Annotated in this window: 50 protein-coding genes (2 of these 50 cut by a window edge); 21 read left to right on the top strand and 29 right to left on the bottom strand. The window is 68.4% G+C overall.

What is annotated here, in order from left to right:
- On the bottom strand, positions 1–985 hold the 5' portion of the coding sequence (locus tag ACN0RJ_RS05865; protein ID WP_417723679.1) for a leucyl aminopeptidase. It extends 494 nt beyond the left edge of the window; the window shows 985 of its 1479 coding nt (coding positions 1–985); it begins with the start codon at positions 983–985; the stop codon falls past the left edge of the window.
- Between the two features lie 148 nt (positions 986–1133).
- Here ACN0RJ_RS05865 and lptF point away from each other — a divergent pair, with 148 nt between their 5' ends.
- The 6 genes from lptF (at position 1134) to rsmA (ending at position 8732) form a co-directional block, all read left to right on the top strand.
- Positions 1134–2249 carry an LPS export ABC transporter permease LptF gene (gene lptF / locus ACN0RJ_RS05870; RefSeq protein ID WP_417721292.1) on the top strand — a complete coding sequence of 372 codons (1116 nt, stop codon included), beginning with the start codon at positions 1134–1136 and terminating at the stop codon, positions 2247–2249.
- The gene (gene lptG / locus ACN0RJ_RS05875; protein ID WP_417723680.1) at positions 2246–3340 is read left to right on the top strand and encodes an LPS export ABC transporter permease LptG; all 1095 of its coding nucleotides are present in this window, start codon (positions 2246–2248) and stop codon (positions 3338–3340) included. The genes lptF and lptG overlap by 4 nt, the downstream gene beginning before the upstream one ends.
- Positions 3337–5493 carry an LPS-assembly protein LptD gene (locus ACN0RJ_RS05880; protein WP_417721190.1) on the top strand — a complete coding sequence of 719 codons (2157 nt, stop codon included), beginning with the start codon at positions 3337–3339 and terminating at the stop codon, positions 5491–5493. Before lptG ends, ACN0RJ_RS05880 begins: the two co-directional genes overlap by 4 nt.
- Positions 5484–6716 carry a peptidylprolyl isomerase gene (locus ACN0RJ_RS05885; RefSeq protein WP_417721189.1) on the top strand — a complete coding sequence of 411 codons (1233 nt, stop codon included), beginning with the start codon at positions 5484–5486 and terminating at the stop codon, positions 6714–6716. Before ACN0RJ_RS05880 ends, ACN0RJ_RS05885 begins: the two co-directional genes overlap by 10 nt.
- Positions 6713–7684, top strand: coding sequence for a 4-hydroxythreonine-4-phosphate dehydrogenase PdxA (pdxA, locus tag ACN0RJ_RS05890; protein ID WP_417721188.1), 972 nt, complete (start codon positions 6713–6715; stop codon positions 7682–7684). The genes ACN0RJ_RS05885 and pdxA overlap by 4 nt, the downstream gene beginning before the upstream one ends.
- Before the next feature lie 211 nt (positions 7685–7895).
- Positions 7896–8732 (top strand): 16S rRNA (adenine(1518)-N(6)/adenine(1519)-N(6))-dimethyltransferase RsmA, encoded by an 837-nt coding sequence (rsmA, locus tag ACN0RJ_RS05895; RefSeq protein ID WP_417723681.1) that lies wholly within the window; start codon positions 7896–7898, stop codon positions 8730–8732.
- Between the two features lie 39 nt (positions 8733–8771).
- Here rsmA and ACN0RJ_RS05900 read toward each other — a convergent pair whose 3' ends face one another.
- The 3 genes from ACN0RJ_RS05900 to prfA all read right to left on the bottom strand — a co-directional run bounded on the left by ACN0RJ_RS05900 (position 8772) and on the right by prfA (position 11591).
- Entirely contained in the window at positions 8772–9473 is a 702-nt protein-coding gene (locus ACN0RJ_RS05900; protein WP_417723682.1) for a DUF4167 domain-containing protein, read from the bottom strand.
- Between the two features lie 226 nt (positions 9474–9699).
- Positions 9700–10545, bottom strand: a complete 846-nt coding sequence (prmC, locus tag ACN0RJ_RS05905) for a peptide chain release factor N(5)-glutamine methyltransferase (protein WP_417721185.1) — start codon at positions 10543–10545, stop codon at positions 9700–9702.
- On the bottom strand, positions 10542–11591 hold the full coding sequence (gene prfA, locus ACN0RJ_RS05910) for a peptide chain release factor 1 (RefSeq protein WP_417723683.1): 1050 nt from the start codon (positions 11589–11591) through the stop codon (positions 10542–10544). Before prfA ends, prmC begins: the two co-directional genes overlap by 4 nt.
- A gap of 134 nt (positions 11592–11725) precedes the next feature.
- Here prfA and ACN0RJ_RS05915 point away from each other — a divergent pair, with 134 nt between their 5' ends.
- Positions 11726–12403, top strand: a complete 678-nt coding sequence (locus tag ACN0RJ_RS05915; protein WP_417723684.1) for a glutathione S-transferase family protein — start codon at positions 11726–11728, stop codon at positions 12401–12403.
- A gap of 16 nt (positions 12404–12419) precedes the next feature.
- On the opposite strand, the gene ACN0RJ_RS05920 is transcribed toward ACN0RJ_RS05915, so the two are convergent.
- The 4 genes from ACN0RJ_RS05920 to ACN0RJ_RS05935 form a co-directional block, all read right to left on the bottom strand.
- Entirely contained in the window at positions 12420–12827 is a 408-nt protein-coding gene (locus ACN0RJ_RS05920) for a DUF1499 domain-containing protein (protein WP_417723685.1), read from the bottom strand.
- A 150-nt stretch (positions 12828–12977) separates the two neighbouring features.
- Entirely contained in the window at positions 12978–13955 is a 978-nt protein-coding gene (gene speB, locus ACN0RJ_RS05925; RefSeq protein ID WP_417723686.1) for an agmatinase, read from the bottom strand.
- A gap of 5 nt (positions 13956–13960) precedes the next feature.
- Positions 13961–15127, bottom strand: a complete 1167-nt coding sequence (locus ACN0RJ_RS05930) for a M20 aminoacylase family protein (protein ID WP_417723687.1) — start codon at positions 15125–15127, stop codon at positions 13961–13963.
- 47 nt (positions 15128–15174) lie between these two features.
- On the bottom strand, positions 15175–16335 hold the full coding sequence (locus ACN0RJ_RS05935) for a M20 aminoacylase family protein (RefSeq protein ID WP_417721179.1): 1161 nt from the start codon (positions 16333–16335) through the stop codon (positions 15175–15177).
- 61 nt (positions 16336–16396) lie between these two features.
- Here ACN0RJ_RS05935 and mazG point away from each other — a divergent pair, with 61 nt between their 5' ends.
- Both mazG and ACN0RJ_RS05945 read left to right on the top strand, forming a co-directional pair.
- Positions 16397–17209, top strand: coding sequence for a nucleoside triphosphate pyrophosphohydrolase (mazG, locus tag ACN0RJ_RS05940; protein ID WP_417723688.1), 813 nt, complete (start codon positions 16397–16399; stop codon positions 17207–17209).
- An 86-nt stretch (positions 17210–17295) separates the two neighbouring features.
- Entirely contained in the window at positions 17296–18300 is a 1005-nt protein-coding gene (locus ACN0RJ_RS05945) for a Fe(3+) ABC transporter substrate-binding protein (protein WP_417723689.1), read from the top strand.
- A gap of 148 nt (positions 18301–18448) precedes the next feature.
- Here the strand turns inward: ACN0RJ_RS05945 and ACN0RJ_RS05950 are convergent, their stop codons facing one another.
- Together ACN0RJ_RS05950 and dksA are read right to left on the bottom strand one after the other, a co-directional pair.
- A complete protein-coding gene (locus ACN0RJ_RS05950) occupies positions 18449–19627 on the bottom strand; it encodes an FAD-dependent monooxygenase (protein WP_417721176.1) in 1179 nt (392 codons plus the stop codon).
- Positions 19628–19709: 82 nt separating this feature from the next.
- The gene (gene dksA / locus ACN0RJ_RS05955; protein ID WP_417721175.1) at positions 19710–20132 is read right to left on the bottom strand and encodes an RNA polymerase-binding protein DksA; all 423 of its coding nucleotides are present in this window, start codon (positions 20130–20132) and stop codon (positions 19710–19712) included.
- A 424-nt stretch (positions 20133–20556) separates the two neighbouring features.
- Here dksA and ACN0RJ_RS05960 point away from each other — a divergent pair, with 424 nt between their 5' ends.
- Together ACN0RJ_RS05960 and ACN0RJ_RS05965 are read left to right on the top strand one after the other, a co-directional pair.
- Complete coding sequence (locus ACN0RJ_RS05960) at positions 20557–21399, top strand: AAA family ATPase (protein WP_417721174.1); 843 nt, start codon at positions 20557–20559, stop codon at positions 21397–21399.
- Between the two features lie 246 nt (positions 21400–21645).
- The gene (locus ACN0RJ_RS05965) at positions 21646–22548 is read left to right on the top strand and encodes an AEC family transporter (protein WP_417721173.1); all 903 of its coding nucleotides are present in this window, start codon (positions 21646–21648) and stop codon (positions 22546–22548) included.
- Between the two features lie 18 nt (positions 22549–22566).
- Here ACN0RJ_RS05965 and ACN0RJ_RS05970 read toward each other — a convergent pair whose 3' ends face one another.
- The 4 genes from ACN0RJ_RS05970 to ACN0RJ_RS05985 all read right to left on the bottom strand — a co-directional run bounded on the left by ACN0RJ_RS05970 (position 22567) and on the right by ACN0RJ_RS05985 (position 26293).
- Positions 22567–23685 (bottom strand): ABC transporter ATP-binding protein, encoded by a 1119-nt coding sequence (locus ACN0RJ_RS05970; RefSeq protein ID WP_417721172.1) that lies wholly within the window; start codon positions 23683–23685, stop codon positions 22567–22569.
- Between the two features lie 65 nt (positions 23686–23750).
- Complete coding sequence (locus ACN0RJ_RS05975; RefSeq protein ID WP_417723690.1) at positions 23751–24350, bottom strand: RSP_2648 family PIN domain-containing protein; 600 nt, start codon at positions 24348–24350, stop codon at positions 23751–23753.
- The gene (locus ACN0RJ_RS05980; protein ID WP_417723691.1) at positions 24347–25543 is read right to left on the bottom strand and encodes an RSP_2647 family RNA methyltransferase; all 1197 of its coding nucleotides are present in this window, start codon (positions 25541–25543) and stop codon (positions 24347–24349) included. The genes ACN0RJ_RS05975 and ACN0RJ_RS05980 overlap by 4 nt, the downstream gene beginning before the upstream one ends.
- 45 nt (positions 25544–25588) lie before the next feature.
- On the bottom strand, positions 25589–26293 hold the full coding sequence (locus ACN0RJ_RS05985; RefSeq protein ID WP_417723692.1) for a DUF6778 family protein: 705 nt from the start codon (positions 26291–26293) through the stop codon (positions 25589–25591).
- Between the two features lie 261 nt (positions 26294–26554).
- Between ACN0RJ_RS05985 and edd the strand changes: the two genes are divergently transcribed.
- Both edd and eda read left to right on the top strand, forming a co-directional pair.
- A complete protein-coding gene (gene edd, locus ACN0RJ_RS05990) occupies positions 26555–28360 on the top strand; it encodes a phosphogluconate dehydratase (protein WP_417721291.1) in 1806 nt (601 codons plus the stop codon).
- Between the two features lie 70 nt (positions 28361–28430).
- Positions 28431–29075 (top strand): bifunctional 4-hydroxy-2-oxoglutarate aldolase/2-dehydro-3-deoxy-phosphogluconate aldolase, encoded by a 645-nt coding sequence (gene eda, locus ACN0RJ_RS05995; protein ID WP_417723693.1) that lies wholly within the window; start codon positions 28431–28433, stop codon positions 29073–29075.
- Positions 29076–29140: 65 nt separating this feature from the next.
- Here eda and ACN0RJ_RS06000 read toward each other — a convergent pair whose 3' ends face one another.
- Positions 29141–29404: a hypothetical protein gene (locus ACN0RJ_RS06000; RefSeq protein WP_417721167.1), complete on the bottom strand. Its 264-nt coding sequence runs from the start codon at positions 29402–29404 to the stop codon at positions 29141–29143.
- A 2-nt stretch (positions 29405–29406) separates the two neighbouring features.
- Positions 29407–32181 (bottom strand): bifunctional [glutamine synthetase] adenylyltransferase/[glutamine synthetase]-adenylyl-L-tyrosine phosphorylase, encoded by a 2775-nt coding sequence (locus ACN0RJ_RS06005; protein WP_417723694.1) that lies wholly within the window; start codon positions 32179–32181, stop codon positions 29407–29409.
- A 95-nt stretch (positions 32182–32276) separates the two neighbouring features.
- On the opposite strand from ACN0RJ_RS06005, the gene ACN0RJ_RS06010 reads away from it, so the two are divergent.
- The 6 genes from ACN0RJ_RS06010 to ACN0RJ_RS06035 all read left to right on the top strand — a co-directional run bounded on the left by ACN0RJ_RS06010 (position 32277) and on the right by ACN0RJ_RS06035 (position 37678).
- Positions 32277–32744 carry a YbaK/EbsC family protein gene (locus ACN0RJ_RS06010; protein WP_417723695.1) on the top strand — a complete coding sequence of 156 codons (468 nt, stop codon included), beginning with the start codon at positions 32277–32279 and terminating at the stop codon, positions 32742–32744.
- Between the two features lie 251 nt (positions 32745–32995).
- Complete coding sequence (locus ACN0RJ_RS06015; RefSeq protein ID WP_417723696.1) at positions 32996–33241, top strand: hypothetical protein; 246 nt, start codon at positions 32996–32998, stop codon at positions 33239–33241.
- A gap of 169 nt (positions 33242–33410) precedes the next feature.
- A complete protein-coding gene (locus ACN0RJ_RS06020; protein WP_417723697.1) occupies positions 33411–35504 on the top strand; it encodes a calcium-binding protein in 2094 nt (697 codons plus the stop codon).
- Between the two features lie 243 nt (positions 35505–35747).
- Positions 35748–36188 (top strand): DUF2852 domain-containing protein, encoded by a 441-nt coding sequence (locus ACN0RJ_RS06025; RefSeq protein ID WP_417721162.1) that lies wholly within the window; start codon positions 35748–35750, stop codon positions 36186–36188.
- Positions 36189–36265: 77 nt separating this feature from the next.
- Complete coding sequence (locus tag ACN0RJ_RS06030) at positions 36266–36715, top strand: RDD family protein (RefSeq protein ID WP_417723768.1); 450 nt, start codon at positions 36266–36268, stop codon at positions 36713–36715.
- A 150-nt stretch (positions 36716–36865) separates the two neighbouring features.
- Positions 36866–37678, top strand: coding sequence for an arginyltransferase (locus tag ACN0RJ_RS06035; RefSeq protein WP_417721161.1), 813 nt, complete (start codon positions 36866–36868; stop codon positions 37676–37678).
- A gap of 10 nt (positions 37679–37688) precedes the next feature.
- On the opposite strand, the gene pobA is transcribed toward ACN0RJ_RS06035, so the two are convergent.
- Positions 37689–38855, bottom strand: a complete 1167-nt coding sequence (gene pobA / locus ACN0RJ_RS06040) for a 4-hydroxybenzoate 3-monooxygenase (RefSeq protein ID WP_417723698.1) — start codon at positions 38853–38855, stop codon at positions 37689–37691.
- Between the two features lie 95 nt (positions 38856–38950).
- Here pobA and ACN0RJ_RS06045 point away from each other — a divergent pair, with 95 nt between their 5' ends.
- Positions 38951–39808, top strand: a complete 858-nt coding sequence (locus ACN0RJ_RS06045) for a helix-turn-helix domain-containing protein (RefSeq protein ID WP_417723699.1) — start codon at positions 38951–38953, stop codon at positions 39806–39808.
- Between the two features lie 6 nt (positions 39809–39814).
- On the opposite strand, the gene ACN0RJ_RS06050 is transcribed toward ACN0RJ_RS06045, so the two are convergent.
- The 7 genes from ACN0RJ_RS06050 to ACN0RJ_RS06080 all read right to left on the bottom strand — a co-directional run bounded on the left by ACN0RJ_RS06050 (position 39815) and on the right by ACN0RJ_RS06080 (position 49182).
- The gene (locus ACN0RJ_RS06050) at positions 39815–42616 is read right to left on the bottom strand and encodes a calcium-binding protein (RefSeq protein ID WP_417723700.1); all 2802 of its coding nucleotides are present in this window, start codon (positions 42614–42616) and stop codon (positions 39815–39817) included.
- A 116-nt stretch (positions 42617–42732) separates the two neighbouring features.
- Positions 42733–43632: a LysR family transcriptional regulator gene (locus ACN0RJ_RS06055; RefSeq protein ID WP_417721969.1), complete on the bottom strand. Its 900-nt coding sequence runs from the start codon at positions 43630–43632 to the stop codon at positions 42733–42735.
- Positions 43633–43721: 89 nt separating this feature from the next.
- Positions 43722–44945, bottom strand: a complete 1224-nt coding sequence (locus ACN0RJ_RS06060) for an OpgC family protein (RefSeq protein ID WP_417723701.1) — start codon at positions 44943–44945, stop codon at positions 43722–43724.
- Positions 44932–46731 carry a glucans biosynthesis glucosyltransferase MdoH gene (gene mdoH, locus ACN0RJ_RS06065; protein ID WP_417723702.1) on the bottom strand — a complete coding sequence of 600 codons (1800 nt, stop codon included), beginning with the start codon at positions 46729–46731 and terminating at the stop codon, positions 44932–44934. Before mdoH ends, ACN0RJ_RS06060 begins: the two co-directional genes overlap by 14 nt.
- Positions 46724–46861, bottom strand: coding sequence for a hypothetical protein (locus tag ACN0RJ_RS06070; RefSeq protein ID WP_417723703.1), 138 nt, complete (start codon positions 46859–46861; stop codon positions 46724–46726). The genes mdoH and ACN0RJ_RS06070 overlap by 8 nt, the downstream gene beginning before the upstream one ends.
- 32 nt (positions 46862–46893) lie before the next feature.
- Positions 46894–48477: a glucan biosynthesis protein gene (locus ACN0RJ_RS06075; RefSeq protein WP_417723704.1), complete on the bottom strand. Its 1584-nt coding sequence runs from the start codon at positions 48475–48477 to the stop codon at positions 46894–46896.
- A 279-nt stretch (positions 48478–48756) separates the two neighbouring features.
- A complete protein-coding gene (locus ACN0RJ_RS06080) occupies positions 48757–49182 on the bottom strand; it encodes an OsmC family protein (RefSeq protein WP_417721964.1) in 426 nt (141 codons plus the stop codon).
- A 183-nt stretch (positions 49183–49365) separates the two neighbouring features.
- Here ACN0RJ_RS06080 and ACN0RJ_RS06085 point away from each other — a divergent pair, with 183 nt between their 5' ends.
- Positions 49366–49923, top strand: coding sequence for an HD domain-containing protein (locus tag ACN0RJ_RS06085; protein WP_417723705.1), 558 nt, complete (start codon positions 49366–49368; stop codon positions 49921–49923).
- Positions 49924–49929: 6 nt separating this feature from the next.
- On the opposite strand, the gene ACN0RJ_RS06090 is transcribed toward ACN0RJ_RS06085, so the two are convergent.
- The 5 genes from ACN0RJ_RS06090 to ACN0RJ_RS06110 all read right to left on the bottom strand — a co-directional run.
- Positions 49930–51597: a ribonuclease J gene (locus ACN0RJ_RS06090; RefSeq protein ID WP_417723706.1), complete on the bottom strand. Its 1668-nt coding sequence runs from the start codon at positions 51595–51597 to the stop codon at positions 49930–49932.
- The gene (locus ACN0RJ_RS06095; protein ID WP_417721961.1) at positions 51594–52385 is read right to left on the bottom strand and encodes a type III pantothenate kinase; all 792 of its coding nucleotides are present in this window, start codon (positions 52383–52385) and stop codon (positions 51594–51596) included. The genes ACN0RJ_RS06090 and ACN0RJ_RS06095 overlap by 4 nt, the downstream gene beginning before the upstream one ends.
- Before the next feature lie 12 nt (positions 52386–52397).
- Entirely contained in the window at positions 52398–53144 is a 747-nt protein-coding gene (locus tag ACN0RJ_RS06100) for a biotin--[acetyl-CoA-carboxylase] ligase (protein ID WP_417723707.1), read from the bottom strand.
- Positions 53145–53306: 162 nt separating this feature from the next.
- The gene (gene nuoN / locus ACN0RJ_RS06105; protein ID WP_417721959.1) at positions 53307–54749 is read right to left on the bottom strand and encodes an NADH-quinone oxidoreductase subunit NuoN; all 1443 of its coding nucleotides are present in this window, start codon (positions 54747–54749) and stop codon (positions 53307–53309) included.
- A gap of 12 nt (positions 54750–54761) precedes the next feature.
- On the bottom strand, positions 54762–55839 hold the 3' portion of the coding sequence (locus tag ACN0RJ_RS06110; RefSeq protein ID WP_417721958.1) for an NADH-quinone oxidoreductase subunit M. It continues 473 nt past the right edge of the window; the window shows 1078 of its 1551 coding nt (coding positions 474–1551); the start codon falls outside the window, past its right edge — the gene reads right to left on this strand; it ends in the stop codon at positions 54762–54764.

Here is a 55839-nt window from a genome sequence, read left to right on the forward strand (position 1 = left end):
CGACCGTGTCGCCCTTCATCGAGGTCACCACGTCGCCCGGCCGCACCGCGCTGCCCGAGGGCATGTTCTCGACCAGGCCGACCATCCCGACCACATGCGCCGGGGCCTTGCGCAGGGCGATGGCCTTCATCACCCCCGCCACGGTGCCCGCGCCGCCCATGTCCATCGTCATGTCTTCCATGCCGCTCGCCGGTTTCAGGGAGATGCCGCCGGTGTCGAAGACGACCCCCTTGCCGATCAGCGCCAGCGGTGCCCCCGCGGCCCCCTTCCAGCGCATCACCACCACCTTCGACGGCGAGACCGAGCCCTGCCCGACGCAGAGCAGCGCGCCCATGCCGAGCTCGGCCAGCCTGTCCTCTTCCAGCACCTCGACCTCGAGCCCGATGTCGCGCAGCGCCTCGAGCCGGGCGGCGAATTCCGTGGTGGTGAGGACATTGGCAGGTTCGTTGACCAGATCGCGGGTGAACAGCACCCCGGATGCCGCGGCGAGCAGCGGAGCGGCGGCGGCCTCCAGCTCTTCGGGCTTGTTGGTCAGCATCCGGGCTGGTGCGGGCAGCTTGCCCTTGTCGGACTTGTGATCGGTGAAGGCATAGCTGCGCAGGGCGATCCCCAGCGCAACCTGCGCCATGCGGGCCGAGGCTTCGTTCAGCACGGTGATCGCGCTGGCCCCGGCCAGCCGCGCCAGCGCCGCACCGGCCTTGCGCGCCGCCTCGACCGTCATCCGGCGGTCGGCGCGCACGATGTCGACGGACTCCGCCGCCATCCCGGTCGGAAAGGCCAGCGACACCACATCGCCGACGGCCTTCTTTTCCCAGGTCTCGCCCTCGACCGCGCGGGCCACCGCACCGCGTGTCAGCCGATTGACCCGACGTGCGGCGCGACCAAGTTTTCGTTCCCCGTCCACGAAGACCGCAACCCGGCCTGCAGTCCCGGCAAGGGCGTCCAGATCGATGGTTCCGAAGGTGATCTCGCGCAGATCGGTCATGGCTGTCTCCCCGTCTTGTTCGAGCCGAAGGTAAGGCGCGCTGCCGCCGATGACCAGAGCGACCTTTTCCCCGGTAGAGCAATCGACTAGGGTCGGGCGAAAGTTTGTTCCGGGGGGACGTGAGACCGTGCAGAGATTCGACAGATACATGCTGTCGCAGCTCATCGTCCTGTTCGGATTCTTCTCGCTCGTGCTGGTGCTGATCTACTGGGTCAACCGCGCGGTGACTTTGTTCGACCGATTGATCGCGGACGGCCATTCGGCGGGCATCTTCCTGGAATTCACCATCCTCAGCCTGCCCGGCGTCGTTGCCATCGTGGTGCCGATGTCGGCCTTCGGCGCGGCGGTCTACGTCACCAACCGCATGTCCAACGATTCCGAGATCACCGTGGTGCAGGCAGCCGGCTTTTCGCCCTGGCGCATGGCGCGGGCGGTGCTGGCCTTCGGCGTGCTGATCGCGGTGCTGATGTCGGTTCTGACGCATGTGCTCGTCCCCGCCTCCATCGCGCAGCTGCGCAACCGCGAGGCGGAGATTTCCACCTCCCTCACCGCCAAGCTTCTGCACGAGGGCACCTTCCTGCACCCGGCCAGGGGCGTGACCTTTTACATCCGAGACATTTCCGAGGACGGCGCGCTGCACGACGTCTTCCTGTCCGATCGCCGCTCGAAGACCCGCGCCACGACCTATACCGCCGAAACCGCCTATATCCTGCGCGACGAGGATCAGACCCGCCTCGCCATGGTGTCGGGCATGGCCCAGACGCTGAACCTGCGCAACGAGACCCTCTCGACCACCAATTTCACCGATCTGACCTATGACATCTCGGAACTGATCGCGGGCACCGGCACGCCGAAGCGCCGCGCGCGCCAGGTCCCCACGCTGGAGCTTCTGACCCGCACCGAGGCGGTGGCCGAGGAGGTGAACGATTCCCCCGGCGAGATCCTCGAAGAGGCGCACAGCCGCTTCCAGCAACCGCTGCTCTGCCTCGTCGCGGCGCTGATCGGCTACGCCACGCTGATGACGGCAAGCTATTCGCGGTTCGGCGTGACGAAGCAGGTGGTGGGCGCGATCTTTCTTCTGGTCTTCATCAAGCTGGTCGAAAGCGGCGTGAGCGATCCGGTGCGCGCCAACCCCGCGCTCTGGCCGCTGATCTACCTGCCGAGCCTCGTCGGACTCGGGATCGCGGTCTTCCTGCTCTGGCGCGCCTCGAAACCGTTCCGGCCCGGCAGAGCCGCGCCCCCGGCCGCGGAGGCCGCCGCATGATACTGCATTTCTACTTCGCGCGACGCTTCCTGTGGTATTTCTCGGCGATCCTCATCGTCTTCGCGATCTTCCTCGCCCTCGTCGACCTTGTCGAACAGCTGCGCAATTTCGGCAACGAGGTGGGCTTCGGACAGGTGGTGCAGGTCGTCGCGCTGAACCTGCCCGAGGGGCTCTATACCATCCTGCCGCTGGTGATGATCCTCGCCTCCGTGTCGCTCTTCGTGGCGCTCGGGCGCAGTTCGGAACTGGTGGTGACGCGGGCGACCGGCCGGTCCGGGCTGGTGGCGCTTGCCGGGCCGGTGGCGGTGACCGCGATCATCGGCGGACTGGCCGTGGCGATGGGCAATCCCATCGTCGCCGCGACCTCGAAACGGGCGGCGGATCTGTCCGAACTCTACGACAACGGCGGGTCCTCCGTCCTGTCCATCGGCACCGAGGGGCTCTGGCTGCGGCAGGGCGGCGAGCAGGGCCAGACGGTGATCCGGGCCGCGCGCACCAATCCCGACGCCACCCTTCTCTTCGACGTCAGCTTCTTTGCCTATGCGCCGCAGGGCGGGCTTGTCCGCCGGATCGAGGCCGAGGAGGCGCATCTGGACAGCGGTGCCTGGGTGCTGACCCGCGCCAAGGCCTGGCCGCTGACCGCCGGTCTCAACCCCGAGGCGAACGCCGCCACCCACGAGGAACTGCGCGTGCCCTCGACCCTCACGCAGGACAGCATCCGCGACCGTTTCGGCAAACCCTCGGCCATCCCGGTCTGGGACATGAGAACCTTTATACAAGGGCTTGAAGAGGCAGGATTTTCCGCGCGTCGCTACGCCGTCTGGATGCAGATGGAACTGGCCCGGCCGCTGTTCCTCGTCGCGATGGTGCTGGTGGCAGCCGGGGTGACGATGAAACCCGCCCGGCTGGCGCGCACGGGCGTTTCCGTGCTGACGGCGGTTCTTCTGGGCTTCGGGCTTTACTACGTGCGAAACTTCGCGCAGATCATGGGGGAAAACGGCCAGCTCAATCCCGTGCTGGCCGCCTGGATTCCCCCGGTCGCCTCGCTTCTGCTCGCGCTCGGCCTCGTTCTGCAGATGGAGGACGGATGAGACTGCCCCGCCTCCTTGCCGCGCTCGCGCTGGTCGCGCTGTCCCTGTCCCCCGCCGGGGCGCAGGACGCGCAGGATTCGGGCGATGCCGCTCTGCTGATCGCCGACGAAGTCTTTGTCGCCGACGGCGAGCGCCTTGTCGCCACCGGCAATGTCGAGGCGCTGCACGACGGCATGCGCCTGACCGCGACGCGGATCACCTACGACCAGCAGACCGAGACCCTGCAGATCGAGGGTCCGCTGCGCCTGACCGATGCCGAAGGCAACCTCCTGCTCGCCGACTCGGCCGAGCTGGACCAGGGCTTTCGCAACGGCCTTCTGCGCGGCGCCCGCATGGTGCTGGACGAACAGCTCCAGCTTGCCGCGATCGAGGCACGCCGGGTCGACGGGCGCTACACCCAGTTGTCGCGGGTCGCCGTGACCTCCTGCCAGGTCTGCGGACGCAACGAAGTGCCGCTGTGGCAGATCCGCGCCTCGCGGGTGGTCCATGACGAAGAGGAACAGCAGCTCTATTTCGACAATGCCCAGGTGCGGGTGCTGGACGTGCCGATCTTCTGGGTGCCCCGGATGCGCCTGCCCGACCCGACGCTGAAACGCGCGCGCGGCTTCCTGATCCCGACGGTGGAAAGCTCCACCCTGCTCGGCTTCGGCATCAAGCTGCCCTATTTCATTCCGCTGGGCGATCACCAGGACATCACCCTCACGCCCTATGTCTCGCCCGTGACCAAGACGCTCGAGGCGCGCTATCGCCGCGCCTTCGTCAACGGCGATCTCAAGGTCAACACCGCGCTGACCCGCGACACGCTGATCTCGGACCAGACGCGGGGCTATCTCTTTGCGCAGGGCAATTTCGGGCTGGGCAAGGATTTCACGCTCGATTTCGACCTGCAGACCGTGTCGGACGAGAGTTATCTCAACGATTACGACTATGATTCCACCGAGCGGCTGGCGAGCAACGTCACCCTGACCCGCGTCCAGCGCGACAGCCTGCTGCGGTCGAGCATCACCAAGTACCAGTCGCTGCTCGCCTCCGAGGATGACGACACCCTGCCCTCGCTCGTGACCAACACCCGGGCGGAATGGCGCATGTTCCCCGCGCGGTTCGGCGGAGAGCTGCGGCTGGGGGCGGAACTGCACGGGCATTACCGGAATTCCGAACTGGACGTGGACGGGCCGGATGCCGACGGCATCACCGACGGGCGCGACGTGGCGCGGCTCGGGCTGTCGGCGGAATGGCAGCGGCGCTGGACGCTGGCCGGCGGGATCCGCGCCGGGGTCTCGACGCATCTCTGGGCCGACCGCTACGTGATCCGCCAGGATGCCGCCTTCGATCCCGACATCTCGCAACTGACCCCCGGTGCCGCGCTCGAACTGCGCTGGCCGCTGATCCGCCGCGCCGGCGACGGGCGCACCCTGCTGGAACCCGTGCTGCAATACGGCTGGGTCGGCGGCGAACAGCCCGACATTCCCAACGACGAAAGCACCCGCGTCGAATTCGACGAGGCCAACCTTCTGAGCCTGTCGCGCTTTCCCGCCGCCGACCGGCGCGAACGCGGCCGCACCCTGGCCGCCGGCCTGCGCTGGCTGCACGAGGCGCCGGCGGGCTGGACCGCGGGGTTGACGCTGGGCCGGGTCTGGCGCGACCGGCTGGATTCCGACCTCTCCCGGTCCTCCGGGCTGGATGCCGACACCTCGGACTGGCTGCTCGCGGGCGGGTTCACCCATCCGCTCGGCCTGTCGATCTCGGCGCGCGGCCTGCTCGACGACAGCGCGGAATTTTCCAAGGCCGAGGCCCGCGCCGGCTGGTCCAACGCCCGCATGGACCTTGGCGCGAGCTACGTTCTGCTGGTCGCCGATCCGCTCGAGGACCGCGACGAGACCCAGTCGGAATGGAGCTTCGACGGCACCTATCGCCTGTCGCGCCACTGGACCGGCTCCACCGACTGGAGCTACGACCTCGCCGACCGTCGGCTTGACCAGGCGGGGCTTGGCCTGCAATACCGCAACGAGTGTGTTCAGGTGGACGTTTCGGTCTCGCGCGAGTTCGCCTCGTCCACTAACCTCGAGCCGTCCACGACCTTCGGCCTGACCGTCGCGCTGACCGGATTCGGCACGAGCCAAAGCGACAAGGAGTATCGACGCCAATGCAACTGACCCCGGCCCGACTTATCCGGTCCCTCACGCTCGCGGCGGGCCTTGCGCTGTCGGTCGCTCCGCAGACGGCCCCGGCCCAGGGCGCCTTTGCGCCCGCGATCATCGTGGACGAACAGGTGATCACCGGCTTCGAGATCGACCAGCGCGCGCGGATGCTGACGCTGCTGAACTCGCCGGGCAAGCCGCAGGAACTGGCGCGCGAACAACTGATCGAGGACCGGCTGAAGCTGCAGGCCGCGCTGGCCATGGGCATCGACCCGACCGCCGAGGAAGTTGCCGACGGGATGGAGGAATTCGCCGGGCGTGCCCAGCTCAGCCGCGAGGAATTCGTGTCCGTGCTGGAGCGCGGCGGCGTGGCCGAACAGACCTTCCGCGACTTCGTGCGCGCCGGGGTGGCCTGGCGCCAGGTGGTGCAGACCCGCTTTGCCCCCCGCGCCAACGTGACCGAGGACGAGATCGACCGCGCGCTGGCCGGGGCCGGCGGCGGGTCGAACATCCGCGTGCTGCTCTCCGAACTCATCATGCCGATCCCGCCGGGCCAGGACGAGGCGGTGCGCGCCCGCGCCGACCGGATCGCGGCAATGACCTCGGAATCCGAATTCTCCTCGGCCGCGCGGCAATATTCCGCGACCGCCACCCGCGGCGCCGGTGGCCGGCTGCCGTGGCGCGACCTCACGGAACTGCCGCCGCAGCTTCAGCCGCTGCTGCTGGGCCTCGCCCCCGGCGAGGTCACCGCGCCGATCCCGATCCCCGGCGCCATCGCCCTGTTCCAGCTTCGCGACATCGAGGAATCCGGCTACAACCCGCCGGAAATCGCCGCCGTGGATTATGCCGCCTATTACATGCCCGGCGGCCGGTCGCCCGAAACCCTCGCGCGGGCGCGGGTGCTGGCGCAGAAGGTCGACCGCTGCGACGATCTCTACGGCGTCGCCAAGGGCCAGCCGCCCGAAGTGCTGGACCGCGGCACCCTGCCGCCCTCCGAGATTCCGACCGACATCGCCTACGAGCTTTCCAAGCTCGACCAGGGCGAGGTGTCGACGGCCCTGACGCGGTCGAACGGGCAGACGCTGGTGTTCCTCATGCTCTGCGGACGCACGGCCAAGGTCGCCGAAGATGCGGATCGCGAACAGGTGACGCTGGGCCTGCGCAACCGCCGCCTCTCGGCGCTTGCCGACAGCTATCTCGCGCAGTTGCGCGCCGACGCCCGCATCGTCGTGAAATGACCCCGGCACCGCTGGCGGTCTCCTGCGGGGAGCCTTCGGGCATCGGTCCGGAACTGGCCGAAGCGGCGTGGGACAGGCTCGGCGGCGCGCTGCCGTTCGCCTGGATCGGAGACCCGGCGCATCTGCCGGGGCGGGTGCCGCATGTCGTCGTGCAGGACATGGCCGAGGTCGCCGACGCCGCCCTGCGCGGCCTGCCGGTGCTGCCGCTTGCCATGCCGGGACCGCGCGTGCCGGGACGGCCGCAACCGGCGCAGGCCGCCGGTGTCGTCGCCGCCATCGAACGGGGCGTCGCGCTCTGCCTGAGCGGCGCGGCCTCCGGGCTCTGCACGCTGCCGATCTCGAAACAGGCGCTGGCCGAAGGGGCGGGGTTCGCCTATCCCGGCCATACCGAGTTTCTCGCCCATCTCGGCGGGGTCGAGGAGGTGGTGATGATGCTCGCCTCCGACGCGCTGCGGGTGGTGCCCGCGACCATCCACATCGCGCTGGCAGAGGTGCCCGCCGCCCTCACCCCGGCGTTGCTGGAGGCGCGGCTGCGGATCACCCATGCGGCGCTGATCCGGGACTTTGCCATCCCCGCCCCGCGCATCGCCGTGGCGGGTCTCAACCCCCACGCGGGCGAAGGCGGGCGCATGGGCCGGGAAGAGATCGAGCTGATCGTGCCGGTGCTGGAACGGCTGCGCGCCGAGGGCATGGACCTGCGCGGCCCCCTGCCCGCCGACACGATGTTCCACGCCGCCGCGCGCACCGGCTACGACGCCGCGGTCTGCATGTATCACGACCAGGCGCTGATTCCGATCAAGACGCTGGCCTTCGACGAGGGCGTGAACGTCACGCTTGGCCTGCCCTTCGTGCGCACCTCGCCCGATCACGGCACCGCCTTCGACATCGCGGGCAAGGGCCTGGCCAACCCCTCCTCCACGGTCGAGGCGCTGCGGATGGCCTGGCGCATGGCCGGGGGCGCGGCATGACGTGGGGATGCGGTGAGGTGTCGCGCGCGCACGCAGGTATACGTGGGGGCCAGCCCCCACACGCAGGTATACGTGGGGGCCAGCCCCCACACGCAGGTATACGTGGGGGCCAGCCCCCGCACGCAGGTATACGTGGGGGCCAGCCCCCGCACGCAGGTATACGTGGGGGCCAGCCCCCACACCCCCGGGATATTTGGAAACCGAAGAAGACATGAGCGGAATCGATGACCTGCCCCCCCTGCGCGAGGTGATCGCCTCGCACGGGCTGTCGGCGAAGAAGTCGCTGGGGCAGAATTTTCTGCTGGATCTGAACCTGACCGCGCGGATCGCGCGGGCGGCCGGGAACCTGGCGGGCATGGATGTGCTGGAGGTCGGTCCCGGCCCCGGCGGGCTGACGCGCGGGCTTCTGTCCGAAGGCGCGCGGCGGGTGCTCGCCATCGAGAAGGACAGCCGCTGCCTGCCCGCCCTGGAGGAGATCGCGGCGGCCTACCCCGGTCGTCTCGAGGTGATTTCGGGGGATGCGCTGGAGGTCGATCCGCTGGCGCACCTGACCCCGCCCATCGCGATCTGCGCCAACCTGCCCTACAATGTCGGGACGGAACTGCTGGTGCGCTGGCTGACGCCGGCCTCCTGGCCGCCGGTCTGGACGACCCTGACGCTGATGTTCCAGCGCGAGGTGGCCGAGCGCATCGTCGCCGCGCCGGGGTCCAAGGCCTATGGCCGCCTGGCGCTTCTGGCGCAATGGCGTTGCGAGGCGCGGATCGTGCTGAGCCTGCCGCCCTCGGCCTTCACGCCGCCGCCGAAGGTGTCCTCGGCCGTGGTGCATCTCAGGGCTCTGCCCGAGCCGCGCTTTCCGGCCGACGCGAAGGTTCTGGAGCGGGTGGTCGCCGCCGCCTTCAACCAGCGGCGCAAGATGCTGCGCGCGGCGCTGAAGGGGTTGGCGCCGGACATCGAGTCGCGGCTTCTGGCGGCGGGGATCGAACCGACCGAGCGCGCCGAACAGGTGTCGCTCGAGCAGTTCTGCGCCCTGGCACGGGAGTTGGGCTGACCGGCGGACCGCCGGACGGCGGGCCCTCCGGCCGGTGGATCAGCCCGCGGCCTTGGACGAGCTGTCGTCGCTGCCGCCTTCGGGCGCGGGCGCGGCATCCGCTGCCGGGGCGGCCTCTGCGGGCGCGGCCTTGGGCTTGCGGGGACGGCGCGGCGCGCGCGGCTTCTTCGCGGGCGGTTCGGCCGGGGTTTCCGCCGGGGCGGCCGCGACGCGGTTCTCCGGGGTTTCGACGAGACCGCTGTCGGCTTCGCCATCCTCGCCCGCCACGTCGAGCACGTCGGGCTGGCTGCGCGTCTGCGCTGCGGCCGGTGCCGGTGCGGGCGCCTGTGCCGGGCTCTGGTCGGGCTGCGCGTCCGAACCGGAGCCGTTGCCCTGGTCGTCGGAGGAGTCGGAGCGCGGCTGGTCGCGCTGGTCGCCGCGGTCGCGGTCCCGCTGGGCCTGACGCTCGCGGTTCTCACGTTCCTGCTGCTCGCGGCGCTGATCCGCCTCGCGCTGCGCTTCGGAGAGCATGCGCATGTAATGTTCGGCGTGCTGCTGGAAGTTCTCGGTCGCCACGCGGTCGTTGGCGAGCTGCGCATCGCGGGCGAGCTGGTTGTACTTGTCGATGATCTGCTGCGGCGTGCCGCGCACCTTGCCTTCGGGGCCCGAACTGTCGAACACGCGGTTGACGACGTTGCCCAGCGAGTTGCTGTTGCGGTTGCGGTTGTTCTTCGACCGCGAGCGGGATTTCGAGGATCGCATCTGTTCTGCTATCAGCCTTGTTGACGGACTGTGCCGGTGACCCCCTGCTGCGCGTTGCGCGCCGTTTCCGGCCGGGTCACACCGATTTGGGGTTAAGGCCGGTCGGGACCGCCGCGAGGCATCCACCGATCCGACTGCACCCTGATTGTCATGTCCGACCCTTCGTGACAAGTGCTAAACCGCGCCGGATACCGGGAATCCGGCATGTTTTCGCGGGTTTTCGCCCTCAGGACGGGTCGAGCGCGGCGGCGACCACCCTGTCGCGCCCGTCGAGATCGGGGATCACGCTGACGCGCTGCAGCCCCGCCGCGCGGAACAGATCGGCCACGGCGCGGCCCTGCGCGGGGCCGATTTCCACCAGCAGCCGCCCGCCCGGGCGCAGATGGCCCGCCGCGCCCGAGGCGATGGCGCGGTAGGCGGCAAGCCCGTCGGCTTCGTCCGTCAGCGCCATGCGGGGTTCGTGGTCGCGCACCTCGGGGGCGAGGCCCGACATTTCGGAAAGCGCGATATAGGGCGGGTTCGACACGATGAGGTCGAAGCGTTCGGGCGCCCCGCCGAGCGCGCCGAACCAGTCGCCCCGGGCCAGCGCCGCGCGCGGTTCGAGTTTCAGCGCGTTGCGGTTCCAGAAGGCGACGTCGAGCGCGGCCTCCGACAGGTCGGTGCCGACCCCGGTGGTCTGTTCGCGTTCCGACAGCAGCGTGAGCAGGATGCAGCCCGACCCGGTGCCGAGGTCCAGCACCCGCTTGAAGGGCGCCGACAGCGCCGCCTCGATCAGGATCTCGGTTTCCGGGCGCGGGTCGAGCACCTCGGGCGTGACGAGGAAGTCGCGGCCGTAGAACAGCCGCCGCCCGGTGAGATGGGACACCGGCACCCGGTCGGCGCGACGGTCGATCAGAACCTTGTAGAGGACCTGGAGTTCGGGCTGGACGGGTTCCGGCAGGAACAGGGTCAGGCGCCCGGCAGGCACCTTCAGCACATGCGCCAGAAGGCGCCGGGCATCGCGCCCGGCATCGGGCACCCCCGCCTCGGTCAGGCGCCGCGTGGCTTCGGACAGGATGGCCGAGCCGGTCACGCTCCCATCTCCGCAAGCTGCGCGGCCTGGGCATCGGCGGTCAGCGCATCGACGATCTCGTCCAGATCGCCGCCCATGATCTGTTCGAGCCGGTAAAGTGTCAGGCCGATGCGGTGATCGGTCATCCGGCCCTGGGGAAAGTTGTAGGTGCGGATGCGCTCCGAGCGGTCGCCGCTTCCGACCTGCGCCTTGCGGTCCGAGGCGCGGGCATCGGCGGCCTTCTGGCGCTCCAGATCGTAAAGCCGCGCGCGCAGCACGTTCATCGCGATCTCGCGGTTGCGGTGCTGGGATTTCTCGGAGCTCGTGACCACGATGCCGGTCGGCAGGTGGGTGATGCGCACGGCGGAATCGGTGGTGTTGACGTGCTGTCCCCCTGCCCCGGAGGCGCGCATCGTGTCGATGCGGATGTCGCCGGCGGCGATCTCTATGTCGACCGCCTCGGCTTCGGGCAGCACGGCAACGGTGGCGGCGGAGGTGTGGATGCGCCCGCCCGATTCGGTCTCGGGCACGCGCTGGACACGGTGCACGCCGCTTTCGTACTTGAGCCGGGCGAAGACGTTCTCGCCCTCGATCCGCACCACCAGTTCCTTGAGACCGCCGATCTCGGTCGCCTGCTCCTCGATCACCTCCCAGCGCCAGCCGCGGCTGTCGCCGTAGCGCTGGTACATCCGCGCGAGGTCGGCGGCAAACAGCGCCGCCTCCTCGCCGCCGGTGCCGGGGCGGATTTCCAGGATCGCCGGGCGGGCGTCGGCGGCGTCGCGCGGCAGCAGCGCCAGTTGCAGCGCATGCTCGACCTCGGGAAGCAGGGCGCGAAGCTGGGGGAGTTCCTCTTCGGCGAGCGCCTTCATCTCCGGGTCGGACAGCATCGCCTCGGCCTCGGAAAGATCGGCGCGCAGGCGTTCCCAGTTGGCGATCTGCTCGACCACCGGGCGCAGCTCCGCATATTCGCGCCCGAGCGCGGCGATATCCCCCGTTCCGGAGGCCATGCGGGCTTCGAGATATTCGAACCGTTCGCGGATCTGGTGAAGGCGTTCTGCGGGAACCATGGCGCCCTGATGCCCCCGAAACCGCGCGGCGGTCAAGCCCGCCCGCGCATCGCCGCGCCGGGTGGGAGAGTTTGACAGGCACGGATAGGGTTGATATCAACCTTATCAATGGATCGGCAAGGGAGCCCCCCGACATGACAACGCAATACCGCGTGACGGCCTATGACTGGGTGCCGGAGTTCGCACAGGGGCTGGTCCGGGATCTGCGCGTCCGCTGGGCGCTGCGCGAGGCGGGCAAACCCTACGAGGTCACCCTGCTGGCGCAGGGCAGCCAGACCGCGCCCGACCACCTGAGCCGCCAGCCCTTCGGGCAGGTGCCGGTTCTGGAGTGCGACGGCACGGGCATGTTCGAAAGCGGCGCGATCCTGTGGCGCATCGCGCAGGACGGTGGCGACGCGCTGCTGCCCGCCGACCCGGAGGGACGCGACGGCGCGCTGTCCTGGCTCTTTACGGCGCTCAACACGGTGGAGCCGCCGGTCTCGATGATCGCGATGCTGTTCTTTTCCCGCAACAAGGATGCGGCCGAGACGCTGCGTCCGGAAATCCGCGCCATGGTGGAAAGGCGTCTGGGGCAGCTTGCGGCCGCACTGGGCACGGCGGACTGGCTGGTCGGCGACCGCTTTACCGTCGCCGATATCGCCATGGTCACGGTGCTGCGCAGCCTGCGCGGCAGCGGCCTTGTCGAAGCGGTGCCGGTGCTCGATGCCTATGTCACCCGCGCCACGCGGCGGCCCGCCTTTTGCGAGGCGCTCGCGGAGCAGATGGCCGCCTTTGCGGAAAACGCTCCGCGCTATGCCCGCCCGAAGGGCTGAGCGCGCGGCGTCCGGATCACTCCGCCGCGGCGGACAGCCGGCTCAGCCAGTCGTCGACGCGGGTCTTGTTGACCCCCATGTCCGAGGTGCCGAACCGCTGGCGGGCATAGAGCTCGAGCGACCCTTCACCCTGCTGCACCGTGGTGTAGTCGGGAAAGCCCATCCAGAGCGACCGGGTGATGTAGGTCACGCGCCCGTCCCCGGGAGAGCCGGCAAGAACCTCGGTCCGGGGCGTTTCCAGCACGATGCGGTGCAGGGCCTCGAAGCTGTCCTCGCCACCGGGAATGCGACGGCGCACGCCGCTGGCAAGGTCCTGATCCGCCGTCACCTTGGGATCGACGTTCCACACCTCCGGATCGGAGGGCGCGAGCCGGATCCAGGCAAGGCCCGCGACGACGACAAGCACGATTAGCCAGAAGAACATCCTCACCGATCCTATCCTTTCGCATCGGCCTCGCGGCCCCGGCGCGCCCGGTTGCGCGGGCCCGGTCGTCCCGCGCAGGGGCGTCCGGGCCTGTTCACACGATTCCCGGCGGCAGGAAAAGGCGCAAACCGCGCCTCCGCGAGATTTCGCCTAGCCCGCCGTCCGGCCCTGTCTCCGGGTCCAGCCCCAGAGGCACAGGAGTTCCGTCGCCACATGCGCCCCGGCGATGGCCGTGGCGCCCGTGGGGTCGAAGGGGGGCGACACCTCGACGATATCGCCGCCCTTGAGGTCGATTCCCGCCAGCCCGCGCAGCATCACCGCCGCCTGGTGGCTGCTCAGCCCGCCCCAGACCGGCGTGCCCGTGCCCGGCGCGAAGGCCGGGTCGAGCGCGTCGATGTCGAAGGTCACGTAGCAGGGCGCGTCACCGACGATCTCGCGGGCGCGCACCGCCACCGCCTCGGGGCCGATGCGGTGCACCTCGCGCGCATCGAGGATGTGAAAGCCCAGCGGATCGGGGTTGTCGGTGCGAATGCCGATCTGCACCGACCGCGCCGGGTCGACCAGGCCGAGCTTGACCGCCTTGTACATGAAGGTGCCATGGTCGATCCGCGCCATGTCGTCATCGGCCCAGGTGTCGGTATGGGCGTCGAACTGGATCACGCTCAGCCGCCCGAACCGGGCCGCGTAGGCGCGCAGGATCGGCAGGGTGATGAAGTGATCCCCCCCGAGCGTCACCGTCGCCGCCCCGGCCGCCAGGATCCCGGCGATATGCGCTTCGAGCGTGGCGGGAAAGGCGGCGACATTGGCATAGTCGAAGGCCAGGTCGCCGTAATCCGCGATGGCGCATTCGCTCAGCACGTCATAGCCCCAGCCATAGGGTGCGTCGCAGGGTTGCAGCAGCGAGGCTTCGCGCAGCGCGCGCGGCCCGAGACGGGTGCCGGTGCGGTTGGTCACCGCCTGATCGAAGGGCACCCCGGTGATGGCGATGTCGACCCCGGTCAGATCCTTGGTGTACTTGCGCCGCAGGAACGAGGCGGCGCCGCCGAAGACGTTCTCGAAGCTCGGCCCCTTCAGGTCGGTGCGGGTGAAGGCGTGGTCGATCTGGGTCTTTGCGTCTTCCAGGGCCATGGGTCTCAGCTTTCCAGAGGCATCGCGGTTTCCACCAGCCGCGCGAAGAAACTCGCGCCGATGGGGGCGATGGCATCGTTGAAATCGTATTCCGGATGGTGGCAGACCGGCGTGTCGCCCTGCCCCAGGAACAGGTAGGCGCCGGGACGCGCCTGCAGCATGTAGGCGAAATCCTCGGCGGGCATGATCGGGTCGCAATTGCCGTCGACCTTGTCGTCGCCCACCACCTCGCGCGCCACGTCGGCGGCAAAGCGCGCCTGTTCGGGGTGGTTGACGCAGGGCGGATAGCCGCGATCGTAGACCACCTCCACGGTGCAGCCGAAGACCTCGGCCTGCGCCGTCGCGATGTCACGCAGGCGCTCCTCGGCCAGGTTGCGCACCTCGGGGCGGAAACTGCGCACGGTGCCGCCCAGCCAGGCGGTGCCGGGGATGATGTTGTGCGCCGTGCCGGAGTGGATCTCGGTCACCGAAAGCACCAGCCGGTCGAGCGGATCTGTGTTGCGGCTGACCACGGTCTGAAGGGCCTGCACCGTCGCCACGGCCGCCGGGATCGGATCCACCGCGAGATGCGGCGAGGCGCCGTGCCCGCCCTTGCCGGCGATCTCGATCCGGAAGCTGTCCGCCGCCGCCATCAGCGCGCCGGGGGCAGTCCTGATATGGCCCGCCGGATCGCCGGGCGCGTTGTGGATGCCGTAGACCTCCTCGATCCCGAAGCGCTCCATCATGCCCTCCTCGACCATGACCTTGCCGCCGCCGCCGCCCTCTTCGGCGGGCTGGAAGATCAGCGCCACGCGGCCGGCGAAATTCCGGGTCGCGGCGAGGTAGCGCGCCGCCCCGAGCAGCATCACCGTATGGCCGTCGTGGCCGCAGGTATGCGCGACGCCCGGCACGGTCGAGGCATGCTCCGTCCCCGAGAGGTCGTCCATCGGCAGCGCATCCATGTCGGCGCGCAGCCCGATGGTCGGCCCCGGCCCGCGGCCCTCGATGATCGCCACGACCCCGGTTTTCGCGATCCCTTCGTGTATTTCCGAAATGCCGAAAGAGCGCAGCTTTTCAACGACGAAGGCCGCGGTCTTCACGCAGTCGAACATCAGTTCGGGATGCTGGTGAAGATAACGGCGCCAGACCGTCATCTGTTCTGCCTCGGCGGCGATGGAATTGATGACCGGCATCGGGCGGCTCTCCTGTCACGGTATGTCGCCATGTGAGCGCAAACCGTTCAGGGCCGCAAGGGCTGACGACGTTCGACGAGGCGCGCGAAGAAGGAAGCTCCGAACGGCGCCGCCGCGTCGTTGAAGTCGAATTTCGGGTGATGCACCGACGGCCCCTCGCCCTGTCCGAGATAGAGGAAGGCACCGGGGCGCGCCTCGAGCATGTAGGAGAAATCCTCCGCGCCCATGCTCGGCTCGACATCGTCCTCGACCGTGGCCGCAACCTCGCGCGCGACCTCGACGGCAAAGCCGGTCTGGGCGGCGTGGTTCACCGTGGGCGGATAGTTGCGCTGGTAGTCGAGATCGGCGGAGACGCCGTAGCTGGCCGCCTGCCCCGCGACGATCTCGCGGATCCGCCGTTCGGCCATGTCGCGCACCTCCGGATCGAAGCTGCGCACGGTGCCGGCCATGTAGACCGTTTCCGGGATCACGTTGGTGGCGGACCCGCCCTGCACCACGGTCAGCGACACCACCAGCGATTTCAGCGGGTCGAGATTGCGCGACGGAACCGTCTGGAAGGCCTGCCCGATGGCAAGGGCGCAGGGGATCGGGTCGATGGTGCTGTCGGGATGGGCGGCATGGCCGCCGCGTCCGGTCAGGGTCAGTTCGAAATCGTCCACCGCCGCCATGATCGGCCCCGGGCGCGTGCTGAGCACGCCGAGGTCGCCGCCCGGATCGGTGTGGATGGCGTAGACCTCCTCGATGCCGAAACGGTCCATGATGCCCTCTTCCACCATGATCCGCCCGCCGCCGATGGTTTCCTCGGCCGGTTGAAAGATCAGCGCCACGCGCCCAGAGAAATTCCGCGTCTCCGCGAGGTAGCGCGCCGCACCGAGCAGCATTGCCGTATGGCCGTCATGGCCGCAGGCATGCATCGCCCCCGGCACGGTCGAGGCATAGGGCGCGCCGGTCTCTTCGGCGATGGGCAGCGCGTCCATGTCGGCGCGCAGCCCTGTGACCGGCCCCGGCCCCTGCCCGTCGATCAACGCCACCACGCCCGAGGTGGCGATGCCTTCGTGTATTTCCGAAATGCCGAATTCCTTCAGCCTCGCCACCACGAAGGCCGCCGTGTCGTGACAGGCGAGCGAGAGTTCGGGGTGGGCGTGGATATGCTGGCGCCAGGCCGCCATGTCGGGTCCGAATTCGGCGATGCGGTTGACGATGGGCATGGGTGGACTCCGGTCTGGCGATATCGCAGGAAGACCCATACAGCACCATCGGGGGAAGTCCATGAGCGACGATCTGGTCCATGATCAAAACGGCGGCATGCCGCGTCTGCTGGAAATCATGCGCCGCCTGCGCGATCCGCGGACCGGCTGTCCCTGGGACATCGAGCAGGATTTCGCCACCATCGCCCCCTACACGATCGAGGAAGCCTACGAGGTCGCCGACGCCATCGAGCGCGAGGCCTGGGACGAGCTCAAGGGCGAGCTGGGCGATCTGCTGTTCCAGTCCGTCTTCCATGCCCAGATGGCCAGCGAACGCGGGTATTTCACCTTCGACGAGGTGGCCGACACCATGTCCGACAAGATGGTCGCCCGGCATCCCCATGTCTTCGGCGACGAAAGCCGCGACAAGAGCGCCGAGCAGCAGACGCTCGACTGGGAAACCATCAAGGCCGCCGAACGCGCCTCGCGGGCGGAGCGGGGCGTGCTGGACGGCGTGGCCATGGGCCTGCCCGCGCTGATGCGGGCGGTGAAGCTTCAGAAGCGCGCGGCGCGGGTCGGTTTCGACTGGCCCTCGACGGACGAGGTGATCGACAAGATCGTCGAAGAGGCACAGGAGCTGCGCGAAGCCGACGATCCCGACCACCGCGCCGAGGAATTCGGCGATCTGCTTTTCGTCATGGCCAATCTCGCGCGCCACCTCGACATCGACCCGGAGGCCGCGCTGCGCGGCGCGAATGCCAAGTTCACCCGCCGGTTCCGCTCCATCGAGGCGGCGCTGGCCGCGGACGGACGCCGCCCCGAGGACAGCGACCTGGCCGAGATGGACGCGCTCTGGGATGCGGCAAAGCGGCGCGAACGGGGCGAACAATCCTGATTCTTTCCCTCGGGGATTGACCCGAGAATAATAGTCAGGTTTATGTCGCCCCCGACGCTGCGCCAACTTCCGGAGGACCCGACGCCATGCGCCTGACAACCACCACCGCCCTCGCCCTTGTGGCCCTCGCCACCCCGGCCCTGGCCGAAGAGGTGAATCTCTATTCCTACCGTCAGCCCGAACTGCTCCAGCCGCTGACCGACGCCTTCACCGAGGCGACTGGGATCGAGGTGAACGTTGCCTATATCGACAAGGGTCTCGAAGAACGGCTCGTGGCCGAGGGCGACCGCTCGCCCGCCGACCTGATCTTCACCGTGGATATCTCGCGCCTCGCCTCCGCCGTCGACGCGGGCGTGACCCAGCCGGTGCAGAGCGACGTGCTCGAAGCCAACGTGCCCGCGCAGTACCGCGACCCGGACGGCCAGTGGTTCGGCCTGACCACCCGCGCGCGCATCGTCTATGCGAGCAAGGATCGCGTCGATCCGTCCGAGATCACCACCTACGAGGATCTTGCCGATCCCAAGTGGGAAGGCCGGATCTGCTCCCGCTCGGGCATGCACGACTACAACATCGCGCTGGTGACGGCGATGATCCATCACCACGGCGAAGAGTATGCCAAGACCTGGATCGAGGGGCTCAAGAACAACCTCGCCCGCAAGCCGCAGGGCAACGACCGCGCGCAGGTCAAGGCGATCTGGGCCGGCGAATGCGACATCTCGCTCGGCAACACCTATTACATGGGCCAGATGCTGAACGACCCCGAGCAGGTGGAGTGGGCCAATTCGGTCAACGTGCTGTTCCCGGTCTTCGAAGGCGGCGGCACCCATGTGAACATCTCCGGCGTCGCGATGACCAAGGCCGCGCCGAACCGCGAAAACGCGCTGAAGATGATGGAATTCCTCACCACGCCCGAGGCGCAGGAAGTCTATGCCCACGCCAACTACGAATACCCGATCGCGCCGGGCACCGAGGCCGACGACCTGGTCAAGGGCTGGGGCAGCTTCACCGCGGACGACGTCAACCTCATGACCCTCGCCGCGCTGCGCGGCGATGCGCTGCGGCTGATGGAAGAGGTCGATTTCGACGGCTGACGCCACACCCGACGGCATCGCCCGTCGCCGGATCGGGGCGCGCCCTCCCTCGCGGGGGGCGCGCCTTGTCGTGTCCGGGGGGCCTCGACGCGGGGTCCCCGCTGGCTAGCGGTCGCCCCGGCCTCCGGCCCCCTCGTCCCGGACGGTCTCAGCCGCGCACCGCCTTGGTCACGTCGTATCCGTAGATCCAGTCGAACTGGCGCAGCATCCTCCCCGGCACCACCCGGCCCGCAAGGCCGAGCGCCAGGTGCGCCGCGCCGCGCAGCAGCGGGTTGCGCAGGTGGTATTTCCAGGCATTTCCGTCGGCCGCCTCGACCACCTTCACGCAGCGGTCGCGCCGCAGGGCCTGGTAGCGCTCGAACGCACCCTCTCCGGTGCCGGAGTCGAGGCAGGCGGCAAGCGCCCAGGCATCCTCCAGCGCCATGTTCGCACCCTGCGCCATGAAGGGCAGCGTCGGATGCGCCGCGTCGCCCAGCAGCGCCACCCCGCCGCCGTGCCAGCGCCGCGCGACCGGGTGACGGTAGAGCCCCCAGAGACCGGGCGCCTCGACCGCGCCGAGCAGGGTCGCGGTGTCGCCGCCGAACCCGGCAAAGGCCGCCCGCAGGTTCGCCGCATCGTCGCGAAGGTGCCAGCCCTCGGCGGTCCAGCGGCCGCGCTCCTCGGCGGCGACGAGGTTGACCATCCTGCCGTCGCGCAGCGGATAGCTGACCACGTGGCGACCGGGCCCCATGTGGACGCGCGCCTCGGGCGGGTGGCCGACAAGGTTGGGGACCACGGCGCGCCACGCCACCTGCCGGGTGAAGAACGGCGCGATGACCCCGTTCAGCGCCAGCCGCGCCACCGATTGCAACCCGTCCGCCCCGATGAGGATCTCCGACTCGAGCCGGTCGCCGTTGGCCATCTCGACCACCGGGCGCGCGCCCGGCACGACCTTTGCCGCGCGCTGGAGCAGGCGCACCTGGATGCCGGCGGCGCGCGCGGCCGTGGCCAGCAGATCCACCAGATCCGCCCGGTGCACGAAGAAATAGCCCTGGTCGGCGGGCAGCCGTGCAAGGTCCAGCCGCAGCACCTCGGAGCCGCGCCGGTGATCGCGCAGCGACACCGCCCGCGCCCGGCACGCCCGCGCGGCCAGCGCCTGCGCCAGCCCCAGCGCCTCGATCACGCGAAAGCCGTTGGGGCTGATCTGGAGCCCGGCCCCGACCTCGGTCAGCGCCTCGGCCTGTTCCAGCACGATCACGTCGGCCCCGCGCGCCCGCAGCGCCAGCGCCACCGCCAGCCCGCCGATCCCTCCGCCCAGAACCGTGATGCCGCGTCCGTCCAGCGCCATGCCCTGCCCCCTCTTCACGAGGAAACGCCGGAGCCTTCGCCCCGGCGCTTCAAATCCGTTCCACGATCAGGCCGAACCCGGCTCAGTCGTCGCGGTGAACCTTTTCGCGCCGTTCGTGACGCTCCTGCGCCTCCAGGCTCATGGTCGCGATGGGACGCGCATCCAGCCGCTTGAGCGAGATCGGCTCTCCCGTCACTTCGCAATAGCCGTATTCGCCATCGTCGATGCGGCGCAGGGCGGCGTCGATCTTGGAGACCAGCTTGCGCTGACGATCCCGCGTGCGAAGTTCCAGCGCGCGGTCGGTTTCCTCGCTCGCGCGGTCGGTCACGTCGGGGATATTGCGGGTCGAATCCTGCAGCGCCTCGATGGTGTCGCGGCTTTCGGCGAGGATGTCGTTTTTCCATGCGATCAGCTTGCGGCGGAAATATTCAAGCTGGCGGTCATTCATGAACGGCTCGCCCTCGGCGGGCCGATAGTCGTCGGAAAGGAAGGTCTCGGGCTTCATTTCTGCTCCCTCTGAAAAGCCAGCCTCAGCCTTGGTTTGACCCCGCTTCGGGCCTGGCACCCCTGCGTGGGAGCGTCTATCCCAAGCCCCCGGGGTTGTCACTACACAATAGTATGGAACAACGGCAATTTTGCGGCCTGCGCTCATGAAGTGACCGTCGGGCCGGAGCGGCGTTTTCCGGCCCCCTCCGCCGGGCGCCGGGTGCTGCGCAACACGGCCCGCCCCGCCTGCCCGCCGCCTTCGGGAGGGCGCGCGCGGCCGAAAGCGGATTGCAATTTCGCGACTGCCCGCAATTCCGGCAGCACGCGCCGGTTTTTCGATCCCAGACCGCGCGCCGATTGCGCCCGGAGCGGGACGGAGCGATGCTTGCAAACCGCGACGCGCGTCTTTACCCCTCGGGGGTGTGCGCCAGAAGGGGATGTCCATGCGGTTCGACGGCACCGAAGATTATGTTTCCACCGACGATCTGACGATGGCGGTCAACGCCGCGATCACGCTCGAGCGGCCGCTGCTGGTCAAGGGCGAACCCGGCACGGGCAAGACCGAACTGGCCCGCCAGGTGGCCTCGGCGCTCGGCCTGCCGATGATCGAATGGAACATCAAGTCGACCACACGCGCCCAGCAGGGCCTGTACGAATACGATGCGGTGAGCCGCTTGCGCGACAGCCAGCTCGGCGACGAGCGCGTGCACGACGTGGCCAATTACATCCGCAAGGGCAAGCTCTGGCAGGCCTTCGAGGCGGGTTCCAAGCTGGTCCTGCTGATCGACGAGATCGACAAGGCGGACATCGAGTTTCCGAACGACCTGCTCCAGGAACTCGACAAGATGGAATTCCACGTCTACGAGACCGGCGAAACGGTCCGGGCGCAGGTCCGCCCCATCGTCATCATCACCTCGAACAACGAAAAGGAACTGCCGGACGCCTTCCTGCGCCGCTGCTTCTTTCACTACATCAAGTTTCCCGAGCACGACACGCTGCGCAAGATCGTCGAGGTGCATCACCCCGGGATCAAGCCCGCCCTGCTGACCGCCGCGCTGACGCAGTTCTACGAACTGCGCGAGCAGCCGGGCCTGAAGAAGAAGCCCTCGACCTCCGAGGTGCTCGACTGGCTGAAACTGCTGCTGGCCGAGGACATGGATGCCGAGGACCTGAAGAAGGACGGCGCCAACGCCCTGCCCAAGCTGCACGGCGCGCTGCTCAAGAACGAACAGGACGTGCACCTGTTCGAACGCCTCGCCTTCATGGCGCGCCGCCAGGGGCGCTAGGGCCCGGCGCGCGCGCCGGGCGGAGGACCGTCCCGGAAATCCGTCCCTCGGCGCTTCGGACCCATCGCGCCGCCCGCGGTCCGGAGGGGTCGCCCAAGGCAGCCCGCACGGTCGCGCGCGCCCTTCGTCCGCCCGCCTCTCCTGCCGGTTTCCGGCAGGAGACAGCCGTGCCGCCGATCTGCTTGACCCCCGGGCGCTTTCCTGCGCAGGTTGCACCGGTCTGCTTTTCTGACCAATTCGGCCCAAATGCTCCACGTTCTCACGCACAACATCCTGCCGGTCTTTTCGATGCTGGCACTCGGCTACCTGCTGGGCTGGCGCGGGCTGTTCACCCGACAGGAGGCCGGGGCGGTGAACCGCGTCGCCTTCCTGCTGCTGCAACCGGCGCTGATCTTTCCGCTGATCGCCTCGGTGCCGTTCCACGAATTCCACCTCGACGCGCTCGGCCTCTACATCCTGTGCGAGGTTGCCTCCTTCCTCATTGCCTATGTCGTCGCGCGGCTGGTCTTCGCGCGCGAAAAGGCCGAGGCCTGGCTCCTGGCCATGGCGGTGGTCTTCGTCAATTCGCTGCTCTACATCTGGCCGATCTCCTTCCTGATCTACGGCGAGGCGGCGGCGCTGCCGATCACCGCCATCGTCGCCTGGGACGCCTCGGCCAGCTTCGCCTTCTTCATCATCACGACCGATCTCATCACCAACCCCTCGGCCGGGGTATCGGGCGCGATCAAGCGCATCGGGACCAACCCGATCCTGATCTCCATCGTGCTCGGAGTGGTGGTGAACCTGTCCCGCGTCCCGGTGCCCGAACCGATCCTCACCGCCATGCATTTCGCCGGCGCCGGCGCCGCGCCGCTGACGCTGTTCGCGCTGGGGGTGATCCTTTCGGGGCAGCGGCTGATGCCCTCGCCGGTGGTGGCGGGGATCGCCGGGCTGAAACTGCTCGCCTTCCCGGCGCTGGTCTGGGGGTCGCTCTCGATGGCCGGGGTCGGCGGAGACTGGTTCGACCTCTTCGTGCTGAACGCGGCGGGGCCCTCGGGCGCCATGGCCTTTGCCCTCGCCATGCTGCACGGCGTGCGCACCGATGCCATCGCGCCGGTGATCATCTGGACCTCGACCCTGTCGCTCTTCTCGCTCGCCATCCTCGCGTGATGCGCGAAGATCGCCTGCTTATCCTTTGACCGGAAACACGAAACACCGATCTCGACGCACCGTCAGCCACATCGGCGTGCCGACCTTGGGCAGGAACACGTTGGGCACCGTCGCCTTGATGAGCTCGCCGTGAAAATCCATGCGGAATTCCACCAGGCTTTCCGATCCCATGAAGCGCGCCCGCTCCACCACGCCGCGCGCCGGGGTCCCGGCAAGCGCCGTGGGGTTGGGTCCGCGCCCGCCGCGGTCAAAGTCAATGCCCACGTGCTGCGGGCGGAACACGATGTCGACCTCCGCCCCGTCCGGCAGACCGGGCGCGAGGAACTGGCCGAAGGGCGTTTCGGTCAGCGCCCCGCGAACCTTGCCCCGCAGCGTGTTGATATCGCTGAAAAAGCCCACGGCGGCCTTGTCCACTGGCGCATTGTAGATGTTGTAGGGCGCACCGCGCTGCACGATCCGTCCGTCGCGCATCAGCGCGATCTCGTCGGCCATGCGCATCGCCTCTTCCGGCTCATGCGTCACCAGCAGGACCGAGGCGCCCTCTTCCTTCAGCACCGCCAGCGTCTCGTCGCGGATGCCGTCGCGCAAGCGGTTGTCGAGGCCGGAGAACGGCTCGTCCATGAGCATGATCCGCGGACGCGGCGCCAGGGCCCGCGCCAGCGCCACGCGCTGCTGCTCTCCCCCGGAAAGCTGATGCGGGAATTCGTCGATGAAATGCGACAGCCCGACCCGCTCCAGCAGTTCCCCGGCGCGCCCGCGCTTTTCCGCGCGCGTTCCGGTCAACCCGAAGGCCACGTTGTCTGCCACCGACAGGTGCGGAAACAGCGCGAAATCCTGGAACATCAGCCCGATCTTGCGCCGCTCGGGCGGGACCCGGAACACGGTGTCGCAGATCAGATGCCCGTCGACATGGATCGTGCCCGCATCCTGCATGTCGACCCCGGCGATCATCCGCAGCGTCGTCGACTTGCCGCAGCCCGACGGGCCCAGCAGACAGGTCACATGCCCCGGCGCGATGGTCAGCGACACATCGTCCACGACCGCCCGGCCCTCGAACCGGCGGACGAGGTTGCGGATCTCCAGCCGTGGAACCGGTGCGCCCAATCCTGCCTCGCTGCCTTTCCCGATGGAAACCATCGGATTACCCGAACCGCCTAGCAAGAAGCACCGCCCCCCGCAACCCGCAGGGCTTCTTCTGGCCGTCAAATATCCCGGGGGAAAGCGCGCCCCGGCGCGCTTGGGGGCAGCGCCCCCGCGGCCCGCGCCTCAAGCGCCTTGCCCAGGCGCGGAAGTCGCGCCTTCTTCATCAGCGCCCGCAGCGTCCAGTCCTCGCCGGACAGACGCCGCGCCTCGGCCAGGACCGCCGCGCAGACATCTCCCACCACGCCGGGGTTCGCCTCGTGCAGGCCGCGCAGGAAGCCGTCCGCATCGACGCGGCTCAGCCCTTCCTCGGCGAGGATGCCGCGCGGGAAATCCTTGGCGTTCTCGGTCACGATCAGATCGGCGCTGCCCGCGATCGCCGCGGCCAGAACATGCTGGTCCGCGGCATCCGGCAACCACAGCCGCGCTTCGAGCGAGGGCGCCCAGACCACCTCGGCGCGGGGCCAGGCGGCGCGCACCTGCGCGATCTCGCCGCGCGCCTGCGCCTCGCCCATGGGCCCGAGCTTGCGCGCGGCCAGCGCCCATTCCTCGAGGATGCGCGCCGACCAGAGCGGGGTGAACAGGCCGGCCCCGGCGCAGCCCAGCAACACCTCGCGCATCACCGTGGGGTAGATCACGCAGGTGTCGAGAAGCGCCTTCACAGCCGGAAGACCAGCGCCTTGAGATAGCCCGACTCGGCCAGTTGCGGCAGCAGCGGATGGTCCGGCCCGGCAAAGCCGGTATTGATCAGCTGCGCCCGCCGTCCGGCCCGCCCGATCCCGCGCAGGCAGGCGCCGGTGAAGGCCCCGAGATCCGCCGCGTGGGAACAGGAGCAGAGCACGAGATAGCCGCCCTCCTCCACCAGCCCGGCCGACAGACGCGCCACCCGTTCGTAGGCCCGCAACCCCGCTTCGAGCGCCGGTTTGGACGGCGCGAAGGCGGGCGGATCGCAGATCACCAGGCCGTAGCGGTCCTCTTCTTCCGCGAGCGCGGTCAGCACCTCGAAGGCGTCGCCCTGACGGGTGGCGAAACGGTCGTCCGCCCCCATGCGCGATGCGCCCTCCTCGGCCAGGGCCAGCGCCGGGGCGGAGCCGTCGACGGCAAGCGCCGACACCGCGCCGCCCGCCAGCGCCGCCAGCGCGAAGCCGCCCACGTGCGAGAAGACGTCCAGCACCCGCCGCCCCGGCGCGAGCCGCGCGGCAAAGGCGTGGTTCGGGCGCTGGTCGTAGAACAACCCGGTCTTCTGCCCGCCGGTGAGGTCGGCCATGTAGATCGCGCCGTTCATCTCGACCGGCACAGGTGCCTCGGGCGCGGCACCCAGCAGCACCGCGTCAACTGCGTCGAGCCCTTCCAGCGCCCGGCCCCGCGATCCGGCGTTCTTGAGCACGTTGGCGATGCCCGCGACCTCGGCCAGCGCCGCGGCGAGATCGTCGATCAGCACATCGGCCCAGGCGGCGTTGGCCTGCACCACCGCGGTGTCGCCGAAGCGGTCGATGATGACCCCCGGCAGCCCGTCGGCCTCGGCATGGACCAGCCGGTAGAAGGGAGTCGCGAACAGCGTCTCGCGCAGGGCGAGGGCGCGGGCCAGCCTGGCCGCCAGCCAGTCGCGCCCGATCACCGCCTCGATGTCGCGGTCGAGCATCCGCCCGGCGATCTTGGAGGCACCGTTGAACCCGACGAGGCCCAGCGGCGTGCGCTCGTTGTCCTCGAGCAGCGCGACCGTCCCCGGCGCGAGCGCCTTGGTGCGCCGGTCGAGGACCAGTTCGTTGGAATAGACCCAAGGGTAGCCGCGCCGCAGGGCGCGGGCGTTGGCATTGGGTTTCAGGCGGATGACAGGCAGAGGGGCGACATTCATGTCGCTCCTATACCCCGTGCCCCGCGCCCGAGGGAAGCGCGGAAATCAAATCTGGTCGATGGCGCGGTCCAGCGCCTTCTGCGCCGCGATGAAACCGTCCGGATGGGTCAGTTCGGCGGTGAAAACCGTCTGAAGATGCCGGATGATGCGCTCTTTCATGGTCAGTCCCTGCGCATCCGCGGCCATCGCCCGCTTGCCGCCGTAGGCGTCGAGATCGGCCTTGATGGTGCGGCCGACGCCGCCCATCGCCCGGCCGGTGGCCGGATCGCGCAGAATCAGGTCGAAGTCGATCGAATGCACGCCGCCGACGGTGTAGCGGGTCTTTTCGGTGACCGAATGGAATCGGCGCAGGGTGATTTCCACGTCCACCGTCCGCGTGCCCTGCACATGCGGACGCGCGCGCTTCACCGCCTCGCGGAAGATCGCGCCGACCTGTGCCGGACGATCGCCGAGCGGGTCTCCGCGCCAGACGATGTCCGCGACCGGGTAATAGAGATTGGCCTCCGACACGGCGAGACCCTCGGGGCTGACGAAGGTCACGCGGCCGATCCGGTAGTCGAGCGTCGCGGGCGCGGCCCTTTCCGGCGCCGGCGGCAGATCGGCCTCCGGAAAGGCGCCGGGATAGGCGACGGTCTGATAGCCGGCGGGCGCCGCGGGCAGCGTGTCCGGCAGCGTCTCGTAGGGGGCGTTTCGGCTGACCGCGTCCAGCCCGGTGCAGGCCGACAGGCCGAGTGCGCCGAAAACGATCATTGCGCGTGCAATCCTGGTCATCTCATCGTCCTCAATCCCCGGCCGCTCTCCGGCGGCCCTCGTCACGGTTGATAGAGCAGGCTGAATCGGTCAGGTTTGTGGCAAAATCAGTGTTTCTTCCTGATGGTCACCGTGTTTCCGGGCCGGAAACGGCTCCCGACCCGTCGTTTTTCCTTGCCGCTTTACCGTTAGCGCTAACTGCGCTAGATACCGACCAACCGCCTGTCCCGTCAGCCCATGACACCGAGAGGGAGCCAGCCCATGCCGCTCAATGCCACGATCGCCCGCGTCACCGAGTCCATCGAGACCCGGTCGCAAGAGATGCGCAGCACCTACATGGACCGCATGCGCCGTGCCGCCGAGGAAGGCCCCCGCCGCGCCCACCTGACCTGCGGCAACCAGGCCCATGCCTATGCGGCGATGGACGCCGACAAGGAGGCGCTGGCGGCGGGCCGGGTTCCCAACCTCGGGATCGTGACGGCCTACAACGACATGCTCTCTGCCCATCAGCCGTTCGAACGCTTTCCCGACATCATCCGCAGGGCGGCCCGCGCGGCGGGCGGCACGGCGCAGGTGGCGGGCGGCGTGCCGGCGATGTGCGACGGGGTCACGCAGGGCCAGGCGGGGATGGAACTGTCGCTGTTCTCGCGCGACGTGATCGCGCTGGCGGCGGGGGTGTCGCTGTCGCACAACGTCTTCGACGCGGCGGTCTACCTCGGGGTCTGCGACAAGATCGTGCCGGGGCTGGTGATCGCGGCGGCCACCTTCGGCTACATCCCCGGCATCTTCCTGCCCGCGGGTCCGATGCCCTCGGGCCTGCCCAACGACGAGAAATCCAAGGTGCGCCAGAAGTTCGCCACCGGCGAAGTCGGCCGCGAGGAGTTGATGAAGGCCGAGATGGCCTCCTACCACGGTCCGGGCACCTGCACCTTCTACGGCACCGCGAACACCAATCAGATGCTGATGGAGTTCATGGGCCTGCACCTGCCGGGCGCCTCCTTCGTCAATCCCAACACGCCGCTGCGCGAGGCGCTGACGGTCGCGGGGGCGGAACGGGCGCTGGAGATCACCAATCTCGGCAACGACTACCGCCCGGTCTGCGACGTCCTCGACGCCAAGGCCTTCGTGAACGGCGTCGTCGGGCTGATGGCGACGGGCGGCTCGACCAACCTGGTGCTGCACATGCCCGCCATGGCGCGCGCCGCCGGCATCGCGCTCACGCTCGAGGATTTCGACGCGCTCTCGGACGTTGTGCCGCTGATGGCCAAGGTCTATCCGAACGGGCTGGCGGACGTGAACCACTTCCACGCGGCGGGCGGGCTGCAATACATGATCGCCGAACTGCTCGACGCCGGGCTGCTGCACGAGGATGTCACCACCGTCGCCGGCGACGGGCTGTCGCTCTACACCCGGGAACCCAAGCTCAGGGACGGGGCCGTCACCTATGTCGACGCCGAGCGCCAGAGCCGGAACGACAAGATCCTGCGCCCCGCCTCGGACCCGTTCCAGAAGACCGGCGGGCTGAAACAGCTCGACGGCAATCTCGGCCACGGCATCATGAAGATCTCGGCCGTCGATCCCGAACGCCACGTGATCGAGGCCCCGGCCCGCGTCTTCCACGACCAGGAGTCGGTCAAGACCGCCTTCCGCGCCGGGGAATTCACCTCCGACACCGTGGTCGTGGTCCGCTTCCAGGGGCCGAGTTCCAACGGCATGCCGGAACTGCACAGCCTGACCCCGACGCTGGCGGTGCTGCAGGACCGCGGCCTCAGGGTGGCGCTGGTGACCGACGGCCGCATGTCCGGCGCCTCCGGCAAGGTTCCGGCGGCGATCCACGTCTGCCCGGAGGCGGCGAACGGCGGCCCCCTCGCCCGGGTCCGCGACGGCGACCTCATCCGCGTCGACGCCGTCGCCGGCACGATCTCCTGCCTCGCCCCGGATTTCGACGACCGCAGCGCGGTGAGCGCGGACCTCTCCGGCAACGGCCACGGCGTCGGGCGGGAGCTGTTCGAAGCCTTCCGCCGCAACGTCGGCCTCGCCTCGGACGGCGCGGCGGTGGTGGTCTGAACCCTCTGGCACCTTCTTCTTGTTTGAAATACGCAAATACCGACCTCCCAACACCAAAAGGCCCGATACCATGACACCCGAAGCCGCCAGCATCGCCTCCGAAAAGCTCTGCCGACTCGCGCCGATCATTCCGGTCCTCGTGGTCGATGACGCCGCCCATGCCGCCCCGCTCGCGCGGGCGCTGGTCAAGGGCGGGCTGCCGGTGCTCGAGGTGACGCTGCGCACCCCCGCCGCGCTCGACGTCATCCGCGAGATGGCCACCGTCGAAGGCGGCGTCGTCGGCGCCGGGACCCTGCTGACCCCGGCCGACGTGAAGGCCGCGGTGGATGCCGGCGCGAAATTCGGCGTCTCGCCCGGGGCGACCGACCGCATCCTGTCCGCCTGCGAAGAGGCCGACCTGCCGCTGCTTCCCGGCACCGCCACCGCCTCCGAGGCGATGGCCCTGCTCGAACGCGGCTACACGGTGCAGAAATTCTTTCCGGCGGAAGCCAATGGCGGCGCCGCGGCGCTCAAGGCCATCGGTGCGCCGATCCCGCAGGTGCGGTTCTGCCCCACCGGCGGCGTGAGCATGAAGAACGCGCGGGACTACCTGGGGCTGTCGAACGTGATCTGCTGCGGCGGAAGCTGGGTCGCGCCGAAGGACATGGTCCTCGCGGGCGACTGGGAGGGCATCACCGCCCTCGCCGCCGAAGCCGCCGCCCTGCCCCGTTCCTGACGCCGGTCGCGGTTTTCAGCGAAGGATCGATCGCGCGCCCCGTGCAGACGGCGGCGCGCGATGTGCTATTGGCGCCGCGCGCCGCGCCCGCCCCGGCGCCGTGCCGGCACCGGCGCGCTGAGCCCCTCGCGCAGCACCGCGGTCATCGGGTGGCCGTCGCCGCCGTGCCGTTCCAGCAGCGCGGCCATCGCCGCGCGGGCATCGACCTCTTCCGGCATCGACAGCGCCCAGTCGAGAAAGATCGACCGGCATTCCGCGTCGCCCAGCCCGTCCATGCGGTAGGCCTCCCGGATCAGTCCCTTGGGGTCCATGTCGTCGCCTTTCCTCATCCTCAACCCTCCGGCAGGGCGGCCGCGATGATCCCGGCCGCCGTTCCGGTCATCTTTTCCAGCCGCTCCCGCAGCGCGTCAAGGCTTTCGCATCCGGTGATCCGGCAGAGAAACGCCAGCCCCCCCGCCCCGAGCGTATCGGGATCGGGCGCGCCCTGCGTCACCAGCCGCGCGCCGATCTGCAGGCTCTGGCACAGCCGGTAGGTGGCCGCGAGGTGATCCGCGTCCGCCTTGCCGAGCCAGCCGCAGGCCGCGGCCGAGGCCAGCCCCGCAGCCACCTGCCGCGACGCCCGCCCCGAGAGCAGCGCCCCGGCCTGGCTGACCAGCTCGATGTCCTGCATCCATCCCGGCCCGATCTTGGCATCCCAGAACGCGCCCTTGCCCTTGGCCGCGGCGATGCGGCCGCGCATGGTGGCAAGCTCCTTCAGCACCTCGTCGCGATCGCGCGGCGCGGCCAGCACCTCCGTCCGGAAGGCCTCGACCTCGGCGGCGAGCGCGGCAGGCCCCGCCGCCACCCGCGCCCGCGTCAGCGCCAGATGCTCCCAGACCCAGGCCTCTTCGCGCTGGTAGGTGGTGAAGGCGGCGAGCGAGGTCGCCACCGGCCCCTGGTTGCCCGAGGGGCGCAGCCGCATGTCGACCTCGTAGAGCCGCCCCTCGGCGGTGGGGGCGGTCATCGCGGTGACCAGCGCCTGCGTCAGCCGGGCATAGTAGGTGCGCGAGGGCAGCGGTCGGCGCCCCTCCGAGGTCTCGACACCGTCCGGGTCATAGATCACGATCAGGTCGAGATCGGAGGCCGCGTTGAGCCGCCCCGCCCCGAGCGATCCCATGCCCACCACCACCGCGCCGCGCCCCGGCGCCGCGCCGTGCTTGCGGGCGAATTCCTCCTGCACCACGGGCAGGATCGCCGCCAGGCAGGCCCGCGCCAGGTCGGCATATTGCGACGCCGCCTCCTCGGGTTCGGACAGCGCGCGCAGCAGGTGCACCCCGATGCGGAAATGCCATTCCTTCGACCAGCGCCGCGCCATGTCGAGGCGGCGCTCGTAATCGGGCTCCCGCGCGAGCACTTCGGACAGTTCAGAGGTCAGCGCCGCGACTCCCGGCCAGGGGCTGAAGAAATCCCCCCCGATCACCGCGTCGAAGACATGGGCGTTGCGCGACAGGTGCCGCGCCAGATCCGGCGAGATCGACACGATGTCGGCGAGCAGGTCCACCAGGTGCGGATTGGCCTCGAACAGCGAAAACACCTGCACCCCGGCGGGCAGACCGGCAAGAAAGCCGTCGAAGGCCGACAGCGCCTCCTCGGGGCGGGTCGCCTCGGCGATGCGGCTCAGGATCTCGGGCTTGAGCCGCTTGAAGATCGCCAGCGCCCGGTCCGAACGCAGCGCCGGGTAACGCGGCCAGCGCGCCACCACCTCGCTGCAGGCCAGTTCTTCGGGCACATCGCTGCGCGACGCGGCGGCCCGCGCCTCCGGGGCGAAAAAGCCCTCGGTCAGCCCGTGAACCTCTTCGAGCCGCGCCGTCAGCTCCGCCTTGAGCGACGGCACCTCGCGCCCCATCAGCGCCGCGAGCCGGGCAAAGCCCTCGGCCGAGCCCGGCAGGGCGTGGGTCTGGGCGTCGTGGATCATCTGCACCCGATGCTCGACCTCGCGATGGGCGCGGTAGTCGGTCACCAGCGTCTCGCTCACGTCGCCGGGGATCCAGCCCTTGCGCGACAGCACCCGCAGCCCGTCCACCGTGCCGCGCACCCGCAGATCCGGGTCGCGCCCGCCGGCGATGATCTGGCGGGTCTGGGTGAAGAACTCGATCTCGCGGATACCGCCGCGCCCGAGCTTCATGTCGTGCCCCGCCAGCGTGATCGGACCTCCCAGCCCCTTGGCATCGCGGTAGCGCAGCCGCATGTCATGGGCATCCTGGATCGCCGCGAAATCGAGGTGACGCCGCCAGACGAAGGGACGCAGCGACTCGAGGAACCTCTCGCCCGCCGCGATGTCGCCCGCGCAGGCCCGCGCCTTGACGAAGGCCGCCCGTTCCCAGGCCCGGCCCAGCGATTCGTAGTAGCGCTCCGCCGCCTCCATCGCGATGCAGACCGGCGTCACCGCGGGATCGGGGCGCAGCCGCAGGTCGGTGCGAAAGACATAGCCCTCGCCCGTCAGGTCGGAGAGCGTCGCCGCCATGCGCCGGGTCGCGCGCACGAAGGAGGCGCGCGCATCGTGGAAATCGTCGCGCGGGAAGCGCGTCTCGTCGAAGAGGCAGATCAGGTCGATGTCGGAGGAATAGTTGAGCTCCCCCGCGCCCATCTTGCCCATCGCCAGCACCACCATGCCCCCGGCCGCGGGGATGTCCGCCTCGGTCGCGCCGGGCAGCTTGCCGCGCTTGATCTCGCGGGTGATGGCCTCTTCCAGCGCCAGTTGCACGGCGCGGTCGGCAAAGCGGGTGAGCGCGCCCGTCACCTCTTCGAGGCACCAGACCCCGCCGAGATCGGCAAGCCCGGTCAGCAGCGCCACCCGCCGCTTGGCCCGGCGCAGCGTCACCCCGACCTCTTCGCCGGGAGGCTGCGCGAGGATCGCCTCCAGCGCCGCCTCGGGATCGGCGGCGGCCACTTCCAGCCAGCCCGCCTCGCGCAGGATGAGCCCCTTGAGATAGGGGCTCGACCCGCCCGCCCCCATCAGCAGATCGCGCATCGCGCCCCCGGCCCCCGGCACGGCATCGCGGGCCTCCGCGCCGAGTTCGGCTTCGAAGGCGGTGGGAAGGCGGGTGATGCGGTCAGTCATGTCCATGCCCCAAGATGGTCATGCGCCGAAGAAATGTGCAACGCCCGGCTTGCCCTGCCCGCCCCGCCGCGATTACCTGCCGCCGAGACAGGAGCAGACCCATGAGCAAGAGCCTCGCCCGCGTCCGCGCGGCCCTCATCGACGCCGGCATCCCCGCCGACATCCGCGAAGTCGGCCAGGCGCGCACCGCGCAGGAGGCCGCCGACAGCGTCGGCTGCGCCCTCGACCAGATCGCCAAGTCGATCATCTTCCGCGCCGAAACCAGCGGCGAGGCGGTGCTTTTCCTGACCGCCGGGGGCAACCGCGTGGATGCCGGCAAGGCCTCGGCGCTGGCGGGGGAACCGCTCGGCAAGGCCGATGCCGCGCTGATCCGCGCCCAGACCGGATTCGCCATCGGCGGCGTCGCACCGGTGGGCCACCTGTCGCCGATCCGCGCCTGGATCGACCCGCGCCTGCTCGAATTCGACACGATCTGGGCCGCCGCCGGAACCCCGCGCCACGTCTTTCCGATGGACGCGCATGTGCTGCCCGGCCTCACCGGCGCCATCCCGGCGGATTTCATCGCCTGAAACGTCGATCCCCGGCGGACCTGCCCGCCCGACCTGCCCCGCAGGCGGCGGCCCAAGCCCGGACCGCCCCCGCCTTGTCCCGCTCGGACATGGCCATTGCACCGGTCCCGACGACCGGCGCGCAACCGAGAACCCATTGAGAGGAAACAGCTTTCGGCGGATCCTTGCCGCATTAACAACTTCTGGTTGAATATCCCTGCGAGAATCACCTAACGGGAGTTCATGGAAATACCCAATGAGAAGAGGCCGGTGTGATCGAACTCCTGAAGAGACACCCGCTGGAACAGGCGGCTCGACGAAGCCGCGAGTCGGAACCGGAAACAGACAACGAGAGAACCGGAGAACAACCGTACCGGGTCGACGATGCCGACCTGTGTCACGAAGACCCTTGCGAAGAAACCGGAGCAGTCTCCGGATGGTGGATCCTGCCCTTCGCGGTGTTGGGACTGGTGTGCAACTACTTCATCTTCGTCGCCATCCGCAACCTGCTATTCTGAACCGCGACGGGTTCGGTGCCGGCCCTCCGGGCAATCCCGGCCCGGCGCTTTCGGCGCGCGCGGAAAAGGGTCGCAACGGTCGACGCAAGGCGGGGAACGGGGTAGCATTCGACCGTTGCGGATAACCACCGCCCCTTGCATACAAGAAATTTCATGAAGGAATTCCGGGATGTCGGCACCTATCGCAACGGGATCGTCCTTTCTGGTCCACAGCATCGCGCGCGGCCGGCAGATCAACGGAACGATCGAAAACCTGATGTTCGGGGAATACGCGATCGCCTGGAACAGCGATCATGTCGACGGCAGGCAATTGATCTTCGTCAATACCTTCGACCGCTTCGGCACCGATCCCGGTCTGGAAACGCTGGCGCTCTACCATTACGGCGCCGATTGGCTCTACAACACCGACCTGATCAACCTCGAAGCCCTGAGCGACGGACGCTTCCTGATCCAGAGCCGAGATGAAACCCCGGATCCGACATACGAGACCGGGCAACTCGGCATATACGACCCGTCGCGCGGTCTGACCGGACCTTTGGTCACCGATATCTCGGGAAGACAACTGGACGCAATCCGGACCGATTCCGGAGGGTTCGTCCTTCCCTTCAGATTTTCGTACGCCTTCGACTACGATTCGATCAGCGTCACCGTTTTCGACGGATCGGCCGGTCTCGTCGGGCGCGCGGCCATCGACGATGGAGGCTTTGCCGGGCATTCGCCGCGCTTTTTCCGGGTGCTGCCGGATGGCGGATATGTCGTCTATTGGAACACGGACGATTACGTGAACGAAGACGGGGATTTCTACCAGCAATTCAGCGCCACGGCTGAACCTGTCACCGGCCGCATGCCGATTTCGTGGGACGATCTGGCATCCGTGGACGATGCCGAAGAGATCGCCCTCGCCGCCCGGGACGCATTGGCGACCGGCGGCGCGGTCCATGTCCGTCCCGTGGAAGGCGGGGTGGACGGTCAGGCCGCGCTGTACCTCGATGTCTATGGTGCGGACGGAGTCCAGCGGGATTTCGGGATCGTCCGGCTCGAAGCCTTCGGCGTCCCGGGAGATGGCCTTACCCGGACCGTCACGCAGGCGGAAATTACGGAGGGCGGCCATTATCTCGTCCGCGCGACGTACACCGATACGTCGACGGGCGAACGCGGCGCGATCATCTCGCTTTTTGACCTCGACGGCACCCATGTCGGTGAAGAGATCCGCTTCCCCTCGCTTCCTGCCGGCGCGCAGGGGGTTGCGCACATCCTTCATGATGTCCTGCCGCTTCCCGATGGCGGTTTCCTTGCTGCCACGGAGGTGAGAGTGACCTTCGAAGGAAACGTCATCGAAACGGCCCTGTATCTGTCCCGCTACGACGCCTTCGGGCAACAGGACGGGTCCTCGGTGCGGATCTCCGACAACATGACCGACGGCACGCGGGACCGGTTTACCGAGATGACCCTCGTCGATGGCGGTCAGGTCGTCGTGTTGTTTTCCCGCACCGACGCCACCACCGGCGAGCCCGACATTCTGGCCCGCGCCTTCGAGCTCGACTTCGCCTCGGCGACCGGCATCGGCGACGCCCTTTCGAACGAGATCGGAGCGCAGGCCTTCGACGGGCTGCAAGGCAATGACACGGTCAGCTATGCCGATGCGACGGATCGGGTTCTTGTGGATCTTGCCACCGATGTCGGCGCGGCCCCCTTTGCGCGGTTCTTCGGCAGCGGTGCCGCCGAAGGTGACACCTTCACCGCCGTCGAAAGCGCCTTCGGTGGTGCCTTCGCGGACAATCTTCGGGGCAACGCGGAGCGCAATCATCTGGTCGGCGGGGCGGTTTCGGATCGCCTCTACGGTCGCACGGGCGATGACCGGCTTGACGGCGGCACGGGCTCCGATGCGCTCTACGGCAATCTCGGGGCCGACGTGCTGACCGGCGGCGGAAGCGCGGACGAAGGCCGCCGCGACCGGTTCATCTACTTCAGTGCAGCCGATTCCGGTGTCGGTCGGGAGGCGCGCGATCTGATTACCGACTTCATCGTCGGGGAGGACCGCATCGAGATTTCGAGGCTCGATGCGGATGCCACCCGGGTCCTGAGGCAGGAGTTCACCTTCATAGGCGACGCGCCCTTTTCCTCGACACCCGGCGAACTGGGGTATCGTCACGAGGAGGGGTCGACCATCGTCCAGGCGGACCTGGACGGAGACGGAACCCCGGATTTCGAAATCGAACTCCTCGGGACGATGGACCTCAGCCTTGCCGAATTCCTCCTCTGAGCCGGGCGCGTGTCCTCCCGCCATGCCCGCCGCTCTTCCGGCTTCGCTGAACGGCCAGGTGCGAACTCATCCGCAGCGTCGAGCGGGACGAGCGGGGATCGCCCCCGGCCACCGTGAAAGGCCTGTCCGGCGGAAAATGTAAAAAACCTTCACATCACCCCTTGAAGCTTTGCCGGGCAATCCCGATCTCTCCAATGTGAAAGACATTCACATACGCAACGAGAGACATCGGGAGACATATCCATGACCGCCGCCGCCCATTACGAAGCCCGACCCGCCAACCCCGGCTGGCTGAGGCGTGCCGAAGCCTGGCTCGACCAGCGCGGCAAGCCCGCCTGGCTCGTGGCGACGGTCCTCGGCTTCGTCTTCTTCTGGCCCGTGGGCCTTGCCCTTCTCTTCTACATGATCTGGAGCAATCGCATGTTCGGAAAATCCTGCCGCACCCGGAACCACCGTCACCAGGCCTTCCAGCACGGCTTCAACGCCATGCGCCCGAGCGGCAACAGCGCCTTCGACGCCTACAAGGCCGACACGCTGCGCCGCCTCGAGGACGAGCAGAAGAGCTTCGAGGATTTCCTCCAGCGTCTGCGCGAAGCCCGTGACAAGGCCGAATTCGATCAGTTCATGGACGACCGTGCCCGCAAGGCGCGCGACATCGAGCAGGACGAAAAAGAAGACGCCTGATCCGACAACCGCCATGGCCCCCGCGCGGGGCCATGGTTATATCCGACCCGAAGGACCCCGCCCAGATGAGCGAGACCATGTATTCCGACCAGATCTACGACCAGCTTCCGGACCCGCAGCGCCAGAGCGCCTTTTACGAGACCGTCGCGATCAAGCGCGGCCTGGCCTGGGTGGTCGATTCGATAATCGTGGCCATGCTGGTAATGCTGGCGCTGGTGTTCACCGCCTTCCTCGGCGCCTTCGTCTTCGTCGCGCTCTGGATGCTGGTCAGCTTTGCCTACCGCGTCACCACCATCGCCTCCGGCTCGGCGACCTGGGGGATGCGGCTGATGGCGATCGAGTTCCGCGACTGGCGCGGTCAGCGGCTCGGCCTGCCGCAGGCCTTCCTGCACACCCTCGGCTATGCGGTCTCGATCTCGATCCTGCCGCTGCAACTGGTTTCCGTCGTCTGCATGTTCGCCACCGAGCGCGGGCAGAGCCTGACCGACATGGCGCTCGGCACCGTCGCGTTGAACCGCCGCGCCTGAGGCCGCCGCGCCCGCCGATCGGGCAATACCGGCGCCGGGCACAAAATCGCGTCATCCTTGCAAAAACCCGCTGCCTCCCCGTTTTCGGGGGGGTTGGCGGATTGTCTTTTCGTTGTTACGTTTTCTTCGACAACGCCCGACGGGACCCCGATGCGCCACTCCCTGCCCCTCACGCCGCAATTCTATGTGACGGCTCCTCAGCCCTGCCCGTATCTTCCCGGCCGGATGGAGCGGAAGCTTTTCACCGCCCTGCAGGGGGATTCCGCCGAAAAGCTGAACGACGGTCTGTCCAAGCAGGGGTTCCGGCGCTCGCAGAACGTGCTCTACCGGCCGTCCTGTTCGGATTGCGCCGCCTGCCTGTCGGCGCGGATCGACGTGCGCCGGTTCCGCCCCTCGAAAAGCCAGAAGCGGACGCTGAAGCGCAATGACTGGCTCAGCCGCCGCGCGTCGAGCCCCTGGGCGACCGAGGATCAGTACGCGCTGTTCCGCCGCTATCTCGACGCCCGGCACGCCGATGGCGGCATGGCGGACATGGACATCTTCGAATTCGCCGCGATGATCGAAGAAACCCCGATCCGCTCTCGCGTGGTGGAATACACCGATGGCGAGGGCGGGGATCTCAAGGCGGTCTGCCTCACCGACGTGCTCGATGACGGCGTGTCGATGGTCTATTCCTTCTACGAACCCGACCTGCACCGCGCCAGCCTCGGGACCTGGATGATCCTCGACCACGTGGCCATCGCGCTGGAAACCGGGTTGCCCTATGTCTACCTCGGCTACTGGGTGCCGGGATCGTCCAAGATGGGCTACAAGGCGCAGTTCGACGCGCTCGAGGTCTATCGCCGCGGCAAGTGGGAGCCGATGCGCGACCCGCAGGATTACGCGATGGAGATGCACCCGCTCTCCACCGATCCCATCGCCGAACAGGTCGCCAACATCTCGCTTCCCGACAGCCGGGCCTGACCGGCCACCGTCAGAACGGCAGGCCGGTATAGTTCTCGGCGAAGTCCTTCTGTGCCGTCTCCGACGCCCCGAGGTGGTCGAGCGTGGCGCGGCGCATGGCCTCGGCAAAGGAATCCTCGCCCTCGAAGCGGTGCATCATCGTCGTGGTGGCCCAGGAGAACCGCATCGCCTTCCAGACCCGGCGCAGCGCCCGCTCCGAATAGCTGTCGATGCCCGCGCGGTCGCCCCGGACCGCGTCGATCAGCGCCCGGTGCAGGTAGTGGACGTCCGACGCGGCAAGGTTCAGCCCCTTGGCCCCGGTCGGCGGCACGATATGCGCCGCATCCCCGGCAAGGAACAGGTTCCCCCAGCGCATCGGCTCCGAGACGAAACTGCGCAGCGGCGCGATGCTTTTCTCGATCGAGGGGCCGGTGACCAGCCGCGCCGCGACCTCGCCCGGAAGGCGGCGGCGCAGCTCGTCCCAGAAGGCTTCGTCGGACCAGTCCTCGGCCTTGTCGGTGAGCGGAACCTGCACGTAGTAGCGCGACCGCGTCTCGCTGCGCTGGGACGCCAGCGCAAAACCGCGCGGGGCGTTGGAATAGATCAGCTCATGATGCACCGGGGGCGTCTCGGACAGCACGCCGAGCCAGCCGAAGGGATAGACCCGCTCGAACTCGCGGCGCCTGTCGGCGGGAATGGTGCGGCGGCTGACCCCGTGAAAGCCGTCGCAGCCCGCGACGAACAGGCAGCTCAGCCTCCGGCGCGCGCCCTCGTGGGTGAAATGCAGCACGGAGCGCGCGGCGTCGAGATCGGTGATTTCGATGTCCGAGACCCCGTGCAGCACCTCGGTTCCCATGGCGTCCTGCGCCTCGTAGAGATCCGAGGTCACCTCGGTCTGGCCGTAGACCATGACCTGCCGTCCGGTGAGCGCGCGAAAGTCGATGCGCAGCTGCGTGTCGCCCGAGGCCAGCACACAGCCCTCATGGGGAATGCCCTCGCGCTCCATGCGGACGTCGACCCCGGCGGCGCGGAGCAGTTCCACCGTGCTCCATTCCAGGATTCCGGCGCGGATGCGAGCCAGCACATGGGCGCGGGTCTGGCGTTCCAGGACCACGGTCGACACCCCGGCCCGGTTCAGAAGCTGGCTCAGCAGCAGCCCGGCGGGACCTGCTCCGATGATCGCGACTTCGGTGTTCATCTCTCTCCCCTGCCTCCTGTTCCGGACCCCCAGACTAGGCCCCGGGGACCCGGCACGGAATGGACGCGCTGCGCGGACTCTGGTACGAACCGTGCATGAGCGCGCTGCACGACATTCCCACATGGCAGTTGTTCGGGGAAACCTCGGCCTTTCCCGACGTGGTGCATTGCGAACGCATCGGCGACCGCGCGCCGCGTCACGACTGGTCGATCCCGCCGCATCGCCACGCCCGGATGGTGCAGGCGGTGCAGGTGCTGTCGGGCTCTGCCGAGGCGGTGCTGGACGGCGCGAGTCACCGGATGGCACCGGGGGATTTCGTCTACATGCCTGCCCAATGCGTGCACGGCTTCCGCTTTTCCCATGGCACCGAGGGGCTTGTCGCCTCCTGGCCGCTGGCGGTGGTGCTGCCCCTGCTCGACGCCTCGGGCGGGCTGGCGCAGCGGCTATCGCGGCCGATGTTCGCCACGGCCTCGGACCTGCTGGCCGGGCTGTTCCTGCAATTCGATGCGGCCTACGGACAAACTGGCACATTCCGGACACCGCTCCTGGTGTCGCTGTCGCGCGCCTGCCTCTCCGGCATCGCCGAACACGGCGCGAGCGGCCCGCCGCCCGGCCCGGCAAGCGCCGTGCTGAGCCGGTTCGACGCGCTGTTGCAGACCCATCGCAAGGACGGCTGGACGGCAGGCGACTACGCCGCCGCGCTGGGGGTGTCGACCGGCCACCTGAGCCGCATCTGCCGCGCCGCGCGCGGCACCGGCGCGCGCGGTTGCATCGACGCGCACGTGATGGAGGAGGCGGCGCGGATGCTCGCCTTCACCCGCCTGCCGGTGGCCGAGATCGGCTACCGCCTGGGCTATGACGACCCGCCGCATTTCTCGCGCCGGTTCCGCGTGCTGCGGGGCGAGGCGCCCACCGCCTACCGGCAGCGGTTCGCCTCTGCGCCCCTGCCCTGACCCCGCTCAGATCAGGAAATCGTCCGCGGTGAGGTCCATGACCCCGGTCAGTTCGATCTCGAAATCCGCGAGGCCGTCGCCGTCCACGTCGGCCTGCACGATGGTGTTGCCGCCCTCGTGCACATAGGCCAGCTCGCCCGCCGTGCCGGACAGGCCCGCATCCCCGACGAAGTCGAAATACTGCTTGTTGCCCTGCGTGGTGTCGGCGTCGAAGCGGCGGATCTCGATCCGGTCCTCGCCGCTGACGAAATCGGTGATGACATCGCGATTGCCCGCCCCGACACCCGATTCCGCGATGTTGAAGTAGATGTAGCGGTCGCGGCGATCCTCGTCCGGGCCGCCGGTCATCGTGTCCGCCCCGAGCCCGCCGTAGAAGGCATCCGCCCCGGTCTGACCGAAGAGGAAGTCGTTGCCCGCGCGGCCATAAAGGCGGTCCGACAGGCCGCCGGTGTAGAACACGTTGGACCCGGAATCGCCGCGCAGCTGGTCCACCGTGTCGCCGGTCTGGAAGACCTCGACATTGGCAAAGGTGTCGCCAACGGCATCGCCATACATGAACTGGGTGTTCTGGAGATCGACCCGGACCGAGCGCGTGGCGCTGGTGTAACTGACCACGTCCCGGCCCGCTCCGCCGTCGATGAAATCGCCCCCGGCGCCTCCGTCGATCGTGTCGTTGCCGTCGCCGCCCGTCAGGCTGTCATCCCCCGCCCCGCCGAGGATCGAGTCATTGCCCCCGAGCCCGTCGTAGGTGTCGTTCCCGCCCAGCAGGTCGATGCTGTCCGCGCCGGAGGTCCCGGTGATGCTGTCCGCCGCCTCGGTCGGCGCGCCGGGAGGCGGCAGCGACGGCGTGCCGACCCGCCCGGAGGCGCGCGTCGCCGTCGTCTCGAGCGTCATCACGTCGGCGCCGTTCCGGAAATGGATCTCCTCGATGCTGCGCAGCACCGCGACATAGCGCGGAGATCCGTCCGGCAGGGTGCTGCCGTTGAAGGAGCCGGTGTAGTACATCTCGTAATGATCGCCCACGCGTTCGATCACGAAATCGCTGCGGTCGAGATAGGTGGTCAGGATGTCGGTGCCGGTGCCGCCGTCGATCTCGCCCGCGAAATCGTAGCGCCCGTAGTTGATCTCGTCATTGCCGGCCTCGGCATGGATGCGCAGCCCCTCGCCCAGGCCGCTGTAGAGCACGTCGTCGAACAGCGTGCCGATCAGTTCCTCGGTGAAGGGGGCGTGGCTGTCGTTCCCGTTGCGGTCGTAGTAGACCCCCTGCGACAGGGTGCTGAGATCGGTGGTGTCATAGCCCGGCCCGCCGTAGAAGAACGTCCCGTAGCCCGAGGTTCCCGCCGACAGCGAGGTGACCACGAAGCGGTCGTTGCCGGCCATGCCGTAGACGTAATCCTCCATCCCGTCGGCCCCCTGGCGGTAGAGGTCGTCCCCGTCGAACAGGAACACCACGTCCGCCCCTGCCCGCCCGGTGAGGGTGTCGTTGCCGTCGGTGCCGTGGATCGTGTCGTCGCCCGCGGTGTTGGCCGAGTAGTCGTTGAGCGGAATGTCGAAGACCCCGCCTTCGAGATCCGCCGTCGCGGGACCGTTGCGGCCGCTGTAGCCGGTCCAGCCGACAAAGATCTGGTTGCCGATGCCGCCCGCGATGAAGGGCGGATGGGTGGCGGCGGCAAAGACCCCGCCCTCCTGCACCATGACCGCGTCCGACAGGATCACCCCTTCGGGGCTGAGGATCTGCGCATAGACCGACACGACGGGATCTATCGCGGTGCCGCCCGTGGTCTGCGACCAGGCCAGCGCGATATTGCCGTTGGGCAGCACCGTCGCCGCGACCGAGGGCAAAACCGGCGTGAAGGTCAGCGCATTGTCCGGCCAGGCCAGAAGCAGGTTCTGGATCGGGGCATCGCCCGAAAACTGCAGGGTGTACTGGTGATCGGCATAGGGGGTGCCATCGGCGTAATCCGGGCCCGTGGTCGCGAATGCGACCGGCGCCTGGATGCGCACGCGGATCCCCGACGCGGTGGATTCGATGAACCCGACCGAGCCGTTGCCGAGGTTGATCGTATCCGACTGCGCATCCCCGAAGCCGGTAAACGGTTGATTGACCACCGGGGTGCGCAGCCCGCCGTAGCCCGAATGCGTCGCGCCGAGCTCGAAGACCGTACCGATCTCGGCGTTCAGCACGAAGAGATCGTTGCCGAGGTTCAGCAATTCTCCCTGCCAGCTGGCGCTGTCGGGCGCGACGTAGAATTCGGCCCCCACGCGGTTGCCCGAGGCGTCGAAGATCTGCGCCACCCAGGGGCTCGTGGTGTTGGTCCAGGGGTCGCGGGCATCCTGCCAGGTGGCGATGAAGCCGCCGTTGCCGTAGGGGGCGAGGTCGGTCAGGTCCTGATCGCGGAGGGTTTCCGTCGCCAGCATGATCGGGTCGGTGACCGGCGTGCCGTCCGGCCGCAGGATGCGGACCCAGGCCGACACGTCGACCCCGTTGCTGAGATCGGGCCCGTCGGTCCAGGACACCGCAAGGTTGCCGTTGGAGAGCACGACGATATCCGCATCGCCCTGCCCCGAGACGTTGACCGAGGTGTTGACCTCGAACACGCCGCCGCGCGGGGTGCCGTCGGCGTTGAACACACGGCCGATCACCGCGGTGAACTGGTTGTCCGCGATCCCGGGAACCGGAATGCCCGCGACGAGGTGGGTCCAGACCGCCATGTAGCCGCCACCGGGCAGCGCGACGATTTCGCCATTGTTGGACCCTGCACCCACGGGTGCGAGAAGCCGGGTGCCGTTCACCGGGGAAAGGGGCATGCGCTCAATACCTTTTTCAAATATTGCCTGTCGGTCCGGCGCCGTTGCGGCACCGGTCAAATCCGGGTCCGGCCATCAGTCAGCAGCATGGCGGTTCTGTCAATAGTGCGCCGGTCTCATGGCGCCCCGAGGCCGGGCCGGGCCAGATCGGCCGCGCTGCGCATCAGCGCCTGGACCAGCGGTGTCTGCGGGTCCTGGTGCAAGGTGATGAGCCCGACCGTCGGCGCAGGCCCGCCATCGGCGATGGGCACGGTGGCAAGGTCGTGACCGATGGCCAGGAACTCGGCCAGGTCGGTGGGAAGGATGGTGACGAAGCCGCCGTAGATCACGTTCGAGACGAGCACGATGGTCGAGTTCGATTCCACCAGCGCCTCCGGCGACACCCCGGCTTCGAGAAAGCCGAGGTTGATGATCCGGCGGTTCTGCATGTCCGGCGTCAGCAGGCAGAGCCGCTGGGCGCCGATCTCGGTCCAGCGCACCTCGGTGCGCGCGGCGAGCGCATGGTCCGACGGGCAGAGCAGCGAATACCGTTCGCGGTGCAGCGGGACCGAACTCATCCGCCCGAGCGGTTCATTGTCGAGATAGGTCAGGCCCGCATCCGCGTCGAGGTTTTCCAGAAGCTCGAGGATCGAGGCGGAAGACCTTGAAAGCACGGTGAATCCCACATTCGGATAGCGGGCGGAAAAGCGCGCGGTAAGTTGCGCGGCCCAGGTCAGCGCGGTGGGGATGACCGCCACCCGCAAATGCCCCGACAGCCCCGCGTGCGAGGCGCGCATGTCCTCGCGCAGGCGGCGGGTGTCACCGACGATGCGGCGCGCCCAGATCAGCGCACGCTCGCCCTCCGGGGTCAGACCGCCGTAGCGCGACCCGCGCCGGACGAGCTTGACGCCGAGCTGTTCCTCGAGATGGCGGATGCCGGTCGACAGGGTCGGCTGCGCGATGTTCAGGCTCTCTGCCGCGCGGCCGAAATGCTGCGCCTTGGCCAGCGCCAGCAGCATCTCGAGCTTGCCCATCATCGCGCAATCCTTTCACGACCATCAGTTCCGATACGAAACCGTAATCGAACGCGGCGCCCCTGTCCAAGGGTTGCAGGGGCAAGGCCGGCTCAGGCGCGGGCGACGAGGCCCCCGGTCGTGCGCGCGGGCGGCGTGGCCGCGGTGCGCTTTGCGGTCCGGTTGCGCTCGTGCACGGCGGCGACGCCGAAGATCGCCAGCACCGCGAGCGGCGGCAGCAGCCAGGGCAACAGGGCCGAGCCCGGTTCGACCTTGAGCAGGATCTGGCAGCCGAGCGCCAGAACCGAGCCCCAGGCAAACACCGCGAGGCCCTGCCGCCCGAGCATCCGCAGCGGCGCGGCCAAGCGATGCGCGCACCAGTCGCGAAGCTGCGGCAGGCAGGACACCACGTAGACCAGCGCGACCGCATGGATCAGGCGCGGGAAGGCGAGGAAGGGCTTGTCGTGGGTGACGATGTTGGCCGGCGCGCCGAGCTTGCCGAGCAGCCACATCTTGTTGTTCATCCAGACTCCGAACGGCGGAATGAACTTCCACGCCAGCACCAGCACGAGGAACCCGGCCGCGACGAGGAACAACGGGCGGTTCACCGGGACGAGCCGCTCTCCCCTGCGGTGGCGGATGCCGATGGTGAGTCCGAGCACGAAGATGAACTGCCAGGTGAACGGGCTGAAGAACCAGCCGCCGCCGCCGGGATAGTTCGGCACGTTGAGCCGCAGCCAGCCGCCCACGAACCAGATGCAGGCCGAGACCGCCAGCGTCGGCCAGGGTGCCCTTAGCCCGGCCCGGATCGCCAGCGGGGCGAGCAGCAGCAGAACGATGTAGGTCGGCAGGATGTTCACGTAGCCGATATGGTAACTCAGCGCCGCGAGCCCGGTCAGCGCCGCACCGGTCTGGTCGAAGATGCGCGAGATATTGTGCATCTGCAGCAGTTCGGGCCGCAGGAAGACATTCGCCGCCATGGCGAACATCGCCAGCACGACGACCGTCATCACCATCTGCACGAGGTAGAGCACCCAGGCGCGGTGCCAGATCGGGGTGACCGCCTCGCGCAGGCTGCCCTCGCCGTTGGTCCAGCGCTCCATCCGGCCGGAATAGGCGATCCCGGCAGCGACGCCGGACATGACGAAGAACGCCTCCGCCGCGTCGGAAAAGCCGAAATTGCGCAGGGTGAGCGCCTCGTAGGGGTTGCCGGGGATGTGGTCGATGAGGATCATCACCAGCGCCGCGCCGCGGAAGGCGTCGATGCGCGGGTCGCGCTGGCCGCGCACGGCGGCGGCGCCGGGAAAGCTCACCAGTTTGCGCTCAGGCTGCGACATGGTCCGGTTCCTTCTCGGGGGCTGTCTCCTCGGGAGCGGCGCTCCAGCGGGCAAGCTGCGACCGGTAGGCCCGGATCACCGGGGCCGGGTCGGTTTCTTCGGGCACGGCGAACAGGCCCTGCCCCACGGGCCGCGAGGTCCAGGTGATGAGCAGCGGCGCGAACAGCATCGGCACGCTCACCGGCATCAGCCAGAGCGACAGCGCCGGGGCGAAATGGCCGGTGGCAAGCAGCAGCGCCGCCCCCCAGAGCGCGATCCAGCGCCCGGCCTGCCAGCCCTCGCGCCAGGACAGGCGGCCTTCGCCGCGCTGGTTGGCGGGCCAGCCGCCGTCGCGCCCCGAAAGGACCTCGATCACGGCGCGGGTCTGGTACATCAGCATCAGCGGCGCGATGACCGAGGTGATGAGGATCTCGGCCAGGACCGAGGCCCCGGCCCGCAGCGCGCCGCCGAAGCCGCGCGTGCGGCCTTCGGAGATGGCGCCGAAGAGGATGGCAAGCTTGGGCAGCAGCAGCAGGCCGCCGATGCCGATCCCCAGCGCGATGATCTCGCGCGTGCGGTCGTCGGGAAAGACCGGGAAAAGCTGGAACGGCTCCGGGAAGTAGTCCGGCGGCGGCGCGGTGACGGTCGCCACGACCGAGGCCAGCAGGAACCCGCCCCAGAGCAGCGAGACGAGATAGGCGAGGATGCCCTGCACGAAGACCACCCGGCTCCAGGGTTTCAGCCCCGGCGTGGTCAGCAGGCGGATGTGCTGCAGGTTGCCCTGGCACCAGCGGCGGTCGCGCCGCGCGTAGGAGGTGATGTTGTCGGGGCCTTCCTCGAAGGAGCCGCCGATGGTCTCGTCGACCTCGCCCCCCCAGCCGCCGCGGGCCAGCAGCGCGGCCTCAACGTAGTCATGGCTGAGGATGGTGCCGCCGAAGGGCGGTTTCCCGGTGAGCGGCGGCAGCCCGCAGCACTCGGCAAGCGCGCGCACCCGGACGATGGCATTGTGCCCCCAGTAGGGGCCGGTGCGCCCCTGCAAGCGGGCCAGCCCGCGGGCGAAGACCGGGGAATGAAAGGCGGCGGAGAATTGCAGCGCCCGCGCGAAGAAGGACGAGGCCCCCGTGACCTTGGGCAGGGTCTGGAGCAGCCCGAGGTTCGGGTCCGCCTGCATCCGGGCGATCAGGATGCGGATGGTCTCGCCTTCCATGAGGCTGTCCGCGTCGAGCACGACGGCAAGCTCGTAGGCCCCGCCCGAGGCCCGCACGAAGCTTTCGATATTGCCCGCCTTGCGGCCGTGATTGTCGCGGCGGTTGCGGTAGAAGATGCGCCCGGTGCCGCCGGTGACGTCCAGCAGGCGCGCGAAGGCGGCCTGTTCGCGCGCCACGGCGTCGAGGTTGCCGGTGTCGGAAAGCACCGCGATATCCGCCGTGATCCCGGCGGCCGCGATCGACCGGTCCATCGCCGCGACCCGCGCGAAGGCGGCGACGGGGTCTTCGTTGCAGATCGGCAGCAGCACGACGGTGCGCGGCTGCGGCTGCACCATCTCGGGGCGCAGCGCGGCGCGGCGCCGGGCCGGCAGCCCGACAAAGGCCTGAGCCGCCCCCCAGGCCAGCCAGGCCGTGGTGACGAAGATCAGCACGACCCGCATCCCGTCCCATATGCCGAAGCCGTCCTCGGCAGAGACCTGCGCGAGGATGGCCGAGGCGCTGATCGCGCAGGCGGCGGCGAAACCCAGCGCTCCGATCCGGCGCAGCGCGACGTCAGGCGCAAGCCGGTCGTGCGACCGGGTTTCCCGCAACTCAGGCATTTGCAACGGGGAAGAAGAAGGGCGCGAGGCGCATCAGCAGCGATCCCCGGCCTGCGGGGCGCTCCAGTTCTTGCGCCGGCATGTCCAGCGGCGCGACGGGGGGCGCCCAGTCGATTCCGGTGTCCGGCATCTGTGTCCGGGCGAGAGTATCGAGGGTATCCTTCATTCCACAATCCACTGATAGAGCCAGGTTTCAGACAGCCGGCGATCCTGTTCGAAGAGGGCAGCACGCAGTTCGACGACGGCTCCCGAATCCGCGGCGACCTCGATGACGAGCCGCCATGTATCCGAACCTTCGATGCGCGCAAGCACCACTTCGGCCACCTCGCCTCCGCCTGCTTTCACGCGAGGCACAACCTCCGACGCGGCGGTGAGTTCCGGCAAAGCTCCGCCTTCGAAGTCGATGACGAATTTTTGCCGACCGTTGTCCTGTTCCACCCCCGCAACGCCGCCTTTTCCGGCGAGCGTGCGCAAAACCCGGGCGGTTTTGGGACGGCTTCCGGGGGGCAGCATGCCCCAGTGCAGGCGATAATCGAACTCGAGCGCATCCCCGGCCGAGACCTCCGCCTCCGGCACCCAGAAGGCGACGATGTTGTCGTTGGCTTCCAGATCCGAGGGAATCTCGATCAGCCGGACATTGCCGCGGCCCCAGTTGCCCACCGGCTCGACCACCAGCGACGGGCGGCGTTCGTAATGCGCGCCTGCATCGAGATAGTCGCCGAAGTCGCGGCTGCGCTGGACCAGACCGAAGGAATTGGGACCGTTCGCCCCGACATAGGAATTGGCCAGCCGCGAGGGGTTGTTGAGCGGGCGGACAAAGGCTTCGCCGCCCGATTGCAGCACCAGGTATTCGCTGTCGTGCACCGCGCGGCGGTAATCGTCGAAGCCACCCTCGTCGTTCGGTCCGAACAGGTACATCGAAGTGAGCGGCGCGATGCCGATCTGCGCCACGTCCCGGCGGAAGAACAGCCGCGCGGTGACGTCGATGCGCGTGACCTCGCCCGGCACCAGCACGAAGCGGTAGGCGCCGGTGACGGACGGGCTTTCCAGCGCGGCGTAGAACACCACCTGATCCGCCCCCTCGGCGGGCTTTTCCAGCCAGAAGGCGCTGAAGCGGGGGAATTCCTCGTCGCCGCCGGTGGCGGTGTTGACCGCCAGCCCGCGCGCCGAGAGCCCATAGACGTTGTGCTTGCCCAGGGCGCGGAAATAGCTGGCGCCGAGGAAGGACACGACCTCGTCATAGCGGTCGGGCGCATTCAGCGGCGCGTTGAGGCGGAACCCGGCCACGCCCGGCAGGTCGACATGCTCGGGCACCGAGATGTCGCCGCCATAACGGAAATCGTCGGTGCTGAAGGGCATCGGCACCGCGCGGCCGTCATCGACCTCGAACAGTTTCACCGGCTCCTTGAACAGCCAGCCGAGGTGATAGGCGTGAAGCTGGAACGGCGCGGCACCGCCCTGCCAGCGGGCGCTGGCGGGCCGGAACTGGATATGGCGATAGTCGTCGTAATCCAGTTCGGGAAGCGGGCTTTCGACAGGATCGGGCACCTTGTGATCTTCGCCCGCCCTGCGCCGCATCTCGGTGGTGAGCGCGTCAAAGCTGAAAGGGGTGCCCTGCGCATCCTGCGCGGAAAGGGAACCGGCCTGCCCCAGCACGATGCAGGCCGCAACGCTTCCCAGCGCCTGGCGCCGGGTCAGCCCCGTGAAGGGCCTGCGCGCGGCAGTGGTCGCGCGAGTATGTTTCATCCGCAATGCTCTCTGATGATCGAGGAGTGTTATCAGCCAACTAAGTTAGCGAGTTTTCTGCAGTTGCAATATGCCTCGTGCAAACTGGCGAAAAATTGCCTTGTCGCAGGGGGTTGTGCGGCGTTCTGCCGCTTCCCGGGGCGGTGTTGCGGCAACCGGCGTCAATCAGCCGACGGCAGCGCAGGGCGCCCCGGAGGACCGCTCGCGAAACGGGCCGCGCCCTCCCCCGAAGGAAGGGCGCGGCCCCGGACCTGCTTGGGTCGATGTGCGGAAACGCCCTCAGGCGAGGGTCGCCTCCATGGTGATCTCGGCGGTGAGAAGTTTCGAGATCGGGCAGTTTTCCTTGGCGGTTCCGGCCGCCTTGGCGAAATCCTCGGCGCTCGCGCCCGGCACTTTCGCGGTCACGACCAGGTGGCTCCTGGTGACGGCGAACCCGCCGTCCTGCTTCTCCATCGACACCGTCGCCTCGGTCGAGATGTCATCGGCGGTAAACCCCGCCTCGCCCAGAACCATGCTCAGCGCCATGGAAAAGCAGCTTGCATGGGCGGCGGCGACCAGTTCCTCCGGGTTGCTGCCCGGCTCGCCTTCGAAGCGCTTCTTGAAGCCGTAGTTCGCCTTGTCGAGAACACCCGATTCGGTCGAGATGGTGCCCGTCCCGTCCTTGAGGCCACCCTTCCAGTTCGCGGATGCGGATTTGTTGATCATCGGTCTCTCCTGTCATTTGCCTGTCCCCGGCGGGGATGTCACCCGACCAACGCCCGGACCCCGCCCGGAGTTGCAGGCGGCGAAAAAGACTTGACCCGACCGCGCGCGCCGGGGAACACTGGTCTTGTCGGATGCCGGTAACGGCCTGCCGACCCTACCCTTTCCCCACACCAGAGGTTCCATATGCTGACGGATCGTTTCGACGATGCGCTCACCCTTGCCGCGCGGCTGCATCGCAGCCAGAGCCGCAAGGGATCGGGCGCCCCCTATATCTCGCATCTCATGGCGGTCTGCGCCCTTGTCCTGGAATACGGCGGCGACGAGGATCAGGCCATCGCGGGTCTGCTTCACGACGCGGTCGAGGATCAGGGCGGTGCCGCCATGCTCGCCGAGATCGAGGCGGCCTTCGGACCGCGCGTCGCCCGCATGGTCCGCGAATGCTCGGATGCCGAGGATCAGTCGCGCATCCCGTGGCGCACCCGGAAGGAGGACTACCTCACCGGGCTCGCGACGAAATCCGCCGATGCGCTGCTCGTCACCACCTGCGACAAGCTGCACAATGCCACCGCCATCCTCGAAGACCTGCGCCGTCACGGCCCCGAGGTCTGGGACCGCTTCACCGCCGGGCGCGACGGCACGCTGTGGTATTACGACGGGCTGGCGCGGGCCATCACGGCCCGCGACGCCGCCCCTGCCCCGCGCCTCGCCCGGACCGTCGCCGCGATCCTGGACGAGGCGTGACGCCGGTCAGGACAGGCGGCTGACGATCACCGTCACTTCGGGCTTCTTGCCGATCTCGGTCTGGGCGGTGTTGCGCACGATGCGCCGCATCCCCTCCTCGATCTTGCCGTCGTCGGTCAGGGTCTTCTCGCTCGCCCGGCCGAGGAACTGGCTCAGATCCTCTTCCAGCACTTCGGCAAGCGGCGCGGTGCTGCGCCCGATCTCGGGCAGCCCCATCAGCTCGCACCAGGGCTCGCCCAGCGGCTCGTCCTGCTCGTCGAGGATCACCGTCACCACCACGTGCCCGTTCAGCGCCATGCGGATGCGGTCGCGCACGATGCCGTCCATCGCCCCGATCTTGACCGACCCGTCGAGATAGGTCCGCCCGGCGTCGATCCACTCCACCACCGAGGGTTCGTTGCCCGACAGGTCGATCATCATGCCGTTGACCGCCAGCACCCCGGCCCGGCCCTTCTGCTTGGCCAGCTTCACGTGCTCGCGCAGGTGCCGGTGCTCGCCGTGCATCGGGACGACGATCTGCGGCTGCACGATGTCCTGCAACCGCTCCAGGTCGGGACGGTTGGCATGGCCCGACACGTGATAGAGACCCGAGCTGTCGTCGACCACGTCCACGCCCAGCTCGGAGAAGTTGTTCATGATGCGGATCACGTCCTTCTCGTTGCCCGGAATGGTCTTGGACGAGAACAGGAACAGATCGCCCGGCTTCAGCTCCACGCCGTTGTACTTGCCCCGCGACAACTGGGCCGAGGCCGCGCGCCGCTCCCCCTGCGACCCGGTGACGATCAGCATGACGTTCTCGCGCGGCATCTGCACCGCATCCTCCGGCGCCACGACTCGCGGAAACCCGGTCAGCACGCCGGTTTCCACCGCCGCCTCGACCATCCGGCGCATCGCGCGGCCCATCAGGCAGATCGACCGCCCGGCCCGCTCGCCCGCCTCGGCCAGAGTCTTGACCCGCGCCACGTTGGAGGCAAAGGTCGTCGCCACCACCATGTTGGGCGCGCTCTCCACCAGCTTGACGATCTCGGGGCCGACGGTCGATTCCGACCGGCCGGCATGTTGCGAAAAGACGTTGGTGGAATCGCAGATCAGCGCCTTGACGCCGCCCGACGCGATTTCGGCATAAAGCTCGGGATCGAAGGCCTCGCCCACGACCGGATCCGAATCCAGCTTGAAATCGCCCGAATGCACCAGCCGCCCGCCCGGCGTGTCGATCACCAGGGCCGAGCTTTCGGGAATCGAATGCGAGATCGGCAGGAAGCCCACGGTGAAGGGCCCCGCCTGCACCGTCTCGGGCCATTTCGAACAGGTCTTTACCGTCTCCGGGCCGAAGCCGTATTCCGCCAGCTTCTGCCGCGCGAGGTTGGCGGTGAAGGCGCGGGCGTAAACCGGCACGCCGAGCGCCTCGAAATGATGGCCAACCGCGCCGACATGGTCCTCGTGGGCATGGGTGATGAACAGCGCCTCGATGCGGGAGCGGTTCTCGATCAGCCAGGTGATGTCCGGCAGGATCAGATCGACCCCGGGGGTGCCGTCCATGTCGGGAAAGGCCACGCCCAGGTCGACGACGATCAGCCGCTCCTCGCCGGGTTTGCCGTAGCCGTAGACGTAACAGTTCATGCCGATCTCGCCGGCGCCGCCCAATGGCAGGTAGATGATCCTCTCGGTGCTCATGACCTCGGGACTCCTTGTTCGTTGTTCTTGTTGTAGGCGTGGATCACCGTCAGCCCGTGCATGGTCAGATCGTCCACCCACTCGTCGAACAGTGCCTCGGATTGCTGGAAAAGCGGCGCCAGCCCGCCGGTTGCAACGATGCGCATGGGGCGGTCGCGTTCGCCCTTGATCCGCGCACAAATCTCTCGGACGAGGCCGACATAGCCCCAGAAGATACCGCTCTGCATGCAGGCGACCGTGTTGGTGCCCACCACGCGCTGCGGCTTGGTGATGTCCACGTGCGGCAGCGCGGCGGCGGCCTGGTGCAGCGCCTCCAGCGACAGGTTGACGCCGGGCGCGATCACCCCGCCCACATAGGCGCCGTCAGACGCCACCACGTCGAAGGTGGTCGCGGTGCCGAAGTCCACCACGATCAGGTCGCCGCCGAACATGTCGTGCCCCGCGACCGTGTTGACCAGCCGGTCCGGCCCCACCGCCGTCCCGGCATCGACCCGCACGTCCACCGGCAGCAGGCAATCCGGCTTGCCCACGACCAGCGGCCGCGTGTTGAAATAGCGATCGGCCAGAACCCGGAGGTTGAACACCACCCGCGGCACCGTCGAGGAGACGATGACATCGGTGATGTCCGCCTCGATCTTCTGGAACTCCATCAGCGTCGACAGCCAGACGTAATACTGGTCCGCCGTGCGCTGGTGCTCGGTCGAGGTCCGCCACATGGCAAGAAACCTCTCCCCGTCCCAGATCGAAAAGACCGTGTTGGTGTTGCCGCAATCAATCGCCAGAAGCATCCGTTCCCCTCCTCAGAAGAACACATCCGCCGCGGCGATGGCCTGGCGGCCCCCCGGCGTTTTCAGTACAAGATTTCCCGCCGCATCCACCGTCTCGAAGGTGCCGGTGGTCTCGGCCGTGCCGGTGCGCGCGGTGATGACCTCGCCCAGCCGGGCGGCGCGGGCCAGCCAGGCCTCGCGGATCGGTGCAAATCCGTAGGTGACAAAGCGCGCCTCATGCGCGGCATAGGCGGTGGCGAGCGCGTCCAGCATCTCTTCCGGCGTGACCCGCACCCCGACCTCGGACAGAAGCGACACCGGACGCAGCGCGCCCGGCTCCACCTCGCCCGCGCCGGGCGCCTCGGCAAGGTTGATGCCGATGCCGATCGCCAGATGCGCCACCCCGGCGCGCTGCCCGAGGCTTTCCAGCAGGATGCCCGCCACCTTGCCGCCGTTCAGCAGCACGTCGTTCGGCCATTTCAGCGACAGCCCCGCGGCCCGCCCGGTCACCGCGACAAAGGCGTCGAACAGCGCCAGCGAGGCGACGAAGCTGCGCAGCGCCACCACCGCCGGTGGCTCGGTCGGCATCAGCACCAGCGTCCCCGAAAAATTCCCCGCCGGATTCGCCCAGGGCCGCCCGCGCCGCCCCCGCGCCGCGTTCTGGCGCAGCGCCAGGATCCACTCCGGCCCCGCCAGGCTGCCCGCCAGCCGCGCAGCTTCGGCATTGGTGCTGTCGACCTCCGCCAGCACCCGCCGCCCGTATCCCGCCGGCCAGCTCATCCCGCACGCCCCCGGGTTTCTTCTGGCCGAAAATATCCATATCCCGCGCCCGCCACGCCGGACGGACGGCGCAGAAGAAGGTCCCCCCGCGCAACACGGGCGCCAGAAACGCAGCGACGCGCCAAAGGCGCGTCACCGTTTTTCGAGGCGTGGCAGGTCCGCTCAGTTGACAAGCGTCGCCGCCGCGGAGGCCGCTGCGCCCTCGATCCCGAAGAGGTTCACCACCCCCACCACCATGATGATCGCCGAGGCCATGAGGAAGCCCGACAGGATCGGCGAGCCGCCCGAATCCAGCGCATCCTCGTTGTCCGACCCGAAGTACATGAAGAACACGATCCGCAGGTAGTAGTAGGCCCCGATCACCGAGGCGATCATGCCCCCGACCGACAGCCAGATCAGTCCGGCGTCATAGGCCGCGCGCAGCACGTAGAGCTTGCCGAAGAACCCGACCAGCGGCGGCACGCCGGCAAGCGAGAACAGCAGCACCAGCATCGCCAGCGCCTTGGCCGGTTCCTTTCTGGAATACATGCCGAGCGCCTTGATGTCGGTCACCGGGCGGCCCTCGCGGCTCATCGACAGGATGAAGGCGAAGGTGCCGACGTTCATGGTGACGTAGATCGCCATGTAGACCAGCGTCGCCTGCACCCCGAATTCCGTCCCCGAGGCGACGCCCATCAGCGCGTAGCCCATGTGGGCGATCGAGGAATAGGCCATCAGGCGCTTGATGTCGGTCTGCCCGATCGCGGCGAGCGAGCCGAGGAACATCGACAGCAGCGACAGCAGCGCCACGACCTGAGACCAGTCCGCGACCGCGCCGCCGAAGGCGTCGTACATCAACCGCACCAGCAGGCCCATCGCCGCCATCTTGGGCGCCGTGGCGAAGAAGGCGGTGACCGGGGTCGGCGCGCCTTCGTAGACGTCGGGCGTCCACATGTGGAACGGCACCGCCGAGACCTTGAACGCGAGGCCCGACAGCATCATCACCACGCCGATCAGCAGGCCGATGGACAGGTGCCCCTCGGTGGCAGACGCGATGATGCCGGAGAACAGCGTCGTGCCGGCAAAGCCGTAGGTCAACGAGGCGCCGTAGAGCAGCAGGCCCGAGGACAGCGCGCCGAGCACGAAGTACTTGAGACCCGCCTCGGTCGATTTCTCGTGGTCGCGCCGGAAGGAGGCGACGACGTAAAGCGCCAGGGATTGCAGTTCCAGCCCCATGTAGAGCGTCATCAGGTCGCCCGCCGACACCATGGTCATCATGCCGACGACCGACAGCACCACCAGCACGGGGTATTCGAACTTGAGAAAGCCGTGCTTGGCCATGAAGCCTTCGCTCATCAGCAGCACGCAGGCCGCCGAGACGAGGATCACCACCTTGGCAAAGCGCGAGAAGGCATCGTCGATGAACATGCCGTGGAAGGCCGGGTTCGTCCCCTGCCCGGTGGTCCCGATCCACAGCGCCAGCGCCAGGAAGACCGCCGCCGTCGCCCAGAGCAGCGGCGAGGCCAGCTTGTCCTTGCCGGTGTAGACCGCCCCGATCAGCGCCAGCATGGCGAAGACCGCGAGGACGATCTCGGGAAGGATGATGTTCAGATCAGCCGGGATCATGGCTCCGCCCCCTCAGTGATTTGCTTCGGCAACGGTGGGTCCGCCGAGGTCGGCGGCCGCCACGGCCGAGTCGTAGTTGCTAACGAGCGCTTCGACCGACGGCCCGATGATGTCCAGCGCGGCCGAGGGATAGACCCCCAGCCACAGGGTCATCACCACCAGCGGTGCAAAGATCCAGCGCTCGCGAGGTGTCATGTCCTGGATGGTCTTCAGGCTCTCCTTGATGAGATCGCCGAAGACCACGCGGCGGTAGAGCCACAGCGCGTAGGAGGCCGACAGGATCACGCCCGAGGTCGCGAACATCGCCACCCAGGTGTTGACCTGGAAGATCCCCATGAGCGTCAGGAATTCCCCGACGAAGCCCGAGGTGCCCGGAAGGCCCACGTTCGCCATGGTGAAGAACATGAAGATCAGCGCATAGGCCGGCATCCGGTTCACGAGGCCGCCGTAGGCGTCGATCTCGCGGGTGTGCATCCGGTCGTAGATCACGCCGACGCAGAGGAACAGCGCGCCCGAGATGAAGCCGTGCGACAGCATCTGGAAGATCGCCCCGTCGACGCCCTGCTGGTTGGCCGCGAAGATGCCCATGGTCACGTAGCCCATGTGCGCGACCGACGAATAGGCGATGAGCTTCTTCATGTCCTCCTGCACCAGCGCGACCAGCGAGGTGTAGACGATGGCGATGGCCGACATCCAGAACACCAGCGGCGCCAGCACTTCGGAGCCCACCGGGAACATCGGCAGCGAGAAGCGCAGGAAACCGTAGCCGCCCATCTTGAGCAGGATCGCCGCCAGCACGACGGAGCCCGCCGTCGGCGCCTGCACGTGCGCGTCCGGCAGCCAGGTGTGCACCGGCCACATCGGCATCTTGACCGCGAAGCTCGCGAAGAAGGCAAGCCAGAGCATGGTCTGCAGGCCGCCCACCACATGCATCCCCAGCACAGAGAAATCCCCGTGCGAGAATTCGTGCGTCAGCAGCGTCGGAATGTCGGTGGTGCCCGCGTCGGTATACATGGCGACCATCGCCACCAGCATCAGCACCGAACCGAGGAAGGTGTAGAGGAAGAACTTGAAGCTCGCATAGATGCGG

The organism is Salipiger sp., from assembly GCF_048261495.1.
Taxonomy (GTDB): Bacteria; Pseudomonadota; Alphaproteobacteria; order Rhodobacterales; family Rhodobacteraceae; genus Salipiger.

What these genes read in the sequence shown, in the direction of transcription:
- lptF (WP_417721292.1), top strand. Translation starts at nt 1,134, where the DNA reads ATGCTGTCGCAGCTCATCGTCCTGTTCGGATTCTTCTCGCTCGTGCTG.
- lptG (WP_417723680.1), top strand. Translation starts at nt 2,246, where the DNA reads ATGATACTGCATTTCTACTTCGCGCGACGCTTCCTGTGGTATTTCTCG.
- ACN0RJ_RS05880 (WP_417721190.1), top strand. Translation starts at nt 3,337, where the DNA reads ATGAGACTGCCCCGCCTCCTTGCCGCGCTCGCGCTGGTCGCGCTGTCC.
- ACN0RJ_RS05885 (WP_417721189.1), top strand. Translation starts at nt 5,484, where the DNA reads ATGCAACTGACCCCGGCCCGACTTATCCGGTCCCTCACGCTCGCGGCG.
- pdxA (WP_417721188.1), top strand. Translation starts at nt 6,713, where the DNA reads ATGACCCCGGCACCGCTGGCGGTCTCCTGCGGGGAGCCTTCGGGCATC.
- rsmA (WP_417723681.1), top strand. Translation starts at nt 7,896, where the DNA reads ATGAGCGGAATCGATGACCTGCCCCCCCTGCGCGAGGTGATCGCCTCG.
- ACN0RJ_RS05900 (WP_417723682.1), bottom strand. Translation starts at nt 9,473, where the DNA reads ATGCGATCCTCGAAATCCCGCTCGCGGTCGAAGAACAACCGCAACCGC.
- prfA (WP_417723683.1), bottom strand. Translation starts at nt 11,591, where the DNA reads ATGGTTCCCGCAGAACGCCTTCACCAGATCCGCGAACGGTTCGAATAT.
- ACN0RJ_RS05915 (WP_417723684.1), top strand. Translation starts at nt 11,726, where the DNA reads ATGACAACGCAATACCGCGTGACGGCCTATGACTGGGTGCCGGAGTTC.
- ACN0RJ_RS05920 (WP_417723685.1), bottom strand. Translation starts at nt 12,827, where the DNA reads ATGTTCTTCTGGCTAATCGTGCTTGTCGTCGTCGCGGGCCTTGCCTGG.
- speB (WP_417723686.1), bottom strand. Translation starts at nt 13,955, where the DNA reads ATGGCCCTGGAAGACGCAAAGACCCAGATCGACCACGCCTTCACCCGC.
- ACN0RJ_RS05930 (WP_417723687.1), bottom strand. Translation starts at nt 15,127, where the DNA reads ATGCCGGTCATCAATTCCATCGCCGCCGAGGCAGAACAGATGACGGTC.
- ACN0RJ_RS05935 (WP_417721179.1), bottom strand. Translation starts at nt 16,335, where the DNA reads ATGCCCATCGTCAACCGCATCGCCGAATTCGGACCCGACATGGCGGCC.
- mazG (WP_417723688.1), top strand. Translation starts at nt 16,397, where the DNA reads ATGAGCGACGATCTGGTCCATGATCAAAACGGCGGCATGCCGCGTCTG.
- ACN0RJ_RS05945 (WP_417723689.1), top strand. Translation starts at nt 17,296, where the DNA reads ATGCGCCTGACAACCACCACCGCCCTCGCCCTTGTGGCCCTCGCCACC.
- ACN0RJ_RS05950 (WP_417721176.1), bottom strand. Translation starts at nt 19,627, where the DNA reads ATGGCGCTGGACGGACGCGGCATCACGGTTCTGGGCGGAGGGATCGGC.
- dksA (WP_417721175.1), bottom strand. Translation starts at nt 20,132, where the DNA reads ATGAAGCCCGAGACCTTCCTTTCCGACGACTATCGGCCCGCCGAGGGC.
- ACN0RJ_RS05960 (WP_417721174.1), top strand. Translation starts at nt 20,557, where the DNA reads ATGCGGTTCGACGGCACCGAAGATTATGTTTCCACCGACGATCTGACG.
- ACN0RJ_RS05965 (WP_417721173.1), top strand. Translation starts at nt 21,646, where the DNA reads ATGCTCCACGTTCTCACGCACAACATCCTGCCGGTCTTTTCGATGCTG.
- ACN0RJ_RS05970 (WP_417721172.1), bottom strand. Translation starts at nt 23,685, where the DNA reads ATGGTTTCCATCGGGAAAGGCAGCGAGGCAGGATTGGGCGCACCGGTT.
- ACN0RJ_RS05980 (WP_417723691.1), bottom strand. Translation starts at nt 25,543, where the DNA reads ATGAATGTCGCCCCTCTGCCTGTCATCCGCCTGAAACCCAATGCCAAC.
- ACN0RJ_RS05985 (WP_417723692.1), bottom strand. Translation starts at nt 26,293, where the DNA reads ATGATCGTTTTCGGCGCACTCGGCCTGTCGGCCTGCACCGGGCTGGAC.
- edd (WP_417721291.1), top strand. Translation starts at nt 26,555, where the DNA reads ATGCCGCTCAATGCCACGATCGCCCGCGTCACCGAGTCCATCGAGACC.
- eda (WP_417723693.1), top strand. Translation starts at nt 28,431, where the DNA reads ATGACACCCGAAGCCGCCAGCATCGCCTCCGAAAAGCTCTGCCGACTC.
- ACN0RJ_RS06000 (WP_417721167.1), bottom strand. Translation starts at nt 29,404, where the DNA reads ATGAGGAAAGGCGACGACATGGACCCCAAGGGACTGATCCGGGAGGCC.
- ACN0RJ_RS06005 (WP_417723694.1), bottom strand. Translation starts at nt 32,181, where the DNA reads ATGGACATGACTGACCGCATCACCCGCCTTCCCACCGCCTTCGAAGCC.
- ACN0RJ_RS06010 (WP_417723695.1), top strand. Translation starts at nt 32,277, where the DNA reads ATGAGCAAGAGCCTCGCCCGCGTCCGCGCGGCCCTCATCGACGCCGGC.
- ACN0RJ_RS06020 (WP_417723697.1), top strand. Translation starts at nt 33,411, where the DNA reads ATGTCGGCACCTATCGCAACGGGATCGTCCTTTCTGGTCCACAGCATC.
- ACN0RJ_RS06025 (WP_417721162.1), top strand. Translation starts at nt 35,748, where the DNA reads ATGACCGCCGCCGCCCATTACGAAGCCCGACCCGCCAACCCCGGCTGG.
- ACN0RJ_RS06030 (WP_417723768.1), top strand. Translation starts at nt 36,266, where the DNA reads ATGTATTCCGACCAGATCTACGACCAGCTTCCGGACCCGCAGCGCCAG.
- ACN0RJ_RS06035 (WP_417721161.1), top strand. Translation starts at nt 36,866, where the DNA reads ATGCGCCACTCCCTGCCCCTCACGCCGCAATTCTATGTGACGGCTCCT.
- pobA (WP_417723698.1), bottom strand. Translation starts at nt 38,855, where the DNA reads ATGAACACCGAAGTCGCGATCATCGGAGCAGGTCCCGCCGGGCTGCTG.
- ACN0RJ_RS06045 (WP_417723699.1), top strand. Translation starts at nt 38,951, where the DNA reads ATGAGCGCGCTGCACGACATTCCCACATGGCAGTTGTTCGGGGAAACC.
- ACN0RJ_RS06050 (WP_417723700.1), bottom strand. Translation starts at nt 42,616, where the DNA reads ATGCCCCTTTCCCCGGTGAACGGCACCCGGCTTCTCGCACCCGTGGGT.
- ACN0RJ_RS06055 (WP_417721969.1), bottom strand. Translation starts at nt 43,632, where the DNA reads ATGATGGGCAAGCTCGAGATGCTGCTGGCGCTGGCCAAGGCGCAGCAT.
- ACN0RJ_RS06060 (WP_417723701.1), bottom strand. Translation starts at nt 44,945, where the DNA reads ATGTCGCAGCCTGAGCGCAAACTGGTGAGCTTTCCCGGCGCCGCCGCC.
- mdoH (WP_417723702.1), bottom strand. Translation starts at nt 46,731, where the DNA reads ATGCCTGAGTTGCGGGAAACCCGGTCGCACGACCGGCTTGCGCCTGAC.
- ACN0RJ_RS06070 (WP_417723703.1), bottom strand. Translation starts at nt 46,861, where the DNA reads ATGCCGGACACCGGAATCGACTGGGCGCCCCCCGTCGCGCCGCTGGAC.
- ACN0RJ_RS06075 (WP_417723704.1), bottom strand. Translation starts at nt 48,477, where the DNA reads ATGAAACATACTCGCGCGACCACTGCCGCGCGCAGGCCCTTCACGGGG.
- ACN0RJ_RS06080 (WP_417721964.1), bottom strand. Translation starts at nt 49,182, where the DNA reads ATGATCAACAAATCCGCATCCGCGAACTGGAAGGGTGGCCTCAAGGAC.
- ACN0RJ_RS06085 (WP_417723705.1), top strand. Translation starts at nt 49,366, where the DNA reads ATGCTGACGGATCGTTTCGACGATGCGCTCACCCTTGCCGCGCGGCTG.
- ACN0RJ_RS06090 (WP_417723706.1), bottom strand. Translation starts at nt 51,597, where the DNA reads ATGAGCACCGAGAGGATCATCTACCTGCCATTGGGCGGCGCCGGCGAG.
- ACN0RJ_RS06095 (WP_417721961.1), bottom strand. Translation starts at nt 52,385, where the DNA reads ATGCTTCTGGCGATTGATTGCGGCAACACCAACACGGTCTTTTCGATC.
- ACN0RJ_RS06100 (WP_417723707.1), bottom strand. Translation starts at nt 53,144, where the DNA reads ATGAGCTGGCCGGCGGGATACGGGCGGCGGGTGCTGGCGGAGGTCGAC.
- nuoN (WP_417721959.1), bottom strand. Translation starts at nt 54,749, where the DNA reads ATGATCCCGGCTGATCTGAACATCATCCTTCCCGAGATCGTCCTCGCG.